Origin of the sequence: Lentzea sp. NEAU-D7, from assembly GCF_026242055.1 — a bacterium.
Classification (GTDB): domain Bacteria; phylum Actinomycetota; class Actinomycetes; order Mycobacteriales; family Pseudonocardiaceae; genus Lentzea.
Genome location: NZ_JAPJDL010000004.1, coordinates 348711 through 404607, shown reverse-complemented (window position 1 = coordinate 404607; position 55897 = coordinate 348711). Strand labels below are relative to the sequence as shown.

The window sequence follows — 55897 nt, the reverse complement described above, 5'->3', positions numbered from 1 at the left end:
CTGGCTCGACCCGCACTGCCGGTCGACCGTCACGCCCGGCACCTGCTCCGGGAACCCCGCGGCCAGCCAGGACGTCCGCGCGATGTCGCCCGCCTGCGGGCCGACGGTGTCCACGCAGCCGAAGATCACGTCGTCCACGTCCGTCGGGTCGACGTCGACGCGGTTGAGCAGCGCCGTGATCACGTGCGCGCCGAGATCGGCGGGGTGCACGTGGCTCAGCTCGCCACCACGCCTGCCCGCCGGGGTCCGCACAGCCTCGATGATGTACGCCTCGGCCACGAGGGCCCTCCTTCTACGTCTTGGAGTTCTTCCGCCGGCCCGTGGCGATGCCGTCGAGCAGGATCGCGAGGTACTGGTCGGCCACCTCGACCGCCGCCAGGCCGCCGTCCGGCCGGTACCACCGCACGGCCACCCACACCGTGTCGCGGATGAACCGGTAGGCCACGTCGACGTCGAGGTCGGCGCGGAACACGCCCGTGCTCATGCCCTCCTCCAGCAACACCGTCCACAGCTTGCGGAACTCCACGCTGCGGTCCTCGATGTAGGAGAACCGTTCGAGCGGCGTGAGGTGCTTGGCCTCGTTCTGGTAGATCGCGACGGCGGCGTGCCGGGTGTCGATCGCCTCGAACGACGCCACCACCAGAGCCTTCAACGTCTGCTTCGGGCCGAGGCCCGCCTCGACGACCTCCCGGTAGCGCGCGAACAGCTCGTCCAGGAACGTCCGCAGTATCTCGTCCACCATCGACTCCTTCGAGTCGAAGTGGTGGTAGAGGCTGCCGGACAGGATGCCCGCCGCGTCCGCGATGTCCCTGACCGTGGTCTGCCCGTAACCGCGCTCGGCGAACATCTTCGCGGCGAGCTCCAGCAGCTCGGCCCTCCGGCTACTCATCGGTCGTTCCTTCCTCACGGGTGCTGGCTGCTCACCGAGACGACCTCACCCGTCAGGTACGACGAGTAGTCGCTCGCGAGGAACACGATCACATTCGCGACCTCCCAGGGCTCGGCGGCGCGCCCGAAGGCCTCTCGGGACGCCAGTTCGGTCAGCAGCTCCTCACTGGTGACCTTGGCCAGGAAAGGGTGCGCCGCCAAGCTCGGGGCGACCGCGTTCACCCGGATGCCGTGCTCGGCCACGTCCATCGCGGCGCACCTGGTCAGCGCCATGACTCCCGCTTTCGCTGCCGCGTAATGGGCTTGACCCCTCTGGGCGCGCCAGCCGATCACACTGGAGTTGTTGACGACGACACCGCTTCGTTGGACGACCATTTGGCGCAGCGCGGCCCTGGTGCAGCGGAAGGTGCCGTTCAGCGTGACGTCCAGGACGCGGGACCACTCGTCGTCCGCCATGTCCAGCACGGACTGCTCGCCGCCGAGGCCGGCGTTGTTGACCATCACGTCGATGCGGCCGTAGCGCTCGACCGTCTCGTCGATCAGCCGCTGCACCTGCTGCTCGTCCGTGACGTCGCACGGGACGGCGTGGCCGGTGCCGAGCGCCTCGTGGGTCTCCTTCAGACGCCGCTCGTGCCAGTCGCTGATGACCACCGTCGCGCCCTCTTCTAGGCAGCGCCGCGCGGTCGCCGAGCCGATGCCCGTGCCCGCCGCGGCCGTCACGACGACGATCTTGCCCTTGAGCAGGTCGTGGCCGGTCATCGCGGCAGCCCCAGGATCCGGTGGGCGATGATCTCGCGCTGGATCTCGTCCGAGCCGCCGTAGATCGTCTCCGCCCGGCTGAACAGGAACAGGCGCTGCCACTCGTTGTCGTCGATCATCGACTCGGGACCGAGCGAGTCCAGCGCCAGCTCGCCGAGCCTGCGGTGCCAGCCCGCCCAGAACAGCTTCAGCACGGACGCCTCCGGCCCTGGTTCGTCGTTCAGCGTTCTCAGCGTGTGCGAGCGCATGACGTGCAGTTCGAGCCACGCCCTGGTGAGGCGTTCGTCCGGGGACGTCCTGGCGATGACCGCGTCGAGCTGGCGGCGGAACCCCACCTGGTGGCCGAGCATCGCTGTGCCGCGCTCGAAGCCGAGGGTGGCCATCGCGATCTTCCAGCCCTCACCCGGCCGGCCCACGACGTTCTCGCGCGCGGTGATGGCGCCGTCGAAGAAGACCTCGTTGAACTCGGACGTGCCGGTGAGCTGGCGGATCGGCCGCACCTCGATGCCCGGCTGGCGCAGCGGTACGAGGAGGTACGAGAGGCCCTGATGCCGTTGTGAGCCGGGTTCGGTGCGGCACAGGACGAAGATCCAGTCGGAGTAGTGCGCGTTCGACGTCCAGATCTTCTGCCCGTGGATCACCCACCGGTCGCCTTCGAGGGTGGCCCTGGTCCGCACGGAGGCGAGGTCCGACCCGGCGCCGGGTTCCGAGTAGCCCTGGCACCACAGCTCGTCGAGCGTGCGGATCTTCGGCAGGAAGCGCTCTTTCTGCTCCGGGGTGCCGAACTCGATGAGCGTCGGGCCCAGCAGGCCCTCGCCGACGATGTCGACCTTCGCCGGGGCGTCGGCCTCCGCGTACTCCTCGTGGAAGACCACCTGTTCTTCCACGCTGCGCTCGCCGGGCCAGCCGAGGCACGTCCACCCGCTCCTGGCGAGGTGTCGATGCCACCGCAGCCGGCCCTCGAACGCCTCGTGCTCGCGACCCGGCCCACCCAGGCCGCGCAGCTCAGCGAACTCGCCGACGAGGTTGGCGGACAACCATTCCCGCACCTCGCGCCGGAAGGACTCCATGCGCCATACTCTAACCTACCAAGCACTTGCTTTGGTGGGCCCTTGGAGGCTTCTGTGGCGGACGTTCCAAGCAGGCAAACGGTTTCAGCCGCGCTCGACCGCGCCGCTGCTTCGTACATCGACGCGGAGGCGTTGGTGGACGGGGAGGTTCGCCTCACCTGGCCCGGACTGCGTTCGGCGGTGCTGGACGCGGCGCGCACGTTCGTGGGGATGGGTGTGCGGCCGGGTGATCGGGTGGCCTTGTGCGCGCCCAACTCGGCTCACTGGGTCGTCTCGGCACTCGGCGCGTTGCACGCGGGTGCCGCTCTGGTTCCGATCAACACCCGGTTCACCGCCACGGAGACGTGGGACGTGGTGCGGCGCAGTGCCGCGCGCGTCCTGGTCGTCGAGGGCGAGTTCCTCGGACGGGACCGTGAAGCGGAACTGCGGGCGCTGTCGCCGGACCTGCCCGCGGTGGTGCGACTACCGGCGTCCTGGACGGGATCCGACGCCGAGCTGCCGGAACTGTCGGAGGACCAGCTCTGCGACGTGATGTACACGTCGGGCACGACCGGGCGCAGCAAAGGGGCGATGAGCGCGCACCGGCAGTCGATCGGGGTGGCCGCGGCCTGGGCCGCCTGCGGTGAGCTGACGTCCGCCGACCGCTACCTGATCGTCAACCCCTTCTTCCACACCTTCGGCTACAAGGCCGGGATCCTGGCCTGCCTGCTGACCGGGGCGACGATCGTGCCGCAGCCCGTGTTCGACGTCGTGGAGACGATGCGGCTGGTCGAACGGGAGCGGATCACCGTGCTGCCGGGGCCGCCGACGATCTTCCAGGCGTTGCTCGACCACCCGGACCGCCGCTCGTTCGACCTGTCCAGCCTGCGCCTGGCGGTCACCGGCGCCGCGGTCGTTCCCGTCGTGCTGGTCGAGCGGATGAGGGCGGAGCTGTCGCTGACCGTGCTCACCGCCTACGGGCTGACCGAGGCCGTCGTCGCAACCATGTGCCGTCCCGGTGACTCCCCCGAGACGGTCGCGCACACGTGCGGCGCGCCGATGGCGGGGTTCGAGCTGCGGCTGGGCGACCGGGACGAGGTCCTGCTGCGCGGCCCGAACGTGATGCTCGGCTACCTCGACGACCCCGACGCCACCGCGTCCGCCATCGACGCGGACGGCTGGTTGCACACCGGTGACGTCGGGCGGATCGACGAGCGCGGCTATCTCTCGATCACCGACCGGCTCAAGGACATGTACATCTGCGGCGGGTTCAACGTCTACCCGGCCGAGGTCGAGCAGGCGCTCGCCCGGCTGCCCGGCGTCGCGGAGTCGGCCGTGGTCGGGATGACCGACGCCCGGCTGGGCGAGGTCGGGGTGGCGCACGTCGTCACGGCACCCGGTTTCTCGTTGACGCAGGACGAGGTGATCGCGTTCTGCCGGGAACGGCTGGCGAACTACAAGGTGCCGCGCGCCGTCGAGTTCCACCCCGCGCTCCCCCGCAACGCCATGGGCAAGGTCCTCAAAATCCAACTGCGCAGGGAGAACGCGTGACAGTCTCGTATGAGCGGCGGGACGCGGTCGCCGTCGTGACCATGAACCGCCCGGAGTACCGCAACGCGCAGAACTCGGCGATGACCTACGCGTTGGACGAGGCCTTCACCCGCGCGGTGGACGACGACGAGGTCAAGGTGATCGTGCTGGCGGGCGCCGGCGACCACTTCTCCGCGGGCCACGACATCGGCTCTCCCGGGCGCGACGTCGACACGTCCTTCGAGCGCAGGGCCGTGATGTGGTGGGACCACGTCGGCCGCGAGGGCGGTGACCTCCGCTTCGCGCGCGAGATGGAGGTCTACCTCGGCATGTGCCGGCGGTGGCGGGAGATCCCGAAGCCGACGATCGCGATGGTGCAGGGCGCCTGCGTCGCCGGCGGCCTGATGCTCGCCTGGGTGTGCGACCTGATCGTGGCCGCCGAGGACGCGTTCTTCGCCGATCCCGTGGTGCGCATGGGGATTCCGGGCGTCGAGTACTTCGCGCACCCGTGGATGCTCGGTCCCCGAGCCGCGAAGGAGGTGCTGTTCACCGGCGACCGCTTCTCGGCGCAGCGCGCCTACGAGTGGGGCATGGTGTCGCGCGTCGTGCCTCGCGCGGAGTTGGAATCCTCGACTTTGGAACTGGCCGGGCGGATCACGGCGATGCCGCGTTTCGGGCTCGCGCTGGCCAAGAAGGCGGTCAACCAGTCCGAGGACCTGATGGGTCTGCGGGCAGGCATGGACTCCGTGTTCGGCCTGCACCACTTCGCGCACGCGCACAACGCCGAGGTGAGCTCGGACGCGTTGGCGGGCATGGACGCCCGCGCGATGAAGAAGGCCTCCGGCTGATGGACCTCGATCTGGACGCTTCGACGCTGGAGTTCCAGGCCGAGGTGCGGTCGTGGCTGGCGGCGCACGTCCGGCCACTGTCCTCGATGGACACCGCGCGGGGCTTCGAGGAACACCGTGCGTGGGAACGGCTGCTGGCCTCCGAACGGCTGTCGGTGGTCTCGTGGCCGTCCTCGTACGGTGGCCGGGACGCCTCGCTGCTGCAGTGGCTGGTGTTCGAGGAGGAGTACCACGCTTCCGGCGCCCCCGGTCGTGTCTCGCAGAACGGCATCTTCCTGCTGGCGCCCACGTTGTTCGCGCACGGCACCGACGAGCAACGCGCCCGGATCCTGCCCTCGATGGCACGTGGTGACGAGGTGTGGGCTCAGGCCTGGTCCGAACCCGAGGCGGGATCCGACCTCGCCTCGTTGCGCAGCACGGCCGTTCGCTGCGACGGCGGATGGCTGCTGCGCGGCCAGAAGGCCTGGAGCTCGCGGGCGGCGTTCGCGGACCGGGCGTTCGGCCTGTTCCGCACCGGCCCAGGCGAACGGCACCGGGGCCTGACCTACCTGCTCTTCGACCTGCGTTCCGAGGGCGTGACCGTGCGCCCGATCGACCAGCTCGACGGCGAACCCGGCTTCGCCGAGATCTTCCTGGACGACGTGTTCGTGCCGGACGCCGACGTCGTAGGTGAGGTCGGCGACGGCTGGCGCGTGGCGATGAGCACGGCGGGCAACGAACGCGGCCTGACCCTGCGCAGCCCGGGGCGTTTCACCGCCGCCGCGTCCCGGCTGGTGGAGCTGTACCGCAAGAACCCGGACCCGGCGCTGCGCGACCGCGTCGTGGACGCGTGGATCGGTGCGCAGGCTTATCGCCTCCACACGTTCGGCGCCCTGGCCCACCCTCCGTCCGGGCCCGCGGCCAGCGTCACGAAGGTGTTCTGGTCCGAGCTGGACGTGGCCCTGCACGAGACGGCGCTCGACCTCCTCGGCGAGGTCGCGCCGGGGTGGCGGGACGGGTGGCTGTTCTCACTGTCGGGCCCGATCTACGCCGGCACCAACGAGATCCAGCGCAACGTGATCGCCGAACGGATCCTGGGGCTGCCGCGATGATGTTCACGCTGTCGTCCGAGCAGACGGACCTGGCCGGAGTGCTGCACGGGTTCCTGGCCGCGGGGAGGACGGACCTCGGCTCGCTCGGGCTGGACGAGGTGACCGACCCGGTCGACCTCGTGGTGGTGTTCGAGGAGGTAGGGCACCACGCCGTCCCCGGCCCGCTGATCGAGTCGCTCGCGGTGCTTCCCTCGCTGGGCTCCGGCCCTGGCTCTGTCGCCTTCCCACCGCACGTTCCCCACGCGGTCGAGGCCGACAGGTACTTCCTCGTCGAGGGCGACACCCTTCACGAAGCCTCCCCGACCGCCGAACTCCAGTCCGTCGATCCCAGTCGCCGCCTGGTCGAACTCTCCGCAGGCCCGGTCGTCGCCACCGAAGTCCCCGCCGCCCGCGCGTTCGACCTCGGAGTGCTGACCTGTGCGGCCCAACTCCTCGGACTGGGCCGCGCCATGCTCGAGATGACCACCGCCCACGCCAAGGCCCGCGTCCAGTTCGGCAAGCCCGTCGGCCAGTTCCAGGCGGTCAAGCACCACCTCGCGAACGTCCTGGTCAGCCTCGAGCTCGCCCGCCCGCTGGTGTTCGGCGCGGCCGTGACCATGACGCCCCGGGACGTCTCCGCCGCCAAGGTCGCCACCTCCGACGCAGCCTGGCAGGCCGCACGCGTCGCGTTGCAGGTGCACGGCGCCATCGGCTACACGTCCGAGCACGACCTGGGCCGTTTCCTGTTGCAGACCCGAGCCCTGCGCACGGCGTGGGGCAGTCCGTCGATGCACCGAGCACGCGTGCTGGAGGCGTTGTGACACCGGAACGACTCGCGTTGCGTGACGCCGTCCGCAGCCTGCTCGACAAGCACTCGGACGTCCGCGCGGCCATCGAGACCCCGCACGGCTACGACAAGGACGTGTGGGCGCGGCTGTGCGACATCGGCGTGCTCCCGATCCCCGAGCGGTACGGCGGCTCCGGCGCCGGCCAGGCCGAAACGCGCATCGCGCTGGCGGAACTCGGCCGCACCCTCACCCCGTCACCCCTGCTGGCCTCGACGCTGGCCGCTCAGGCACTGCTGGCGACGGGCGACGAGGAGGCGTGCGCCCGGCTGCTCCCCCGGATCGCGGACGGAACCGTCGCCACCCTCGTCTGGCCGTGGGACAACGCCCCGGCCAGCCTCCACGGCACCGCGCGCTACGTCCTCGACGGCGACCTCGCCGAGATCCTCCTCGCCACCGACGGCACCGACCTGTACGAGATCGACCTCGCCGGCGTCACCCGCGAGCACACACCGACGATGGACCAGACCCGCCGCCTCGCCACGGTCCACCTGGCCGGCGCCGCGGCGACCCGCCTCGGCCGCTGGTCACCCGGGATCCGCGACGTCGCGCTGGCCGCACTGGCGGCGGAACAGGTCGGCGCCGCCGCGAGAGCCCTCGAGCTGACCGTCGAGTACACGAAGACCCGCGTGCAGTTCGGCAAGCCGATCGGCTCGTTCCAGGCGCTGAAGCACCGCATGGCCGACCTGCACGTACTGGTGGAGACCGCGCGCTCGGCCGCTCTGGCCGCCGACGACGAGGTGTCCGCGGCCGTCGCCAAGGTCTACTGCTCGGAGGCGTTCTTCAAGGTCGCCGCCGAGATGGTCCAGCTGCACGGTGGTATCGCGATCACCTGGGAGCACGACGCGCACCTGTACCTCAAGCGGGCGCACGGCAGCGGGCAGCTGTTCGGCAGCCCGGCCGTGCACCTGGAACGGCTTCGGGCCAAGATCTGACCCGTGGACGTCGAGACTCGCGCCACGGTCGCCCACGTGTGCGCGCGGGCAGGTACGGCGGACGCGTCCTGCGTCGCGCCTAGGCCTGCCCCAGCACGCGCCGGAACGTCGGGCACTCCATGTGCGTCGGCGCCGTGCACGACGCCGCGTGCCGCAGGTCGTCCCGCATCGACGTCAGCTTCCGGATCGTCGCGTCCAGCTCGTCGGCCTTCGCCGCGAGCATCTCGCGGTTCGGCGACGGGCGGCCGTCCGGCGAGAACATCAGCAGGATCTCCTCCAACGAGAACCCCGCCGTGCGGCAGAGGGCGATCAGCGCCAGCTGCTCCAGCACGGCGACCGAGAACACGCGTGCGAGGCCCTGACGGCGCACGCAGGTGATCAGGCCCCGCTCCTCGTAGTAGCGCAGGGTCGAGGCGGGCACGCCGGAGCGCCGCACCACCTCGCCGATACCGATCTCGTCCACGACACTTGACCTCAAGCCGACTTGAAGTAGGACGGTAGGAGCATGACATCTGAGGTGAACAGCGAGCAGGCCGCCTGGTGGAACGCCGCGGGGCACGGCTGGGCGAACGTGCAGGACATCGTCGACCTGATGCTCCGCCCGTTCCAGGACCTGCTCGTCCAGGCCGCGCTCGAACGGCCGCGCGAACGGGTTCTCGACGTCGGGTGCGGCACTGGTGGGGTCACGAGGGCGATCGCCGAGGCGACGGGTGCGGCCTGCGTGGGCGTCGACATCTCCCGGACGATGCTCGACGCGGCCCGGGAGCACGGGAAGGCGCAGTTCGTCGAGGCCGATGCCCAGGTGCACGCGTTCGGCGAGAGCTTCGACCTGGTCGTGAGCAGGTTCGGGGTCATGTTCTTCGAGAACACCACCGCCGCCTTCCGCAACCTGCTCCGAGCCACGTCGCCAGGAGGTGGGCTCTGCTTCATCACGTGGCGGACAGCGGACGAGAACCCGTTCATGACGACCGCGTCCGGGGTCGCCGCACAGCTCTTCCCGGACGCTCCGGCACCGGACCCGGGCGGACCGGGGCCGTTCGCCCTCGCCGATCCGGACAGGACGCGCCGGATGCTGGAAGAAGCAGGCTGGACCGGCGTCGGAGTCACGCCGGTGGACCAGGTCCGCGCTCTGCCCGAGGAGCTGCTGATTCCGTACCTGAGCAACCTCGGCCCGATCTCCCGTGCGCTCAAGGAGGCTCCTGAGGCCGAACGACCCCGGATCATGAGCGACGTCCGGGCCGCCTTCGACGGCTTCGTGCACGGCGACGAGGTGCGGATCCCGGCCGCGGTGTGGCAGGTCACCGCGTCAGCTCCACTCTGACTGGCGCTGCCAGGTCAGCAGGTTGTCGAGGACCTCACCGGACCAGCCGCGGGGGTCCAGTTCGGCGTGCGAGGCGTAGCGGCCGCGGTAGAACAGCAGCGGCTGCGCCTCGCGCACCGGGCCCAGCTCGACGACCGAGCCGACCACCACGTGGTGGTCGCCCGCCTCGTGCACGACCGACACCTGGCAGTCGACCCACGTCAGCGCGCCGTCGAGCACGGGAGCACCGGTCGGGGACGGCGTCCACGAGACGGTGGAGAACTTGTCCGTGCCCGCTTTCCCGAACACCGTCGACACCTCGCGCTGGTCCTCCGCCAGCACGTTCACGCAGAACGAGCCGGCGGAGGCGATCGCCTCCCAGCTGCGGGAGGTCCGCTGTGGACAGAACAGCACCAGCGGCGGGTCCAGGGACAGCGCCGCGAAGGCCTGGCAGGCGAACCCGACAGGCCCGTCGGTGGACATGCCGGTCACCACGGTCACCCCGGTGCAGAAGTGACCGAGGACGGAACGGTAGCGGGCTCCTACTTCTGGAAGCCCACGCTGAAGTCGTGTCCCCACAGGCTCACCGCCGTGCTCTCGCGTGCGATCCAGTCCTCATCGTCGACCTGCCGTCCCTCGCACCCGAACTCGACGTCGAACCCGCCGGGGGTCTTCATGTAGAACGACAGCATCAGGTCGTTGACGTGCCGGCCCAAGGTCGCCGACATGGGCACCTTCCTGCGGATCGCCCGGTCCAGCGTCAGGCCCACGTCGTCGGTGTTCTCGACCTCGACCATCAGGTGCACGATCCCGCTCGGCGTCGGCATCGGCAGGAACGCGAGGCTGTGGTGGCGCGGGTTGCAGCCGAAGAACCGCAGCCACGCGGGCGGTCCGTCGGCGGGCCTGCCGACGAACTGCGGGGGCAGGCGCATCGAGTCGCGCAGCCGGAACCCCAGCACGTCGCGGTAGAAGTGCAGCGCGGCCTCGTCGTCCGAAGTGGACAGCACGACGTGTCCCAGGCCTTGTTCCTCCGTCACGAACCGGTGCCCGTACGGCGACACCACGCGCCGGTGCTCCAGAGCCGCGCCGTGGAACACCTCCAGCACGTTCCCGGACGGGTCCTCGAACCTGATCAGCCCGTTCACGCGCCGCTCGGCCAGGTCCTCCGCCGAGCCCTCGGCGTACGCGACACCGGCCGAGGCCAGCCGTTTCGCGACCTCCTCCAGCTCGGCCTCGGTGGCGGCCTCCCACCCGGAGGCCTGCAGGCGGTCCGCCTGGCCCGGCACGATCACCAGTCGCGCCGGGAAGTCGTCCATCCGCAGGTAGAGCGCACCGGGAGTGGAGCCCTTGCCCTCGACCATGCCGAGGACCTTGAGCCCGAACTCGCGCCACCTGTCCATGTCGGTGGCCTCGATGCGGAGATAGCCCAGCGACCGAATGCTCATCACGCCTCCGTCAGGAAGTCGAGGGCGAGCCTGTTGAACTCGTCGAACTTCTCCAGCTGCGCCCAGTGCCCGCACCCGCCGAACACGTGCAGCTGCGCGCGCGGGATCAGCTTCGTCGCCAGCAACGCGCCGTCGAGCGGGTTCACCCGGTCCTCGCGGCCCCACACGAGCAGCACCCGCTGGCGCAGCTTGTAGGCCTCGCGCCAGAGCATGCCCTGCTCGAAGTCCGGGCCGGAGAACGACTTGCCCAGCGCGGCCATGGCGCGCAACGACTCCGGTTGCCGCGCCGCCTCGAACCGTTCGTCGACCAGCTCCTCGGTGATCAGCGACTGGTCGAACACCATGATCCGCAGGAACTCCTCGATCTTCTCCCGCGTGGGTGTCCTGGCGAACGCGCTGAGCTTGCGCACGCCCTCGGTCGGATCGGGTGAGAAGACGTTCAGCGACAACCCGCCCGGCCCCATCAGCACGAGCCGGCCGGCGCGTTTGCCGTGGTCCAGCGCGAACCGGACCGCCGTGCCGCCACCGAGCGAGTTGCCCAGGAGGTGCGCCTGCTCGATCTCCAGCGAGTCCAGCAGGTCCTTCAACGCCCTGGAGGCGAAGGAGAAGTACTGGTCGTGCTCGGCCGGCTTGTCCGACTGGCCGTAGCCGGGCATGTCGACGGCCAGCACGCGGAACGACTTGGCGAACACCGGGATGTTCGCGCGGAAGTTGCTGAGAGCCGAGGCGCCGGGTCCGCCGCCGTGCAGCAGGACCAGCGTCTCCGCGTTGCCGGCACCGGCTTCGTGGTAGTGCAACCGCACGCTCATCAACGCCCCCTCAGAACAAGCCGTCGCGGACCTGGATGCCGAGCTCGTTCTTGCCGTACAGCACGAGCACGCGCTCCGGGTCGTTGGCCGCGTGCACGCGTGCGGCGTGCGCGTCGCGCCAGAACCGCGGCAACGGCAGTCCGGCGTTGATCGCCTTGCCGCCCGCGCTCTCGAAGAGCCTGTCGATCGCCGAGATCGCCCGCGCGCTGCCGAGCACCTGGTCGCGCCGGGCCCGCAGGCGCATCTCGATCGGGATCTTCGTGCCGGCGACGGCGTGTGCCCACTCGTCGTTGACGTCCTTCTCCAGCTGCCACCACGCGGTGTCGATGTCGCTGGCGGCCGTGGCGATCCGCACCTGCGCGAACGGGTCGTCGACCGACTTCTCGCCGAGGTAGGCGGCCCGGACGCGCTCGCGGGTCGCGGCGACGTGCAGGTCGTACGCTCCGGTCGCCATGCCGATCATCGGCGCGGTGATCGCGTACGGGTGGATCGTCCCGTACGGCATGCGGAACAGCGGGCCGGGATTGACCTCCTGGCCGGGGCAGACGCATCGAGCCGTGTGGGCCATGCTCAGCGTGCGGTGTTCCGGCACGAACACGTCGTTCACCACGATGTCGTTGCTGCCCGTGCCGCGCAGCCCGACCGTGTCCCACACGTCGTTGATCGTGTAGTCGGCGATCGGCAGCAGGAACGTCCGGAAGTCGACCGGCTTGCCCTCGTCGTTCATCACGAGGCCGCCGAGCAGCACCCACGTCGCGTGGTCGCAGCCGGAGGAGAAGCTCCACTTGCCGCTGAACCGGAAACCACCTTCCACGGCGGTCGCACGGCCCGTCGGCGCGTAGGAGGACGAGATCCGGGTGTCCTGGTCCTCGCCGAACACCTCGTCCTGCGCCGCCACGTCGAACAACCCGACGTGCCACGGGTGCACGCCCAGCACGGACGCGACCCAGCCCGTCGACCCGCACGCGCTGCCGATCATCCTGACCGCGGTGTAGAAGTCGAGCGGGTGCGACTCGAAGCCGCCGTACCGCGCGGGCTGCAGCATCCGGAAGAACCCGGTCTCCTGCAACGCCTTCACCGACTCCGGCGGCACCTTGCGCAGCTCCTCCGCCTCGGCCGCGCGGTCGGCCAGCGCGGGCAGCAGTTCGCGCACCTTGCCGAGGATTTCCTCGCTCATCGGACCTTCTCCCTGCTCAGCTCCAGTGCGATGTCGATCAGCTGGTCCTCCTGCCCGCCGACGAGCTTGCGTTCGCCCGCCCTCACGAGGATCTGCGCGCCGGACACGCCGTAGCGCTCGGCCTGCGTGTACGCGTGTTTGAGGAAGCTGGAGTACACGCCCGCGTACCCCATCATCAGCGCCATCCGGTCGAGCAGGCACTCCTCGGGCATGACGGGCCGGACGACGTCCTCGGCCGCGTCCACGATCTTGAAGAAGTCGACGCCGGTCTCGAACCCGAGCTTGTCGCACACCCCGACGAACGCTTCCAGCGGTGTGTTTCCCGCGCCCGCCCCGAATCCGCGCACGCTGCCGTCGATCTGCTTCGCCCCGGCCCGTGCCGCGGCGACGGAGTTCGCGACGCTCAGCCCGAGGTTCTCGTGCCCGTGGAAGCCGACCTGGGCATCGGAACCCAGCTCGGCGACCAGCGCGGACACCCGGTCGGAGACCTGTTCGAGCACCAGCGCGCCGGCCGAGTCGACCACGTAGACGCACTGGCACCCCGCGTCCGCCATGATCCTCGCCTGCTTCGCCAACGCCTCCGGCGGCTGCGAGTGCGCCATCATCAGGAAGCCGACGGTCTCCAGGCCGCGTTCGCGAGCCAGCGCGAAGTGCTGCACGGAGACGTCGGCCTCGGTGCAGTGCGTGGCGATCCGGACGATCGAGGCGCCGTTGTCCTGCGACACCAGGATGTCGTCCTTCACCCCGACGCCCGGCAGCATCAGCACGGCGATCCTGGCCCGCTGGGCCGTCTCGGCCGCGACCTTGATCAGTTCCTGCTCGGGCGTGTGGCTGAAGCCGTAGTTGAACGACGACCCGCCCAGCCCGTCGCCGTGCGTCACCTCGATCACCGGTACCCCGGCGCCGTCGAGCGCCGCGACGATCGAGCGCACGTCGCCGGCCGTGAACTGGTGCCGCTTGTGGTGCGAGCCGTCACGCAGTGACGTGTCGGTGAGCCTCAGCTGCACGAGCGATCTCCTCCCCCACCTTGGTCGCGGCGGCCGTCATGATGTCGAGGTTCCCGGCGTACTCGGGTAGGAAGTCGCCCGCTCCCGCGACCTCCACGAAGATCGCCACCCGGCCGGGGTCGAACTGCGGTTCGCGCAGCAACCGGAACCCCGGGACGTACGAACGGATGTCGGTCTCCATCCGGGCGATCGAGTCTGTGATCGGGTCCGGATCGGCGTCCTCGGGGATCGCGCAGAAGATCGTGTCGCGCATGATCATCGGCGGGTCCGCCGGGTTCAGCACGATGATCGCCTTGCCGCGCCCCGCCCCGCCGATCGCCTCGATGCCGCGGCTGGTCGTGCGGGTGAACTCGTCGATGTTGGCCCGCGTGCCCGGCCCTGCCGACACCGACGCGACGCTCGCGACGATCTCCGCGTACGACACCGCAACCACCCGGGACACCGCGTGCACCATGGGAATGGTCGCCTGGCCACCGCACGTGATCAGGTTGATGTTGGGTGCGTCGGCGTGCTCGCCGAGGTTCACCGGTGGCACGACGTACGGCCCGACCGCGGCCGGTGTCAGGTCGATCGCCCGGACGCCCGCCTCCGCGTAGCGCGGGGCGTTGGCCCTGTGCACGGCCGCAGACGTCGCCTCGAAGACGATGTCCGGCAGCTCGTCCTGACGCAGCAACCACTCCGCGCCGTCGACCGAGACCTCGAGCCCCAGGTCGGCCGCGCGCCGGAGTCCCTCGCTGGCCGGGTCGATGCCCACCATCCAGCGCGGTTGCAGCACCGGCGAGCGCAGGAGCTTGTAGAGCAGGTCGGTGCCGATGTTGCCGGAGCCGACGATGGCCGCCTTCACGCAGTCACCCCTATTCGAACTTCAGGTCGACGGAGCCGAGTCCGGCGAACTCGGCGTGGAACTCGTCGCCAGGCCTGGCGTCGATGGCGCGCGTGCACGAGCCGGGCAGCACGATGTCCCCGGCCAGCAACCGGACGCCGAAGCCCGCGACCTTCGCGGCCAGCCACGCCACCGCGATCGCCGGATCACCCAGCACGGCGTCACCACGTCCCTCGGCGACGACCTCACCGTTGCGGCGCAGGGTGGCCGCCACCGCACCGATGTCCAGTTCGGACGGACGCACGCGTTCGGAGCCGAGCATGAACCCCGCGGACGACGCGTTGTCCGCGATGGTGTCCTGCAGGCCGATCCGCCAGTTCTCGATCCGGCTGTCGATCAGCTCGATGGCCGGCGCGACGAACTCGGTGGCGTCGAGCACGTCCTCGACCGTGCAGCCCTCGCCGGGCAGGTCGCGGGCCAGCAGGAACGCGATCTCCACCTCGACGCGGGGGTACAGGTACGCGGACGCGTCCGCGGTGCCGGCCAGCTGCATGTCGTCGAGCAGGTGGCCGTAGTCGGGTTCGTCGACGCCCATCATCTGCTGCATCGCGAGCGACGAGAGCCCGACCTTGTGGCCGATCACGTCGCGGTTGCGGTGGCGGACGTTGAGCAGCTGGATCTCGTACGCGTCGACCACGTCGATCTCGGGGTACAGCTCCACCAGCGGCTTGATCGGCACGCGGTCTCGTTCCGCGGTGCGCAGCAACTCGGCCGCCGCCTCCCTGGACTGGATCGTCAGCACCTGGCCTCCCCTGTGCCTGTCGACATGGCAGCGTGTTGCCCCGCACGACGGCCCGAGAAGACGCAGTCGGCGAGTGCGAGGCCGCTGACGTAGGACTCGGAGCACACCCCGACGGCCGACCGGCCGGCGGCGTACAGGCCCGCGACTCCCCGCACCTGACCGGTGTCCTCGTCCACGACGAGCCCGCCGAGCGTGAGCATCGGGCACGGGTAGCCGAACCCCGCGCGCACCGAGACGTTGATCAACGAGTAGGGCGGTGTCCCGAACGGTTCGGGTGGCGCGATTCCGGCCTTGGCCGCGACCTCCTCGATCGTCGGCGCGGTGACCAGGCCGCGGCCGAGCAGGTAGCGGACCTGCCAGCGCTGGAACGGTGCCGTCTGCGTCTTCACCTGGGCGCGCGCGGTCCGCAGGATGTCGTCGTCGATCAGCAGCCAGGCCTTGCCGCCGCGCTCGACGATCTCACCGCCGATGGCCGCGCCGTACCGGGTCGCGTCACCGAACCGCCGCCCGGCCGAGTCGACCAGGACCCCGCGCTGCAACGCGCTCGGCGGCGTGACGAACCGCCACACCGAGATCTTGTCCATGCGCGCGGTCCTGCCGCCGGCGGCGACGCCGAGCCGGATCCCGCCCCCGTCGTCGCCGGGCGTGCCGAGTGCGAGGCCGCCGCGGTGGGCCGGCGCGTGCTCGTGGACCAGGGCCCGATCGGCGATGAAACCGCCGGCCGCGATGATCACGCCCTGCCCGGCATGGACCACCAGCGGCCGGCCGAACCGTTCGAGCCGCGCTGCCAGCCCGAACAGCTTCCTGCCCAGCGGCGGGTGGTAGAGCCAGGGTTTGGCGCCCGCCTTGGACAACGCTCCGTGCAGGACGCGGGGAAGACCGGTGAGGGTCCGGCACCGGACACCCGTCACCCTGCCGTCCGCGACGATCAGCTCGACCGCGCGGGTCTGCGGCATGATCCGCGCTCCCGCGCGCTGGGCCGCCTCGGCCAGGCGGGCGAAGAAGACCCTGCCCGACGTGCCTTTCGCCCTGGTCCGATGCCCTCGTGGCGCCGGGTCGGGCCAGGCGTCCTCGCTGCCCGAGAGGTACAGGTAGTGGTCGTCGGTCGGGTACGAGGTCTTGAACGGCGAGACCCGCGCGTCGAACGGGACGCCCTGGTCCTCCAGCCACGCCAGCATCTTGGCGCTGTCCTCGCAGAACCGCCGCAGGGTCTCCGGGGACACCGCGTCCCGGACCTCGTGCCCCAGGTAGGAGTACATCGCGTCGACCGAGTCGGTGACACCGGCCTCGACCTGCTGCCGCGTCCCGCCGCCCGCGTAGACGACGCCACCGGACAACGCGGTCGCGCCACCACCGGTGAAGCGGTCCAGCACCACCACGGACGCACCCGCCGTCGCGGCCTCGACGGCGGCGCACGCGCCGGCCGCGCCGAAGCCGATGACGACCACGTCAGCGGTGACTTCCACGCAACCCTCCAGAAACAGGTTCTTGGTGAGTCGACTTGCCTGGAACTCCTACACCATAGCGCCAAACCGCCTCAGAACTATAACCTGTTCTAGTCTTAGCTCCGGGAGGTGCGATGTACGACGTGATCGTCGTCGGCAGTGGCGCGGCGGGCATGACAGCCGCGCTCTGCACCGCTCGAAACGGCCTGCGAACCCTGATCATCGAGAAGGCCGCGCACTACGGCGGCTCGACCGCGCGGTCGGGCGGCGGCATCTGGGTGCCGAACAACGCCGTGGTCGCCGCCAACGGCGTGCCCGACTCCCCGGAGCAGGCCGCCACCTACCTCGAGCACATCGCCCCGGACGTCCCCGCCGAGCTGCGGGAGGCGTTCCTGGAGGCCGGACCCGCCATGCTGGCGTTCGTCTGCGCCCACACGCCGCTGAAGTTCCGCTGGGTCCGCGAGTACTCCGACTACTACCCGGAGGCGCCGGGAGGACAGCCGCGCGGCCGCTCGGTCGAGCCCCTGCCGTTCAACGCGGCCCTGCTCGGTGAGGAGGTCGAGAACCTCGAACCGCCCTACGTACCGACGCCCGCCGGCATCGTGATCACCCAGACCGACTACAGGTGGCTCACCCTGATCGGCAGGCACCCGCGCGGCATCTTCACCGCCGCCAAGGTGTTCGCACGCCGGTTCCTGCCGGGCCGCCGCCTCACCATGGGTCAGGCGCTGACCGCGGGCCTGCGCGCCGGACTCACCGCGCTGAACGTCGAGGTCAGGCTCAACACCGCGATGACCGACCTGCACCACGAGAACGGCCGCGTCGCCGGGGTTCTCGCCGGCGAAAAGGTGATCCTCGCCAAGCACGTCGTGCTGGCGTCCGGCGGGTTCGAGAACAACGAGCAGATGCGCAAGCAGCACCAGAACATCGGTGTGGAGTGGACGGTGGGCGCGAAGGCCAACACCGGTGACGGCATCGAGGCCGGTCAACGGGCCGGAGGCGCCGTCGCGCTGATGGAGGAGGCGTGGTGGGGCCCGTCGGTCCCGCTGCCGCGCGGACCGTTCTTCCTGCTCGCGGAACGGTCCCTGCCCGGCTGCGTCCTGGTCGACAAGACAGGCCGCCGGTTCGTGAACGAGGCGGCGCCCTACATCGACGTGGTCAACGCGATGACCGGCGACACCTGGCTCGTCTTCGACCACTCCTACCGCGGCCGCTACCCGTTCTGCGGCATCCCGCCCCGGCGCCCGCTCCCCCGGCGATGGAAGGACACCGTCCTCACCGCGCCGAGCCTCGAAGAGCTCGCCCAGGAGGCCGACCTGCCGGAGCTGACCGAGACCGTCCGGCGGTTCAACACGCTGGCCGTCGACGGCCGGGACCTCGACTTCCACCGCGGCGACAGCGCGTACGACCGCTACTACGGCGATCCCCGCACCAGACCGAACCCCAACCTCGCGCCGCTGACCACCGGCCCGTTCTACGCGGTCAGGATCGTGCCCGGTGACCTCGGCACCAAGGGCGGCCTGCGCACCGACGCCCGCGCGCGGGTCCTGCGCGAGGACGGTTCGGTGATCGAGGGCCTGTACGCGGCGGGCAACACCAGCGCCTCGGTCATGGGCCACACCTACGCGGGCGCGGGCGCCACCCTCGGACCGGCGATGACGTTCGGGTACCTCGCCGGCCTCGACATCTCTGGAGGAGAGCGATGACGCAGGACAGCGTGCGGACGATCGACGCGGGCGCGCCGCCGGCACGGTTCGCGCGCGGCTGGCACTGCCTGGGACTCGCCAGCAGCTTCCGCGACGGCAAACCGCACGCCATCGAGGCGTTCGGCACGAAACTCGTGGTGTTCGCGACCGACGACGGCAGGATCAACGTCCTGGACGGGTACTGCCGGCACATGGGCGGCGACCTCACCCAGGGCACGATCAAGGGCAACAACATCGCCTGCCCGTTCCACGACTGGCGCTGGGCGGGCAACGGCAAGTGCGTCGACATCCCCTACGCCAAGCGGGTCCCTCTGCGGGCGCGAACCCGGTCGTGGATCACGCTCGAGGAGAACAAGCAGCTCTTCGTGTGGAACGACCCGCAGGGCAACCCGCCGCCCGAGCACGTCACGATCCCGCGCATCGAGGCGGCGTTCAGCGACGAGTGGAGCAACTGGACCTGGGACTCCGTGGTGATCGACAACGCGAACTGCCGCGAGATCATCGACAACGTCGTCGACATGGCCCACTTCTTCTACATCCACTTCGCGTTCCCGACGTACTTCAAGAACGTGATGGAGGGCCACGTCGCCTCGCAGTACCTGACGACGCGCGGCCGTCCGGACGTGGCAATGGGCTCGAACTACACCGGTGACGTGGAGGTCCGGTCGGAGGCCGCGTACCACGGGCCGTCCTACATGATCGACTACCTGTGGAACGACTACAAGGGCATCGAGATCGAGACGGTGCTGATCAACTGCCACTACCCGATCTCGCCGACCTCGTTCAAGCTCCAGTGGGGCGCGATCGTGAAGAAGCTGCCGGGCGTGGACGACGTCCACGCGGACAAGATCGCGGCGAAGTTCGCGCGCGGCATCGGGGTCGGGTTCCTGCAGGACGTGGAGATCTGGCAGAACAAGTCGCGCGTCGACAACCCGTTGCTGTGCGAGGAGGACGGGCCGGTGTACCAGCTCCGCCGCTGGTACGAGCAGTTCTACGTCGACGTCGAGGACGTCACCGACGACATGGTGCGGCGCTTCGAGTTCGAGGTCGACACGAGCCGGGCGATCGAGGTGTGGGAGAAGGAGGTCGCCGAGAACCTCGCGCGCCAGGAGCAGGCGACGTGAGCGAGCGCGACGAGTTCCTCGTCGGCGGCATGGTGCCGGTCGGGTGCGACTGCGGCAACCGCGTGCTGGTGAAGAAGAACAGCCCGCAGCACACGAGCGTGCAGTGGCTGTCCGACACCCGCGACTGCCCCGAGCTGTGCGGCTCGCGGGCGGCGCTCGTGCCCACCTGCCTGCGGCTGCGCGACAGCATCGAGAAGGCCGTGCGCGAGGGGACCCTGGAGGTCGCCGATGGCTGAGGTGCACCGGCTGCGGGTCGACGCCGTGATCGAGGAGACCGCCGACGCGCGCTCGTTCGTGCTGTCGGGCGCCGACTTCGCGGTGAGGCCCGGACAGTTCCTGACCGTGCGAGCCGGTGACGTGGCGCGCTGCTACTCGCTGTCCAGCGCGCCGGGTGAGCCGCTGAAGATCACGGTCAAGCGGACGCCGGACGGGTACGGGTCGCACTGGATGTGCTCGTCGCTGACCGCCGGGATGGAGCTGGACGTGCTGGCCCCGGCCGGGGTGTTCACGCCTTCGTCGCTGGACGGGTCGTTGCTCGCGTTCGCGGCCGGGAGCGGGATCACGCCGGTCATGTCGATCGTCCGGGCCGTGCTGGCTCAAGGCTCGGGGCGGGTGTTCCTGGTGTACGCCAACCGCGACGAGGCTTCGGTGATCTTCGCGCGGGAGCTGTCCGGGCTGGTCGCCCGGCATCCGGACCGGCTGACCGTCGTGCACTGGCTGGAGTCGGTGCAGGGACTGCCGTCGGTGGAAGGGCTGCGGGCGTTCGTCCGCGACTGCGACGAGGCGTTCGTGTGCGGGCCTGGCCCATTCATGGAGGCAGCGCGCAAGGCGTTGCACGACGTGCCGGTCGTGCACGTCGAGAAGTTCGTGTCGCTGTCCAGTGATCCGTTCTCGGCCGTCGTCCCGGTGGTCGACGACCGGCCGGACGCGGTCGTCGAGGTCGAGCTGGACGGCGAACGGCACCGGTTCCCCTGGCCCGCGCGGACGAAGCTGCTCGACCTGTTGCTGGAGAAGGGACTCGACGCGCCGTACTCGTGCCGCGAGGGTGCCTGCAGCGCGTGCGCGTGCCGGCTGGTCGAGGGCGAGGTCAAGATGCTCAACAACGACGTGCTCGACTCCGAGGACATCGCCGAGGGCATCGTGCTGGCGTGCCAGTCGGTTCCGGTCACCGACACCGTGAAGATCACCTACGAGTGAGGGGCGCCTGATGCCGATCGATCCTTCCGTCGCCGTAGGGGCGGAGCTGCCTGAGGTCAAGTTCTCCTGGACCGAGTCCGACGTGCTTCTCTACCACTTGGCGCTGGGAGCGACCGAGCTCCGTTATGTCTACGAGCGGGACCTGCGGGTGCTGCCGACGTTCGGGGTGGTGGCGCCGCGCTTCCACGAGACCGCGCCGCCCGCCGTGTCGTTCCCCGGTGTCGACATCGATCTGGCCCGGGTTCTGCACGGCACGCAGGAGATCACCGTGCACGCTCCGCTGCCGGCCGAGGGCGAGGCCGTGCTCCGGACGCGGATCGCGGACGTGTGGGACAAGGGCAAGGCGGCGGTCGTCGTGCAGGAGTCGACGGCCGTGACGCCGGACGGGACCGCGCTGTACACGACCCGGTCCAGCATCTTCGCCCGCGGCGAGGGCGGGTTCGGCGGCGAGCGCGGACCGTCGGGCAAGGTCGAGGTGCCCGAACGCGAGCCGGACTTCGTGATCGAGACGCCCACCCTGCCGCAGCAGGCGTACCTCTACCGGCTGTGCGGTGACCGCAACCCGCTGCACGCCGATCCCGAGTTCGCGCGACGGGCCGGGTTCGACGCGCCGATCCTGCACGGGCTGTGCACGTACGGCGTGGTGTGCAGGGCGGTGGTCGACGCGGTGCTCGACGGGCCGGAGCGGGTGGCGTCGTTCGGGGCGAAGTTCGCGGGCGTGGTGTTCCCCGGCGAGACGCTGACCACGCGGGTGTGGCGGGACGGTCCGCGGCTGGTGCTCACGACCTCCGCCGGGGACCGTCCCGTTCTCGCCGACGCGGTGCTAACCCCGACCGAGGACTAGGCCGCTCGTCGGCACGCCGGTGCCCGCGGTGACCAGGACGTGCTCGACGCCGGCGACCTGGTTCACCGCGGTGCCGCGGACCTGGCGCACCGCCTCGGCGATGCCGTTCATGCCGTGCAGGTAGGCCTCGCCGAGCTGGCCGCCGTGCGGGTTGAGCGGGAGCGTGCCGTCCAGTTCGAGCGCTCCGGACGCGACGAGGTCCCTGGCCTCTCCCCTGCCGCAGAAGCCCAGCTCTTCGAGCTGCACCAGGACGAACGGCGTGAAGTGGTCGTAGAGCACGGCGACGTCCACATCGGACGGACCGATGCCCGACCTCTCCCACAGCCCCCTGGCCACCACGCCCATCTCGGGGAGCCCGGTCAGGTCGTCGCGGTAGTAGCTGGTCATCGTGAACTGGTCCGCGCCGCTGCCCTGCGCCGCCGCCCTGACGTGCGCGGGCCTGTTCGGCAGGTCGCGGGCGCGTTCCGCCGACGTGACCACGAGCGCGACCCCGCCGTCGCTCTCCTGGCAGCAGTCGAGGAGCCGGAGCGGTTCGGCGATCCAGCGCGACGACTGGTGGTCCTCCAGGGTGATCGGCCGCCCGTGGAACCACGCGTGCGGGTTCGTGGCGGCGTGCTTGCGGTCGATCACGGCGATCCGGCCGAAGTCCTCGCTCGTGGCGCCGTACTCGTGCATGTACCGGCGGGCGAACATGGCGACCATCGCGGCCGGCGTGCCCAGGCCCATCGGGTAGGACCAGCTGTTGTCGATGTTGGCCGCGGCCGCCGTCTGGACCTGCCCGAACCGGTGCCCCGACCGTTCGTTGAACGCCCGGTAGCAGACGACGACCTCCGCCGCGCCGGTCTCGACGGCCATCGCGGCCTGCTGGACCGTCGCACACGCCGCCCCGCCGCCGTAGTGCACGCGGCTGAAGAACGTCAGCTCCGGGACGCCCAGCTCACGGGCGACCGCGATCTCGGCGTTGGTGTCCATGGTGAAGCTGACCAGCCCGTCCACATCGGACGGTTCGAGGCCCGCGTCGTCGAGCGCGGCCCTGACCGCCTCGGCGGCGAGCTGGAGCTCGCTGCGGCCCGAGTCCTTGGAGAAGTCGGTCGCGCCGATGCCGGCGATCGCGGCGTTCACGCGGGCACCTCGATCTTCACGGTTCCGGTGACGTGGTCGCCGTGCGCGGTGCGGCCGACGACCTCGATGGTCAGGTCCTGCTGCTCGCGTCCGACGACCTGGCCGAAGAACTTCAGCGTGTCGTAGGCGAAGCAGGGCGCGCCGAGCTTGATGTTCACCTGCCGCACCAGCGCCTGCGGGCCCGCCCAGTCCGTGACGTAGCGCTGCACCAGGCCGGTCGTGGTGAGGATGTTGATGAAGATGTCCTTCGAGCCGCGCTGGACCGCCAGGTCGCGGTCGTGGTGGACGTCCTGGAAGTCGCGGGTGGCCAGCGCGGTGCTGATCACGAACGTCGGGGTGGCCTCGACGTGCCACTCGGGCAGGGAATCACCGATCCGCACGGGGCCTCCAGCTCGGCATCGTCAGCTCGTCGTCGACCTTCGTGAACACGACCTCGACCGGCAGCCCGACGCTCGGCTCACCGTCCAGTTCGCCCAGCATCCGCACGCCCTCGTCCAGTTCGACCAGGGCGACGACGAACGGCGTCTGCTTGCCGGGCACCTGCGGGTGGTGGTGCACGACGTAGCTGTAGACCACGCCGTAGCCCTCCGAGACCAGGTACTTCGGCTTGGTGGCACCGCATTCCGGGCACATCGGGCCGGGCGGGTGGCGCAGGAGACCGCACCCGCCGCACCGCTGGATGCGCAGCTCGCCCCGCCGGGTGCCTTCCCAGAAGTACTCGGTGTCGCGGTTGACCGACGGCCGGATCGCCTGGGCCCTCGGGGCTTCCCGCTTCGGTTCGGGCTTCTGCGCCGGCTTGTACTTCAGCACCCGGAACCGCATCTCGGCGACGGCCTCGTCCCCGACCCACCAGGTGCTGCGGGTCGTCACGAACCAGCCTTCGCCGAGACCCGTCCTCTTCGGCCCTGTCACGTCCTCCAGGCTCGTCGTCACCGAGAGGTGCTCACCGACCTCCAGGTACCGGTGATAGGTCTGGTCGCTGTTCGTCGCGACCACGGAGGTGTACCCGGCCTCGTCGAGGACGGCCATCATCGCGCCGAGCGGGTCGTCCGCCGACCGTTGACCGCGCAGCCCGCCCATCGTCCACACCTGGACCATCGCGGGCGGCGCGACCTCGGTGTAGCCGGGGTGCTCGTCGCCGATGGCCTCCAGCCAGTTGTTGATCATCGGCAGGTTGACCGGGTCGCGCGCCAGCCGCGGTGCGCATTCGCCCTGTTCGGCGATGCGGGCGGCCTCCTTCTCGATGTCGATCATCGCACCACCCTGGGCAGACCGAGTCCGATGTTCGCGATCAGCTCGCGCTGGATCTCCTGCACTCCCCCGCCGAACGTCAGCACGAGGTTGCGCCGAGCCTGGACGTCCAGCCACCTGACGAGGTCGGCGTCCGCGCCGTGCCGTCCGACCAGTTCTTCCAGCAACCGGCCGACGCGCTGGGTCCGGTCGGCCGCGAACACCTTGGTGGCGCTCGCGTCCGCGACCTCGACCTCACCGCTCGCGACCTGCCAGTTGAGCAGCTCGTTCACGCGGTGGACCGCCCGTGCCTCGGCCAGCGCCCTCCGCACGTCGGGTTCGTCGAGGAGCTGCCGTTCGGCCGCCCACGCGTGGACCCGCTCCACCAGGGCGCCCAACCGGCCGGACGGGCCGAGCATCACGCGTTCGTGGTTGAGCTGGGTGGTGATCAGCCGCCAGCCCTTGTCCTCCTCGCCGACCCGGCGGGACTCGGGCACGCGGACGTCGTTGTAGTAGGTGGCGTTGACGTGGTGGGCGCCGTCGCAGGTGATGATCGGCGTCCAGGAGTAGCCGGGGTCGGTGGTGTCGACGATCAGGATGGTGATGCCCTTGTGCCGCGAGTCCGGCTCTCCGGTGCGGCAGGCCAGCCACACGTGGTCCGCGTCGTGGCCGCCGGTCGTGAAGGTCTTCTGCCCGTTGACGACGTAGTGGTCGTCTTCGCGGACCGCCCTGGTGCGCAACGCGGCGAGGTCCGTGCCCGCGTCCGGCTCGGTGTAGCCGATGGCGAAGTGCAGGTCGCCGCTGAGGATCCTCGGCAGGAAGAAGTCCTTCTGCTCCTGGGTTCCGTACCTCTGCAGGGTCGGTCCGACGGTCTGCAGCGTCACGTACGGCAGCGGGACGTCCGCGCGGGCGGCCTCGTTGACGAAGATCTGCTGCTCGACCGGCCCGAACCCCAGGCCGCCGTACTCCCGCGGCCAGCCGACGCCGAGCCGTCCGTCCCGCCCGAGCCTCCTGACCAGCGCGCGATACGTCTCGCCGTGCCGTTCGGTGAGCATCGCCTCGCGTTCGGCCGCGGACACGACGGTAGCGAAGTACTCGCGGAGCTCGTCGCGCAGTGCGCGCTGCTTCTCGGTCAGGTCAATGAACATCGATGGCTCCCAAGCGGTGCTCCACTCCGCCGACGAACCGCGTCAGCTCCTTGGCCATGCCGTAGTAGCGGTGCAACGGGTAGGTGATGTCGAGCCCGAGGCCGCCGTGCAGGTGGTGGCAGGTGTGCACAGCCGGCAGGGTCTCCGCCGCGAGCCAGTAGGCGGCCGTGTCCAGATCGTCGTCGTCGAGGCTCCACGCGGCGGTCAGCGCCGCCAGGTGCAGGGTGCGCGAGGCGATGTAGACGTCCGCGACCAGCAGCGCGGCGGCCTGGAAGGTGGCCAGCGGTTTGCCGAACTGGTGCCGGGTGCCGACGTGCTTCACGGTGAGGTCGAGGGCTCCGGCCAGGACGCCGTCCGCGACCGCGCAGGCGCCGGCCAGGGCGAACCGGCGGATGCCGTCCCCGGCGCCTTCCAGCAGCTCACCGCGAGCACCCTCGAACCGGACCGTTCCGTCCGATGTGGACACGCCGGGTTGCGCCGGGTCCACGACGAACACGCCCGCGCTCGTGCTGACCAGGATCCGGCTCGCCTCCGCGGCGTGCGGCACGTTGATCTTCACGCCGAAGATGCCGTCCGGCCCCGCCGTCGTCCCCGGTTCGGCGGGCAGGGGCCGCGACGGCTCGCTCAGCGCCGCCGTCAGCACCCCGTGCTGTTCGGTCACCAGCGGCAGCAAGGCTTCCTGCTGCTCGGCGGTGCCGTACCGCACGATCGGCAGCACGCCCAGCGCGAGCGTGGCGAGCGCAGGAACGTCCACGGCCCGCCGGCCGACCTCGGTGAGCAGCACGGCCGTCTCCAGCACGCCCAGCCCGTCACCACCGAGCCGTTGCGGAACGGCCAGGGCCAGCAGCCCCGCCTCTCCCAGCGCCTTCCAGGGGGTGGCGCTCTCCCTGCCCAGCACGTCGGCCGCCAGAGCGGCGATCTCCCGCTGGGTCTCGTCGAGCTCGAAGTCCATCAGGGCTCCCTGGGTAGACCGAGAATGCGTTCACCAGCCAGGTTCATCAGCACCTGCGTCGTCCCGCCCGCGATGCTCAGGCAGCGGCTGAGCAGGAACTCGTGCATCTCACCGCTGTCCACCGCGGCGTCCGGCCCGAGCAGGTCGACCGCGAACTCCGCGACGTCCTGCCGCTGCCGCACCCCGACGAGCTTGCGCACGCTGGACTCCGCGCCCGGTTCCTGCCCGCCCAGCACCCGCAGGCTCGCGCGCAGGTCCAGCACCGACACCGCGACCCCCTGCGCCACCAACGCACCCAGCCGTTCCGCGTGGTCGGGAGCGGCCGGGGACCGGAGGACCTGTTCGAGAGGCTCGCCGAGCGAGGACCCCATCGCGACGCGTTCGTTCGCGAGGGTCGTGCGGGCGAGCCGCCAGCCGTCGTTCACCGCGCCCACCACGCAGTCGTCCGGCACGAACACGTCGTCGAGGAAGACCTCGTTGAACCGGGCGTCGCCGGTGATCTCCCGCAACGGCCGGACGTCGATGCCCGCGGAGCGCATGTCGACCAGGAAGTACGTGATGCCCTTGTGCTTCGGCGCGCTGGAGTCCGTGCGGGCCAGGCAGATCGCCCAGTCGGCCTGGTGCGCGAGCGACGTCCAGACCTTCTGGCCGGTGAGCCGCCAGCCGCCGTCGGTCTTGAGAGCCTTGGTGCGCAACGACGCCAGGTCCGAGCCTGCCTCGGGTTCGCTGAACAGCTGGCACCAGGTCAGCTCACCGCTCAACGTCGGTGGCACGAACCGCTCCTGCTGCTCGGGCGTTCCGTGCCGCAGGATCGTCGGCCCCGCCCAGCCGCCGATGACCAGGTCCGGCCTGCGCACCCCGGCACGGGCGAACTCGCTGTCGATCACCATCTGCCGCGCGGGCCCGGCGTCCTGCCCGTACGGCTTGGGCCAGTGCGGCACCAGGAACCCGCTGCCCGCCAGTCGTTCCCGCTGAGCAGCGGGGTCGAGTCCGGCGATCTCCTCCGCGAACGCGCGCACGTCCGGATCGGACTCGACCTGGACGGCGAGCGACCGGCGCGCACCGGCCAGCGCCAGCTCGGCGACACGCCGGCGCCACCGCGCGACACCGCCCGCGAGCTGCTGCAGCGCCAGCGCCCGGCGCAGGTAGCGGTGGGCGTCGTGCTCCCAGGTGAAGCCGATGCCGCCCAGCACCTGGATGCAGTCCTTCGCGTTGCGGACCGCCGCGTCGAACGCGACGGCAGCCGCCACCGCGGCCGCCAGCGGGTGCTCGTCGTCCCCGACCGACCGGGCGGCGTCCCAGGCCACCGACGACGCCTGCTCCGCGCGGCACAGCATCTCCACGCAGAGGTGCTTCACGGCCTGGAACGACCCGATGACACGCCCGAACTGCTGACGCTGTTCCGCGTACGCCACAGCCGTGTTCAGGCACCAGGTGGCGACCCCGCTCGCCTCGGCGGCCATCAGCGTCACCGCGAGATCGGTCGGGTCGGCCACCGCCTCACCCGGCTCGCCGACCACCACCGACCCGAGTGAACGTGAGTGGTCCACGGTTTCCAGCGGGGTGACAGTTACCCGTTCGGCGGGCACGAGCATCCACCTGTCCGTTTTGAGCAGCAGGTGCGTCGCTTCGGCGGCACCGATCACGTGGCGGTTCGAGAACCCGAACCCGGCGATCCCCTCGAAGTCCGGGACCAGTACCGACACCAGCGCCGTGGGCAGCAGCGGCCCGGGCATGAGGTTCTCGGCCGCTCGCTCCAGCATCACCGCGAGATCGGTGACCGTGCCGCCCTCCCGCGTCACCTCGAAGAACCCGACCCGGACGAGATCGGCCCACTCGCCCTTCGCGGCGTCCACGCTGTCGCGCAACGCTCGTTGGTCCCCGGTCGTGGCGATCGGCATGCGGCCTCCTCCAGTACGTGAAGAAGTTTATAGAACGTGTTCTATTTCCGGCAACAGATCATGGCTGGGAAACCGATCGAGTATGATGCGGAGGCAGCTGCAACACGTTCCAGGAGGATCATCTCCGTGTCACCTTCGAAGTCGCGCACGGACGCGCTCATGGCGGGCGACGAGCTCAGCTCGGCCGCGCAGCGCGAACGTCGCAAGCGGATCGTCGACGCGACCATCGCGCTGGCGTCCAAGGGCGGGTTCGACGCCGTCCAGATGCGCGCGGTGGCCGACCGGGCGGACGTCGCGCTGGGCACGTTGTACCGCTACTTCCCCTCGAAGGTCCACCTGCTCGTGTCGAGCCTCGCCGTCGAGCTGGAGCGCGCCCAGGAGAAGATGGACCGCACCACCGTCCCCGGCGACTCGCCGTACGAGCGCGTGCTGTTCGTGCTCGGCCGCATCACCAGGGGCCTGCAGCGCAACCCGCACCTCACCGAGGCGATGACGCGCGCGTTCACCTTCGCCGACGCCTCCGCGGGCGCCGAGATCGACAAGGTCTCGTGGCTGATGGAGAGCATGTTCACGAAGGCGATGAGCGACGAGGCGCCGACGGACGAGCAGAAGGCCATCGCCCGTGTCATCGGCGACGTGTGGCTGTCGAACCTGGTCGCCTGGGTCACCCGCCGCGCCACGGCCACGGACGTCGCGAACCGCCTCGAACTCACGGTCCGCCTGCTGCTGAAGTGAGTCCTCCCGCGGGATGACGAGCGGGTCACCCCGCCGAACGATGCCGGTGCACGCGCCCACCACTACCGTCTGTCCTATGAAGACGCTCGTGGTCGTCCTGGCCGTGCTGGCCTTGGTGGGTGGCGGCACGGTGCTGCTGGTGAGCCACTACGGCGGCTGGACGACGCTGACCGGCAAGGCCTGGGCCATCACCTACGAGGTGTCCGCGCAGCCCGCCGAGACGCTCGCGGAGGTGACGTACGCGGAGTCGGCCACGCGCTACCGCAAGCAGGCACCGCAGGTCGTCACGACCGAGAAGCCGCTGCCGTGGTCGGTCGAGGTGGTGGTCAACGCCGGGGAGAGGGCGCAGGTGTCCGCCACGCCCAGGGCCGACCAGGTGCTGACGTGCCGCATCCTGCTGGACGGGGTGAAGGAGCTCGCGTCGGCGACCGGCAAGCCCGGCGCGACGGTCACCTGCGACTCGGTGACCGGTACCTGACCGCCCACGCCACGACGGGCGCCCCAGGAGTCCCCCGGGGCGCCCGTGCGGTCAGACGTTGTCGGTGTGCGTGACGCCCGCGGTGCGGTAGTCCTGCACGGCGGTCTTCACCTGGGCCGGGCTCAGCACCTGGTCCTTGGCGAAGTACACGTAGTCGACCTCCTGCTGGTAGGCGCGCTCGACGCTGGTGCCCTGCAGGCCACCCGAGATGAACCACAGGTTGAAGTTGATCGACATCGGCGTCTCCGGGTAGTACTTGTCGCCGTGGTCGGCGACCAGGTTGCCGTCGATGTAGTACTTCACCCGGCCGTTCGCGACCTGGAAGACGAGGTCGTGCCAGCCGTTGTAGCTCTGCCGCTGTGCGTTGTGGATGTTGTCGGCGACCCACGGCTCGTTCTGGTAGGTCTCCCAGGTGGTCTCGTACATGACGTTGGCCGGCTCACCCCAGCCGCCGTTGGGCAGGTACTCGAAGTCGATCTCGCCGTAGTTCGGCGCCATCGGCGCGTCGAGCGGGGTGATGGTGAAGAACGTCTGCACGACGTGGTCGCCGTCCGGGCCGAAGACCGGCGCGTCGCTGAACTTCACCCTGGACGCGTAGGTGCCCTCGAAGAACTTGCGCTGGTGGAACATCTCGGTCTGCTTCGCGGCGGAGCCGTTGTTCCACGAGTCGAGGCGCATGACCTTCTGGCCGTCGACCGTCGGGAACGTGACGCGCGAGGCGTCCCATTCGGCGCCGGGGACACCGGGGCCGCCTCCGCCGGAGCGGACGGTCCATCCTCGCTGGCTGATCCGCGAGTCACTGGAGCTGTTGTAGGCGAAGTCGTCGAACAGCTTGGGGCCGTTGGGGTTCGGTGTCGTGGTCGTGGTCGTCGTGGTGGTGGGCGGGCTGCCGCCGGGCGGGGTGCCCCACAGCAGCGTGCCGCCGCGGTGGACGGTCACCTTGTTCCAGGCCGAGTAGGTGCTCTCGCCGCGGAACGAGTAGTCGTCGGTCTGGGCGATCGGGCCCCAGTTGGTGCGGTAGAAGCGGAGTTGCAGGTCACCGGAGTCGGCGCCGGGGTTCAGCGTGCCCGCGCCGGAGGTGAAGCCGACCTCCAGGTACCGGTCGGCCGGGCCGCCGGTCAGGGTGCCGAACTGGCCGGTCACGTTGCCGCAGCCGCGCACGGCCCACGAGCAGGCGAACCGGTAGCCGACGTCCGGGGTGTCGCTCTTGAAGTAGTAGCGGATCTTCACGTCGGACAGCGGCACGCTGGTGGTGCCCGAGTTGACCAGCTTGAACCACGGTTCGGCCTGGTCGGTGGTCGCGCCGGACGCACTGGTCCGGTACTGGGCGGTGATCGCGTCGGCGGCGAACGCGTTCGGTGCGACGGCCAGTGCGGCCACCGCCAGCGCCGCGCAGGACGCGGCTAGGAGTGCTCGCAACGTTCTCTCCTCATTTCGGCAGGGACGGACAGGGCGGCGAGCCTGGACGAGTGGAGGCGCATCCGGGTGGTGAAGCCCTCCCACTCGGGGCGCTGGGACCAGAGGGTGTCGGCCAGCGCGGCAAGACGGGGGAATGCCAGGTACTCGAGGTGGTCACGGGAGCGGACGTGCTCGGTCCACAGCTGGCACTGGGCGCCGAGCACGCCGTCGGGCAGCGGCACGTGGTAGACGTCGCGGGACGTCACGACGAACCCGGGCTGGCCGGGTGGTTCGTGCGGGCCGTCCGACTGCGGGTAGTCGAGGTAGGTGGAGGTGTGCGGCGTCATCACGACGGGCTGGCCCCGGTCCAGCGCCCTGGCGGCCTGGGTCTCGTCCTTCCACGGCATGAGCACGGAGCGGGGGTCCCCGGTCGGCTCCCACGCGGCCGGGACGCGGCCCCGGTCGAGCAGGTACTCGCCCGCCTGGCGGAGGAACTGGCCGTGCACGTCCTGCGGCAGCAGGCACTCGTCGCCGCCGAGGTGGACGTGCTCGCCGGGGAAGACTTCCAGCACCTCGGCCAGCACCTCGCGGACGAAGCCCATCGCGTGCAGCCCGAACGCCGCGTCGCTGATGCCCCAGCGGGTCCAGACGGGCAGCGGTTCCGGCGCGACGCCGAGGTCGGGATAAGCGGCCAGCGCGGCGCGGGCGTGGCCGGGCATCTCGATCTCCGGCATGACCCGGATGCCGCGGTCGGCGGCGTGCGCGATCAGCCCTTCGAGCTCGGCGCGGGTGTAGGTGCCGCCGTGCGGAACGCCGTCGCCGTTGGTCTCGCTGCGCCAGCCGCCGACCGAGGTCAGCAGCGGGTGCGCGGGCACCGGCATGCGCCAGCCCTGGTCGTCGGTCAGGTGCAGGTGCAGGACGTTGAGCTTGTGGAACGCCATCAGGTCGATGAACCGGCGCAGCACGTGCACCGGCTGGAAGTGCCTGGCCACGTCGAGCATGAACCCGCGCCACGGCAACCTGGGAAGGTCGCGGATGTCGACGCCGGGCAGCGTCCAGTCCACATCGGACACCCTGCTCGACCGGAGCGCCTCCACCGGGAGGAGCTGCCGGACGGACTGCACGCCGTGCGCCAGGCCGTTCGGTGTGCCGGCGCGCAGCAAGACGCCGTGTTCGTTGACCGTGAGCGCGTAGCCCTCGGCGCCGAGTCCGACGAGCTTGGCGTCCAGGGCGATGAAGATCTGGCCGTGGTCGGTGATCGGCAGCGGCAGCCCCGTGGCGGGTCTGAGCAGAGCGCGCAGGAGTCTCGCCGCGGGCTCGGCACCGGGCGTGACGCGCACGCCCGTGCCGCTGTCCAGCGTGAACCCCTTGCTGCGGCGCACGATCCTGGTCGGGAGTGGAACGATCACCCTTTCACCGCCCCTCCGACGATGCCGGTGGTGACCCGGCCCTGCAACACGATGAAGATCAGCAGCACCGGCAGCATGAACAGCGTCGACGCGGCCATGGTGGCTCCCCAGTCGGTGCCGAAGGTGTTGTTGAACGAGGACAGCCAGACCGGCAGCGTGCGGTCGTCCTGGTCCTTGATGATCAGCACGTTGGCGAAGGCGAACTCGTTCCACGCGGTGATGAACCCGAACAGCGAGGTTGCCAGCAGCCCCGGTGCGAGCAGGGGGAACACGACCTTGCGGAACGCCTGCCCGCGCGTGCAGCCGTCGACCTGCGCGGCCTCCTCCAGGTCGACCGGGATGGCGGCGAGGAACCCGCGCAGCGTCACGATCGTGAACGGCAGCGTCATCATGAAGTAGACGAGCGTGAGGATCCAGAGCGTGTCGAGCATGCCGGTGTCCCTGGCGATCACGTAGATCGGGATGAGCAGCGCCTCCCAGGGCGTCATCTGCGCGACGAACACCATCAGCACGAACGCCCTGCGTCCCTTCCACCGCAGCCGCGCGATCGCGAACGCCGCGAGCAGGGCGACCAGGAGCGCGAGCACCACCGCCCCGCCCGCGACCAGGAGGCTGTTGCGCCAGAACGAGAAGAACCCCTTCGCGGCGATCGCCGTGCCGAAGTGGTCGAACGTGATCGGCACGGGCAGGAACGTCGGGGTCGCGCTCTGGATGTCCTTGGTGGGCTTGAAGGCGGTGAGCACCATCCAGTAGACGGGGAACACCGAGAGGACGAACACGACGAGTGCCGCCGTGGTGCGTGAGATCCGACCGATCATGCTTCCCGCTCCTGCCGGTAGAGCTGGCGGAAGTACGCCAGCAGTGCGAGCACGAGCAGCAAGACCATGAGCATCGACACGGCCGCGCCGAGGTCGTAGCGCTGCAGGGACTGCGCGACCTGGAAGGCGTAGACCGGCAGCGTCGTCGTGGCCTGTCCCGGACCGCCCTGGCTGATCACCCAGATCTGCACGAACGCCTTGACGACCCAGATCACCTCCAGGCAGGTGATGAGCCCGAACATGGCGCGCAGCATGGGGAACGTGATGGTCGAGAACACCCGCCACGCGCCGGCGCCGTCGATGCGGGCGGACTCGTACAGCTCCTGCGGCACGGTGATCATCGCCGCGTACAGCGACAGCGCGGCGAACGGGATCGACTGCCAGACGATCAGCGTCACGAGGATGCCGAACGTCGCCTCGCCGTCCGCGAACCACGTGTAGTCGCGGTACTCCTCGAAGCCCAGTGCGACCAGCGCCCAGTTCACGACGCCGAGCCGCGACTGGAAGAGCCACTGGAACACCGTGGTCGCCGCGATGACCGGTGTCGCCCAGGTGAGTACGAGCCCGCCCATCACGAGGAACCTGAGCCCCTTGCCGAGGCGGACGAGCAACAGTGCGACCAGCGTGGACAGCACCATGATCAGCACGACGTTGATCGCGGTGAACCACAGCGTCCGCCTGACCACGCTCCAGAACTCGGGATCGGACAGCACCTTCACGTAGTTCGCGAGGCCGACGAACTTCGCGTCGCCGCGCACCAGCTGAGGCAGCCCGAACTCCTGCAGCGAGATGACCACGTTGCGGATCAACGGGTACAGCAGCAGGTACGCGGTGGTGAGCAGCGTGGGAGCGATCAGGACGTACGGCAGGACGGACCGTTTGCGGCGCTTCGGCGGGGCCGGCGCGGTCTCCCGCACCGGCCTCTCGGCGAGGACCGTCATTTGCCGGAGTTGAGGGCTTGGGTGATCACTTCGTCCGCCTTCGCCGCGGCCGTCCGGGGATCGGCGCCGGTCAGGACCGCGGTCTGGAACTCCTTGATCGGGTTGCGGGCCTCGACCGCCGCCCAGTTCGGGGAGTTCGGCGTGGCGAACCCGTTGGCCGCGCCGGCCGCCATCGCCGCCGTGCCGGGGTCACCGCCCACGGAGGACGCGAGCGACTTGCGGTTCGGCACGTAGTTCATCGCCTTCGCGAGCTCCACCTGCCACTTCTCGCCGGCGAGCGCCTTGACGACCTCGTACGCGCCGTCCTGGCGCGACGACGCCAGCGGGATGATCAGGTCGGAGCCGCCGGTGAACACCGCGCCGGGCTTGTCCGCCGTCTTGCCGGGGATCGGGAAGAAGCCGATCTTGCCTTCCACCGCCGGGTTGGCTTTGGTGACGAGCTTCGCCGCGCCGGGCACCGCGATGAACTGCGCGACCTTGCCGCCCGCCACGACGTCCGTCTGCTGCGGCTTGGCCTCGTCCGAGTCCTTCGGACCGTCGCCGAGCGCCTGGAGCTTCTTGTAGAAGTCCATGCCCGCCAACGCCTCCGGTGTGTTCAGCGAGCCCTTCCACCGGTCGCCGTCCTGCTGTGCCAGGTCACCGCCCTCGTCCCAGACGAACCCGGACAGCGTGTACCAGTTCTGACCGGGCAGGTAGATGCCCTGCTGGTCGCCCTGGTCGAGCTTGGTGGTGGCGGCGAGCCACTCCTCGCGCGTCTTCGGGGGCGTGACCTGGGCCGCCTCGAACAGGTCCTTGCGGTAGATCACGACCCGGTTGGCCGCGTAGAACGGGATCCCGAACTGCTTGCCGTCCACGGCTCCGGGCTCGCTCAGGCCGGGAATCCAGTCGTCTCCCCCCAGCTCGCCCTTCTTGGCGGACAGGTCGGTGACACCCTTGCTGGCCACGTACTGGGCGACCTGCGTGTTGCCGACCTCGATCACGTCGGGCGGATCGGTGCTGGCCAGGGCACTGGTCACCTTCTGCGTGATGCCGTTCCACTCCTGGATCTGGATCTTCAGGTCGACGTTCGAGTGCTCACGTTCGAACTCGCTCTCGAACTTCGACACGAACTCCTCGGTGGCCGTGTCCTTCATGAGCCACACGGTGATCTCCTGCTTCTCACCTCCGCCCGCGGACGAACCGCAGGCGGACAACGTGAGTGCCAGGACGAGTAAGGCAGCGGAGCGCGACACGACTCACCTCTCGCTGGGATATGACCAATTGGTCAGGTCTCGACGGGTGAGGTAGAAAGTGGCACAGACCACTTATCAGGTCAATACCCAGGTCGGACCTATGAGAGCGCTCTCGATCTTCATCGGACTGGTTACTTACCAGTGGTATGACATACTGGCCGCCGACGAAGCGGAGAGGCATGGCCGAAGCGATCCTGAAGCGCGAGCGCGTTCGCGACCACCTGCTCGAGCTCATCGAGACCCACCCGGCGGGCGCCCCGATCCCCGCCGAACGCGTGCTGTGCCAGCAGCTCTCGGTGTCGCGCCCCACCGTCCGCTCCGCCGTGGAGGAACTGGTCAACACCGGCCTGCTCGTCCGCCAGCACGGCCGGGGCACCTTCGTGGCGCGCGCCAAGATCACCCAGGAGATGGTCTCCGACACCGGATCCATGTCCCTGCCCCAGGCGTCGGGCACCTGGTCGTCCCGCGTGCTCGAGCACGCCCGCATCGCCGCCGGCGCCAGGGTGGGCCGCCGCCTGCACCTCTCCCCCGCCGCCGAGATCCACTACATCGCCCGCCTGCGCCTGGTCGACGGCGAGCCGATGGCGCTGGAGCACCTGCACGTGCCGGCCGCGGTGGCACCGGCGCTCACGTTGCACGACATGGAGTCCGGCGACTTCTACGAACGGCTGCGCGAGCACGGCGTCCACGTCTCCGAGGCCGTGCAGTCGATCGAGCCCACGGTGGTGAACGACTCCGAGTCCTCGCTGCTCGGCGTTCCCGTGCTGGCACCGGCTCTGCTGTTCGAGCGGCTGACGACGGACGCCGAGGGCCGGCAGGTCGAGTACGTGCACTCGATCTACCGCGGCGACCGGTACCGGATCGTCTCGCGGCTGACGCTCGGGGCCTCGCCGCGCAACACCGTGGACGTGCAGGCACGGGTCAGCGGCGACCCGTTCTGATCACATGAACCGAGTGCTCTGGCTGTCGACGAAGTTCTGGGCCTTCTCCAGGGTGTGCGAGGCGTAGGTGCCGCTGGCACGCGCGTCAAGCAGCGCGTTCTGCTGCGCGTCCGCCATCATCCGCTGCAGCTCGAAGCGTTGGTGCATCGACCTGTCCGGGTCCTGCTCGGTCAGCTTCCTCTCGATGCCCTCGCTCATCGCGACGACCCGCTCCAGGGTCTGCTCCAGCAGGTGCTCGTCGAACGGCTCCCCGTTCTCGCGGCACAGCGTCGAGCTCTCCAGCAGCGTCCGGCTCGCCGTCACCAGCTCGCCCGCCAGCCGGGCGTACTCGCGGCGTTCGCGGTCCTCGTCGTTGCCGCGGATGCCCAGCCACCGGATCACCAGCGGCAACGTGCCGCCCTGCACGACCAGCGTCAGGATGGCGACGGTGAACGCGATCAGGATCAGCTCGGAGCGGTGTGGCAGGTCCTCGGGCAGCGTCTGCGCGGCCGCCACCGTCACCACGCCGCGCATGCCCGACCAGGCGAGCACCGCGCCACCGCGCCAGCTGAGGCCTTCGCTCGCGTAGAACGCCACGTCGGCCTGCTTGCGTTGCAGCATGCGGATTCCGCGTTCGTACCGCTTCTCCTCGCCGGGCGCGGGACCACGCGCCGTGAAGCGGTCCACGAAGGACTCCAGCTTGCCGGTGAACGCGTCCGCGCGGCGTTGCTGGCGGCGCAGCAGGGCGATCACCGGGATGGTGAACACCACGCGCAGCACGACCAGCGCCACCGCGGCCAGCACGCCGAGCACGAGCGCCCGCGCCACCTCGCCGTCCGCCACGGCACCGATGACGGACGTCAGCTCGAAGCCCATCAGCAGGAACACGCCGTTCTCCAGCAACAGCTGGATGGTGCGCCAGTTCGTGCGTTCGGAGATGCGGTCGTGCGCGGTGAACCTGCGTGCGCTCTGATGACCGGTGATCAGCCCGGCCACGACAACGGCGATCACACCGGACGCGTGCACCTCCTCGGCCGGGATGAACGCGAGGAACGGCACCACGTAGGAGATCGCGGTCGTGAGCACCGGCTGGCCCTGAATCCGCGCCCTGGCCCACACCGACACGATGCCGACGGCGGCACCGATCGCGACACCGGCCGACACGGCGTAGGCGAAGTCGCCCAGCGCGCTGCCGAACGACACGCTGGCGGTGATCGCGACGATGGCCGTGCGCAGCAGCACGAGCGCGGTCGCGTCGTTGACCAGCCCTTCGCCTTCGAGGATCGTGACGAGGCGGGGTGGCAGGCCGAGCTTCTTGCCGATCGACGTGGCGGCGACCGCGTCCGGCGGGCTGATCACCGCGCCGAGCGCGAGGGCGGCGGCGAACCCGATCTCCGGCAGCAGCCACCAGATCAGCAGGCCGGTCCCGAACGCGGACACGACCACGAGCAGCACCGACAGCGCTCCGATGGTCGCGAAGTTGCGCCTGAAGTCGACCACCGGCACGTTCACCGCCGCCGAGTACAGGATCGGCGGCAGCACGACCACCAGGATCCACTCCGGCTCGACGACCAGGTGCGGCACGCCCGGCAGCTGGCTGCAGCCCATGCCGACGAGCACGAGCAGCACGGGCGCGGCCACGCCCAGTCCGGGCGCGACGTAGGACACCACCACGATGATCAGCACGGCCGCGACGGCGAGCAAGGCCCATTCCTGCATGACGTGCAGTTTGTCCCATCAGGACGGACCTCGCCCGCGCAGCCACGCCGGTCAGGAGGCCGGAAGCACGTGGCGCCCCTCACGGTCGGTGCTCAGGCACAGCGAGCAGATCTCACCGCCCAGAGCACTGGCCGTCATGTCCGGCCGCTCGTAGGACTCCCCGCACACCACGCAGTCGTACCGCGTCGCGCTCGGGTTGCCGTCCTCGTCGAGCACCGGCTCCGCGATGCCGTCGTCGGTGCGGCGCAGGTAGAACCGGCCTCGCGTGAGGACCGCGAGCAGCGGCGTCAGCACGATCGGGATGCCGACCGCGACCAGCGGCGAGTACGGCTGGACCGCCGGGCCGAACAGTCCGAAGTAGACCGAGATGGAGAGGATCGACGAGGCGAGGAACGACCCGACGCCCACCGGGTTCACCGCGAACAGCATGCCGCGGCGGAACTCCGGCTGCTTCGGCGACAGCTTCAGCAGGTACTTGTTGATCGCGATGTCCGCCGCGACCGTGACGACCCACGCCATCGCGCAGTTGGAGTAGAAGCTCAGCAGGTTGTTCAGGAAGCTGAACATGTCCGCTTCCATCAGCACGAGCGCGATCGCGAGGTTGACCAGGACGAACACGAGGCGTCCCGGGTAGTGCTTCGTGACGCGGGTGAAGGAGTTCGTCCACGCCAGCGAGCCCGAGTAGGCGTTGGTGACGTTGATCTTCACCTGGCTCAGCACCACGAGCACCAGCGCCAGCGGCACCACCAGCCACGCCGGCATGAACTGCTTGAACACCCCGGTGAACTGCTCGATCGGCTCCACCGCCGCGACCTTGCCGACCGCGTCGAGCACGTAGATCGCCATGAACGCGCCGATCGCCTGCTTCAGCGCCCCGAACACCACCCAGCCCGGACCGGCCAGGACCATCGACGTCCACCACGCCCGGCGGTTCGCGGCGGTGCGCGGCGGCATGAACCGCAGGTAGTCGATCTGCTCGCCGATCTGCCCCATCAACGACAGGCAGACCCCCGCGCCGAGCATGACCGACGCGGTGTTGACGCCGCTGTCGCCGTACGCGAGCCAGCGGCCCACCGAGTCCGGGTCCGCGATCACCAGGTAGAGCAGCGGCGCCACCATCAGCAGCAGCCACAACGGGTTCGTCCAGCTCTGCAGCTTCGCGAGCACCCTCATCCCGTAGATCACCAGCGGGATGATCACCAGTGTCGACGCGAGGTACCCCAGCCACAGCGGCATGCCCAGCGCGTACCGCAGGCCCTGCGCCATGATGGAGCCTTCGAGCGCGAAGAAGATGAAGGTGAAGCTCGCGAAGATCACGCTGGTGATCACCGAGCCGTAGTAGCCGAACCCGGACCCGCGGGTGATCAGGTCGAGGTCGATGTTGTACCGCGCCGCGTAGTAGGCCAGCGGGAACCCGGTCACGAAGATGACGACCGCCGCGAACCCGATGGCCAGCAGGGCGTTCCCCGTGCCGTGCGCGAGACCGATGCCCGCGCCGATCGAGAAGTCCGCCATGTAGGCGATGCCGCCCAGCGCGGACGCCCCGACGACGGCGGGCGTCCAGCGCCGGTACGTCCTGGGCGCGAACCGAAGGGTGTAGTCCTCAAGCGTCTCTTTGGACGCCACAGGAGCCGGAGCGCGCTCCACAACCTCGTCAAGGGTCATGGACCTCGACGCTAGGAACCTCGCGTTTCAGCCGGCCGCACCGCTTGTGACGGGCCGATGACGCTATGTTCACCTGTCATGGATGATCTCGTGGCGTTCATGAAGGAGCGCAGGCTGGCCGACGAGGTGGCGGCCGAGGCGTGGATGCACCGGGCCGCGACGATCTCGGAGTGGGCGCGCAAGGTCGTGGTCCTGCTGACGAACCACCAGATCCCCGCCGAGCACACGCTGCACGACACAGTCGGCGGCCAGAAGGTGCGGATCGCGTCCGGGTGGCTCGTGCTGGCCGCCAGGACCCCGAGCGCGACCCACCCCGGCGTGTTCAAGGAGGCCGGGATCTTCCTGACCCCGGCCGCGGAACTGTGGCAGTACGACAACGAGTGGCCGACGGCCGCCCGGCTCACCGCGACCATCCCGGCGTTCAGGACGCCGGACGGCGCGGTCATGCGGGCCCGCTGCGAGTGGATCCTCGACAACGTCATCGAGGCTTTCGCGGACACGCTGGAACGCCACGGCATCGACGTCTTCGAACTGGAAGGCCTCTAGTGCCCCGTCCGACCGGAGGACTGAGCCGTGCCCGACCGGCCTGAGATCGTCTGCCTCTGCGGCTCCACCCGGTTCGTGGCCGAGATGCGGGCGGCGAACCGCGACCTAACCTCGGCAGGTGTCATCGTGCTCGCGCCCGGCGAGACAGATGAGGTGATCACCGACGAGCAGAAGACCGCGCTGGGCGCACTCCACCTGCGCAAGATCGACCTGGCCGACCGGGTCGTGGTCGTCAACCCCGGCGGGTACGTCGGCGAGTCCACGAGCAGGGAGATCGCGTACGCCCGCGCCACCGGCAAACCGGTCTCCTTCACCGATCCCACCTGACCAGCACTGCCACGGGTTCGCGGCGCGAGCCTCAGATCTTCCAGATGCGCACGGACTTGTCGTCGCCCCCGGCCGCGATCCGCTTGCCGTCCGGCGAGAACGCCACCGTCTGGATCCGGCCACCCGCTCCGATCACCGTGGCGCGGATCTTCTTGGACTCCACGTCCCACAGCTGGACGAAGTTGCCCTGCCCCCAGGTCGCGACCGTCCTGCCGTTCGGGTGGAACAGCGCGCTGGACAGCGTGAGACCGTCGTCGGCGCGCGGGAACACCGCCTTGCTCTGGCCGGACTGCACGTCCCAGAGCTGCATGCTGTTCCGGCCGTCGCCGTCGACGACCGCCAGGGTCTTGCCGTCGGGCGAGAACGAGCCGCCGTCGCCGGTCGAGTCGTTGATGGTCTTGACCGTCTTGCCCGTCGCCGGGTCGACGATCTTGATCTCCTGGTACTTGCTGCCCGCGTAGGCGAGCAGCTTGCCGTCCGGGCTGAACGACAGCTCGCCGCCGCCCCGCGCCTCGGTCAGGCCGATCTTGACCTTGCGCGTCGCCACGTCCCAGACCAGCAGGCGGCCGGTGTGGGTGACGCCGACGAGCGTCTTGCCGTCCGGGTGGAAGCGCAGGGTCTTCATGATGGAGCGGCTGTCGTCCAGGCCGCCGACCATCGAGCGGTCGGCGAGGTTCCACAGGTACGTGGTGAAGTCGCCGGTGCGGTTGCCGCCCGCCGCGAGGGTCTTGCCGTCCGGGCTGATCGCGACGGCGCAGGCCGACGCGCCGCCGGGGCCGTCCGGGTTCTGGACGGTGCCGATGAGCTTGTTCGTCGTGGTGTCCCAGATGCGGACGAGGGCACCTCCGTCACCCAGGCCGTCCTCGGCGCTGGCGAGGATCCTGCCGTCCGGGCTCCACGCGATCGACGACACCGACTCCTTGTGGTCGACCAGCTGGACGTGCTCGGTGAACTCCTCCGGACGGCCCGGCTCGGACGCCGGCGAGGTCGTCGACTCCTCGGAGCCGCCCTCCTTGTTCGAGGCCGCCTTGTTGTCGCCGGTGGACGGCAGTCGCGCCGCGTCGCCGTCGTTCTTCCTGGAACCGAGCCACCACGCGGTGCCGCCGCCCACCGCCACGACCGCGCCGACGCCGGCCAGCAGCGCGGTGCGCCTGCTGACGCCGGACTTCGCCGGGACGGGCAGCACGACGGGCACGCCGGCGAGCATGGCGAGAGCCTGGTCGACCGTGGCGCGGTCGGCGGGGTTCTTGCGCAGCAGGGCGCCGAGCAGCGACGCGAGGTGCCCGGCGCGCTGCGGCGGCGGTGGCTCCTGGGTGAGCAGCATCGACAGGGTCGTCATGAAGTCCTGGCCCTGGTACGGCGGCCTGCCCTCGACGGCGGCGTAGAGGGTGGCGCCGAGCGACCACAGGTCCGTCGCCGGGCTGATCGGCGCGCCGGTGCCCTGCTCGGGCGCCATGTACGCGGGCGTGCCGACGATGGAGCCGTCCGTGGTCAGCGGGACGTCGCCGGTGAGCCTGGCGATGCCGAAGTCGGTGATCACGACCCGGTCGCCGGACAGCAGGACGTTGGCGGGCTTGAGATCGCGGTGCACGATCCCCGCCTGGTGCGCCACCCGCAACGCGCTGAGCATCGACGTGGCGATGTAGGCGACCTGGTCCGGGGGCAGAGCGCCCCGCGCCCTGATGGCGTCGGACAGCGACCCGCCGCGGACGAACTCCATCACGATCATCGGGGTGCCGTTGTACTCGACCACGTCGTGCACGGTGACGATGCCGGGGTGGTTGAGCTGGCCGGCGAGCTGCGCCTCGCGCATGGCGCGCTGGCACAGCAACGCCCGCTGCTGCTCGTCGAGCCCGGCGGGCAGCAGCAGTTCCTTGATGGCCACCTCGCGACCGATGACCTCGTCACGGCCGAGCCACACCCGGCCCATGCCGCCGGTGCCGATCACCTGAACGAGCCGGTAGCGCTGCGCCACCAGACTTCCCGTCGCATCTGTCACGGCGGGCAGCTTAGATGGGGGAACACGCTCCCACGACGGTAACCGGCAAGTTCGCAATCGATTGAAACTGTTGGCACCAAAGAAACATCGTGCGCACTCAATCGGTCGACAATGGACCTGTCCCTAGTGGACCTTCGCGACCTCGATCCCGACCGCCCCGAACATCCGCAGCTTGCGCGTCCTGGTCGGCTCGGTGGTGAACCCGGCCGCGGCGATCCGCTTCGGCACGGCGTCGCCGACGTTGTCGAGCAGGTGGTCCTTCATGGTTCCGTGGTCGTGGAACACGGCGTCGGCCAGCACCAGCACGCCACCGGGCCGCAGCACGCGCCGGACCTCGGCGAGCATCTCGTCCTTCGACGGGGTGTCGAGGTGGTGCAGCATCAGGCTGGAGAAGACGGCGTCGAACGAGGCATCGGGGAACGCGAGCTCCTGCGCGAACCCCTTGTCCAGCCTCGCCCGCAGCCCCGCGCGGCGCAGTTTGCGCTCCGCCCGCGCCAGCATCTTCAGGTCGGGGTCCACGCCGAACAGCTCGACGTCCCGATGACGCTTTCCGGTGGTCCGCAACAGGTTCCCGGTGCCGCAGCCGACGTCCAGCACGCGCTGCCCGGCCCGCAGCCCGGCCGCCGCGACCATCTCGCCGTGCACGCCGGCGAGCCCTGACACCAGGTGCACCACTTCGTAGAGGGGCAGGAGGTAGTGCTTGCCCATGCCCGGCAGGTAGTCCCGCTCCTGGGACGATACTTCGGTCATGCGTTGATTCTCTCTGCTGTCAGAGCAGTATTTCTGTGCCGATCCACGGTTTGAATGGGACGATTTGACGGTGCGAACCCAGCGGACACCCCTGAGGGGCGACGAGCCCGCGCAGTACGCCTGGCGGCCGGCCCCCGGCGAGCTGTCCGTGGCGGTCGTCCCGCTCGGGCACGGCGCGGACTTCGACGGCGCGCACGAGGCCCACTCCCACGACTTCCCCGGCATCGCCTACTTCTCCGCCTCGGGCGGCGTGGTCCGCCACGGCAGGCAGGTCAGGCAGGTCGAGGCCGGCGACCTGTTCGTCATCGCGCCCGGCGACGTGATGGGCCAGGCCCGCAGCGACGACCTCCTCGGCGCCCGCGGCTGGGGCGTCTTCTTCACCGCCGACGCGCTCGGCCCCGAGACGCCGGGCGCGCACCTGGCGTGGCGCACGCACCCGCTGCTGTTCCCGTTCGTCCACGGCGGCGCGACCGGGGCGTTGCGGCTCAAGGTCCCCCAGGACCAACGCGCAGCGTGGACCGCGCGCATCGAGGCGCTGCACGACGAACTGCGGCACCGCGGCGACGGCTACCGCGAAGCCGTGCCGGCGCACCTGACTCTGCTGCTGGTCGGGGTGTCCAGGCTGGCCGCGGACGTCGTCGGCGACCTGCGCGAGAACGCCGAACCGCTGCTCGCCGAGGTGTTCGACGTGATCGAACGGCGCTACCCGGAACCGTTGTCGCTGCGCGAGGTCGCCGCCGCGGTCAGCATCTCCCCCGGCCACCTGACCTCGACGGTGCGCAGGCGGACCGGCCGCACCGTGCAGGAGTGGATCACCGAGCGCCGGATGGTCCAGGCGCGGCGGCTGCTGGCCGTCACGGACCTGCCGGTCGGCGACATCGGGCGGCAGGTGGGCTTTTCGGACGCGGGCTACTTCGCGCGGACCTTCGGCAAGCTGCACGGGATGAGCCCCACGCGTTGGCGGCGGTTCAACCACCTGAACGCCCGCTGAACTCCTGCGGACGGCCTGTCGATCAAGGGGCGTTTCGTCGCATTCATCCCTCCGCGCCGTGGCACTGTCGTGACCATGACCGGCGGGACGCCCACGATGGACGACAGAGACCTCGGTACGAGGTTCCACGACCTGATGGAAGTCGTGGTGAAGCGGCTGCCGTTGGGCCTGTCCCGCGTCGTGGCGCCGAGCCTGCTCGGGTTCGCCCTGATCAACGGGTTCACGTTCGGCGTCGACCTGCTGCTGCTCACCGCGTTCCGCAGCGGCCTCGGCCTGCCGGTGCTGCTCGCGTTCACGATCGCCTACGTGCTCGCGTTCGGCCTGAGCTTCGTGCTCAACCGGGCCCTGAACTTCCGCTCGCACGCGCCCGTCGGACCGCAGGCGGGTCTGTACGCCGTCGCGATCGTGATCAACTACCTGGCGTTCATCCTCGGCGTCGGCAGCGCGCTGACCGAGATCGGCCTGCAGTACCACCTGTCCCGGATCGTCGCCGGCGCGTGCGAGGCCGCGTTCATGTACAGCGTGATGCGCTGGGTCGTCTTCCGCGACGCGAAGGTCTGACCTACTGCAGGTAGCCCTCGACCTCGCCGACCGAACGAGCCGGGACGTCCTCGGGGTTCTCACCCTGCGACCGGGCCGAGCGGCGCCGCCGCAACAGGTCCCAGCACTGGTCGAGGGCTTCTTCCAGGGACCGCAACCGGGCGTGCTCCTCGTCCGTGGAGATCTCCCCGGACGCGAGCTGCTGGCGCAGCCTGTGCTCCTCGTCGACCAGTTCGTTGATGCGGCCCAGCACGTTCTCGTCGCTCATCTGCGCCTGTCCTGTCTCGAAGCGGCTGACCTTCCCGACTCTACGACCACCCGCGGGCCCCGGCCCTACGGCAGTGCCGCGAGCGACAGGCTGTTGGCGTCCGGATCCAGCACCTCGACGTGCCGCACCCCGTTGGAGTACGTCTCGACGGGCTCGTGCCGGATCCCGTGAGCGGCGAGCCTGTCCAGCGCCCCCTCGAACTCGCTCAGCTCCACCCCGAACGTGACCATCGAGCCGCCCACGCGCGACGACCGCACGTCGCGGGCGTCGAGCACGACGTAGGCGTTCTCCCCCACCTGCCAGAGGTGCTCGTCGCCGATGATCTCGTCCGCCTCACGGCCGAAGAACACGCCGTACCACTCCAGCGACCTCGCCAGGTCGCTCACGCACATCACGCTGTGCAGGTCCATGCGGTCCACCCCCTCCACTCGTCTTGCAGGGGTGGACCGGCGACGCGCTCTGAACTCATCGCGCCAGCGGCGATTCGCCCGCTTGGTGCAAGCGACTGGTTCAACCAATTGTTTACCCTTGTGAACAGGGCCGCCGACCCGTCACGCGCGCCACCTCCTCAGCGGAAGTGGTCGCCACCTCCGCCTGCCAGGAGGCGTTGTGAAGACACGTGCTCGGCTAGCCCTAGCAAGCCTCTCCGCCACCACCGCGGTCGTCGTCGCGTTCATCGTGCCCACGACACCCGCGATCGCCCACGGCACGATGTCCGATCCGGCCAGCCGGGTCTACACGTGCAAGAACGAGGGACCGGAGACCCCGAAGTCCGACGCGTGCAAGGCGGCCGTGGCCGCCGGGGGCACGCAGGCCTACTACGACTGGAACGAGGTCTCGCTGCTCGAGGCCGGCGGGCGCCACCGCCAGCTCATCCCGGACGGCAAGCTCTGCAGCGCGGGCCGCGACAAGTACCGCGGTCTCGACCTGCAACGCGCCGACTGGCCCGCCAAGCGGGTCTCGCCAGGACCGCTGACCGTGACCTACCACGCGTCGGCACCCCACTCGAACAGCAACTTCGAGTTCTACATCACCAGGGACGGCTGGCACCCGACTCAGCCGCTGCGCTGGTCGGACCTCGTGCACATCCAGACGTTCAACGGCCAGAACCCCAGCACGTTCACGAACTGGACGCTGAACCTCCCGAACCGCTCGGGCCGCCACGTCCTCTACTCGATCTGGCAGCGCGTGGTCGGCAGCAACGAGGCGTTCTACACGTGCTCGGACGTCGACTTCGGCGGCGGCACCACCACCCCGCCGACCACGACCACCACGACCCAGCCGCCGACGACCACGACGACCACCCAGCCGCCGGCGGGCGGGACGTGGGCCGCGGGCACGACCTACTCGGTCGGCAACCGCGTCACCTACAACGGTGTGAACTACGAGTGCCAGCTCGCGCACACCGCCATCGCCGGCTGGGAACCGCCTGCCACGCCCGCACTCTGGCGACGCCTCTGATGCGGTTCTTCCTGCTGGCGCTCGCCTTCGCGGTGTCCGGCTGCGCGGCCACGCAGCCGGACGCCGTGTTGCGCGGCGATCCTCTGGACGTGATGTTCCTGCAGATGATGCTGCCCCATCACCAGCAGGGAGTGGAGATGGTCGCCCTCGCGCGGGACCGGGCGCAGAACGAGGAGCTGCGCATGCTGGCGGCCGCGATCGCGCAGACCCAGGCGACCGAGGCCGACACGATGAAGGGCTGGCTGACCGCGTGGGGTGAACCGCTGACGGCGCCACCGGACTCGCACACGGGCCACGGCGGCATGCGGCAGTCCGACCCCGAGGAGGTCGCGAGGCTGACCGCGTTGCGCGGCGCGGAGTTCGACCAGCGCCTGCTCAACGTCATGATCGCCCACCAGGACGACGCCGTGCAGATGGCGCGGTGGGAGACGGGCAGCGGCGCGAACCGGGAGGTGAAGGACCTCGCCGACCGGATCGACAAGTCCCGCACCGCGCAGATCGGCATGATGAAGAAGTTCCTCGACAGGGCGTGACGGGGTACCCCGTGCGGGACCGAAGGAGGCCGACATGCAACCCGTCCCGTTCGTCCCGTGGGTGTGGCGTGATCCGTCGTGGGCCGATGAGCCGGACCAGGACCAGGACCTCGCGGATCGCCCCGACACCGGCCTGATCGGCTACGAGGTCGAAGCCACCGACGGTGGCATCGGCAAGATCGACCAGGACAACGCCAAGGTGCCGCACGACTGCCTGATGGTCGACACCGGCCCGTGGATCTTCGGCCGCAAGGTCGTGCTCCCGGTCGGCACCGTGCGGCACGTGGACCACGCGGAACGCAAGGTCCACGTCGACCGCACGAAGGAACAGATCAAGAACGCGCCGGAGTACGACGCGGACGACCACGAGAACTACCGCAAGCGCACCGACGAGTACTACGCCGAGAGTTATCGCACCAATCCGCGCTGACCTGCGGAAAAACGACTCTTGCAGGTCAGCGCGGGTCCGTTCAAGTTCGTTGAGGAACGTATTGGAACGTTGAACGCATGGTTCCGCTCCCCGATTGCTCCCGAAGGGTGCTCCCACGATCGGTAAGGCTCGTGGGTTCGCCGTGATCGGCCAGTCGCGATCCTCGCTGAGCGCGCACGCCCAGCGCTGCCATGAGGCCGCCGTACTGGGGTTGACCGTACGGGGTGTTGCGATCCTCGCTGAGCGCGGACACCCAACGCTGCTTCGCGCACGTCGTCCGGGGTCGCGCACACGATCTTGTTGCGATCCTCGTTGGGCGCGGACGCCCAGCGCTGCGAACGGACCAGCGACTCAAGGGGTCCGTCGATGGCCTCGTTGCGACCCTCGCTGAGCACGGACGCCCAGCGCTGCACATTCTTGACCTGCCACACCACGCCCGGCACGCCGCGTTGCGATCCTCGCTGAGCGCGGACACCCAGCGCTGCGTGGCTACGTCGTGGCCGAACTCGACGTTGGTCGTGTTGCGATCCTCACTGAGCGCGGCGCCCAGCGCTGCCGGTGACCTCTCCGGCCAGCTACCGCAGCTCGGTGCAGTTGCGATTTCCCGCTGAGCGCGGACGCCCAGCGCTGCTGATGACCCGAGTTTGGTACTGCACACGCGAAGACGTGTTGCGATCCTCGCTGAGCGCGGACGCCCAGTGCTGCCTTCGACATGTCCGGTGGCGGCGGGGTTGTCCCCCCGCGCTGCGATGCTCGCTGAACGCAGACGCCCAGCGCTCTCCCTGGCCTGGGTCGCCAACCTCGTCATCTGCTACCTGTTGCGATCCTCGCCAAGCGGACGCCCGGCGCTGCGTGCTCGTGATAGTCGGCACTGACGAGGTTCTCCAGGTTGCGACCCTCGCTGGACGCTAACGCTCAGCGCTGGGAGTCGGAGAGACGTCTGGTCGTTGTAGACCATGTTGCGATCCTCGCTGGGCGCGGACGTCCAGCGCTGCACAGGCGGCGACCTGCCACCGTGTCGTCATCGGTCATCACACCTCGACCTAGCTGACCAGCTTCGTCATCGTCACGCCGCGGGGCAGGTCGGTCTCGTTCACCGAGACGTCGTAGTCGGTGAACGCGCGCGCTGGCGCGCCGGTCGGGTTGTCGCTACCGGTGTGGCGGCGGGTGACCGTGACGCGTTCGGTGAGCCGGTGTGCCGGCGCGGCGCCGAAGGCGTCGGAGTGGCTGAAGACGTACAGGCCGCGTGGGGTGAGGGTGCCTCGGGTGGCGGAGCGGTCGTGGTCGAACATCATCTCAAGCGTGCGGTAGAGCAGGTCGAGGTCGGTGACGTCCACGCCGGTCTCACGAGCACGCGTGGCCGAGTAGTAGAGCTCGGCTTTGTACAGGCCGTAGGGGACGGTCCACTTGCCGCCCATCTCGGTGGTCTCGCCCTTGTCGATGTCTTCCTGCCTGGTCTGCGTGACGCGGGTGATGGCGTGGTCGGCGGGATAGACGGGGTCGATGCTGCGCGCCATGCTGAGCTGCAGGGGTCCGCGGATCTGGCCCAGTGCCTGGGTTTTGCCGACGGAGAGCACGGCGCCGAACAGGCGGATGTCGACGTACCGGTCACACAGCCACGCACGTGCCCGTGCCGCGTCTTCCTTGGTGATCTTGGCGCCCAGTTTGAGGCCGTTGTCGGCGTAGGACTGTTCGAGGCGGGGGTTCAGCGCGTATCCGGCTTGGACGAAGATGCCGTAGCGGGGGTTGTCTGCGGCGGCCAGGGCGAGGGTGTCGCGGATCTTGCGCTTGAGTGCGACGTCGGTGACCAGGCCTTGTCCGCTTTCGTCGTCGGTGCGGGGGCGGTTGCCCGCGTCCGGGTCGCCGTTGGGATTGCCGTCGGTGACGTCGAACAGGAACACCATGTCGTGACGGACTGTCGGGTCGAGGTGCGGCTGGACGCTGGTCATGCGGTGATCTCCTGGTCGGATTCAGTGCTGGAGGGCGTGGAGGCGGTAGCGCGGGCGGCGGCGCGTTCACGCAGGACGGCGAACCGGTGGGCGCGCTGGTGGTGGTAGCCCAGCAGGAACATCGCCTGCTGCGCGGGCGTGGTGCGGTACGGGATGCCGTTGGCAGCGTCGAGCAGGCCGAACAATGCGGTTAGTTCCCGGCTGTGATTGACGCCGGTCCCCTTGCGTGGACCGCGGAACTTCCGCAGCCAGGCGTCAGCGAGTTTGCTGCCGGCGAGCAGGGCGGCGCGGGGGTTGGTGATGGCGCCCGCGAGGTAGCGGTTGGCGTAGGTGGTGTTGAGCTTGCCGTCGAAGGCGTCGTACTGCAGCGCGTCCAGGGCAGCGAACACGCGGCCTGCGACGTAGGCGGGATCGGTGTTGGACTCGTCCAGTCCTGGCATCGGTTTCTCCGTGGTCAGGTGTGAGCGCAGCAGCATCAGGCGCAGCAGTGCCGCGCGAGGTGTGTCCAGGCGTCCGTCTGTGCGGACGCGGTTGAGCAGGTGGGTCAGCAACGACGGAGGCAGTGACGTCTTACGTAGCGCCGCGTTGAGCAGGTCATGCTGAGCCTCGTGAGGATGCGCTGACCCCTTGACGCCAAGGAATGCGTAGCGGCGCTCGGTGCGCTTCCAGCGTCCGGTGACCCGGACGAGTCGTTGCAGGGGCTGCCGGACGAGTTCGTCGGGGTGCAGCGTGACCATGTCCAGGTCGTCGAACCACGCCACGACATTTTCTTCCACTGTGGACAGTGGCATTTCCAGCCAGTCGCGGACCATGACACGGGCGACGTTGCCGCCGACGGTCAACGCACAGAACTTGGTGGTGTCCACCTCCACTGCGGCTGTGCCGGAATGGATTGACGAGATCAGGGCGTCTATCTGCTTGGGGTCGGCGTCCAGGATGAGCTTCATCGGGTTGCGCTGTACCGGCTCGGTGACCCACCACGCCAGGCGGCTGTCCTGCCCTTCGTAGGAGGTGGTGTTGTCCGAGTCGAGCACGCGGACCAGGCCGGCCGACACGCCTTCTCCGCACGGGATGCAGATCGGTGAGCAGGTCAGCTGCGTGGTCAGGTCATAGCCGAAGACGCGTTCGTTGACACTGACCAACGCCGCGTCGTTAGTGGCGCCGGGAACGAGCCGCGCCGGCACCTTCCCGGGAAGGGTGTCCAGCAGCGGCCCGACGTGACCGCACACCAAACAGAGCCCGCGTTTCCCGCCGCCTTTGCGGCGCGTCACCTCCGCGGCCCAGAACGCGGACACCGAGGAAGAGCGGTAGGCGGGCGTGGCGCCAACGGTGATCAGCACGCGCTGTTTGCTGGTGGCGTCGGGTTCACGCAGCAGCCGGGCTACCTCCCCGGAGCGGTAGAACCGTGCCAGGGCCTGCGCGACCGGGTCTTCCTGCCCTTCGGCGCTGTCGGCCCATCGCTGTGTGAGCTCGATGAACGCGGCGTGGCACTGCGCCACCCGCGCGGGTTTGCTGTCGGCGTCGTCCCAGCCGAGCACGTACTGCACGTCGTCCGCGGCCAGATTGGGTGCCACGCCGACAGTGCGGGTCACAGCCGGAACTGCATGCTCGGCGCCACGCGGTTTTCCGGCCGCGTCAGGTGCGACCAGGGATTCCAGGCGGTCCCCGGACAGTGTGCCGTCGGGATTGAGGCGCAGCTCCCAGTCGAAGCGCAGCGGCCGATGGAAGGGTTTGGCCGAAGGGTCCTGCTCGGCTTGCTTGACCAGGCGGTGCAGCAGCATCAGGCCTCCACCGCGGGGATGCCGTGTTCGGGCACGTGCAGTACACCGTCGTTGAGCTCTGCCTTGAACCAGGTGAACGACGGTGGCGTGGTGGAGTGGTCGACCGAGTGCAACATCACGCCGAGTTCTTCACGGTGCGCCAGGGCTTCCCGGTCGTCAGGGTCGCTGAAGAACGCGGTGAACTCCCGCACCCCCAGGTAAGGCTGGGAGAAACAGCTGCCGCGGGTGACGCGGCGGCGGAACTGATCGCGATACGCGGCCTCCGGCTTGTCGGCCTTGGGGGCGAGCTCGACGTGAGCGTGGATGCGATACGCGACGTCGCGCAAGCACACCGCGTTGCGCTGCACCCGGTTCGCGACGGTGTCCAACCGGCGCTTGCCGGACGCGGCATCGGCGAGGGAAGCGATATCGGTCGTCTCGTTGCGGCGCTGGGTGAACTGCTTGATCGGAGACAACACCTCAATCGCCACCACCCGCCACCGAAACTGCGGCTTCCAGTAGATCGACTCCAGCACGCCGATCGCGGCGGACGGTGTCATCACCGGGTAGGACACCCGCTCGACCTTCAACTCCGGTCGCGTGAACAACGCCGCGTCGCCCCACACCTGCACCACTACCGGAGGCGCGCCTGACTTCGACCGCGGCAACACCGGACTCACCACACTGTCTCCTTAGCGATATCGCCCTCGTCCAGCCCCACATGCGGGTCGTACTCACCGCACCACTCCCACAGTTCGTCGTGGCCCTGCACGACCGGACGGCACAACGCCCGCACCTGCGCCGCCGACGCCACTACCTGCGGCACCGACACCATGTAGCCGCGCAGCTCCCTCAGCAACGCACCCGCCGGCCGTTCTCCCGCCCGCAGCTCACGCAGCAACTCCGCGGCGTCGCCCTGCTCATCCCAGCTCGTCACGATCAACGTGACCGGGTCCTCGTCGATCATGCGGAACGCCAGCCGCCGATCTCGCGCCGAACCGGCGCCAGCGATACGTGGACCATCGGCGACCGCCCGGAAGTCAAGCTCTGCCCGGTTGTCCTGGATCACCACACCTCGACGGGCCTCGTCGACGTTCAACCCCATGTACAGCCGCCGGTAGTACTCCTGCAGCGCCAACGGGTCATCAGGGTCACGTCCCTCACCGAACAAGGCACGGGTCTTGTCCACCCCAGCCTGATAGAACGCCGGCACCGCGGCGTCGGCAGCGTCGAACACCACCACTCGCCCACCGCCGGGCAGGCTGCCTTCGCGGTTGGCCCGGCCAGCCGCCTGTTGCAGCGATTCCGCCGGGGCCAGGGCGCGGAAGACCACGGGAAAGTCGAGGTCTACCCCGGCCTCCACCAGCTGGGTCGACACCACCAGCACCGGCTCCTTGTCGCCGAGCAGCTTCCGGATACGTGCGAGCGCTACTTCTCGATGCCGCGGGCACATCCGGGTAGACAGATGCACCACCGCGACGTCCGGCCGGCGGTCCGCTACCAAGCGGTACAGCCTGCGCGCATGGGCGACGGTGTTGACGATCACCAGCGCCTGCTGCTCGTCAGCGATCTGCCCAGCGATGTCGTCTAGAGTCGGCTTCGGATCGAGTTGCCACTCGTAGCGCACGCGCTTGAGCCGTGTGAACAGTTCAACGGGGTCGTCGACCAGTGGCCGGATGTCCAGCGACTTCCACACCGAAAGGTGCTCGAAGCTCGGCTGAGTCGCCGACGCCAGCAGCACCGTCGTACCGAAATGCTGTGACAGCACGCGCAGCGCATCCAGAATCGGCACCAGCAGCGGCACCGGAAGCGCCTGGACCTCGTCCAGCACGACCACAGCGTTCGCCAGCCGATGGAGTTTGCGCGACCGTGCCGGCTTACGACCGAACAACGAGTCGAACAACTGCACCGTCGTGGTCACCACGAACGGCGCGTCCCAATTCTCCGCCGCCAGTCTCAGCCGACGGTCATCCAACTCCGCGTTCGAATGGTGCTCCAGCACCACATCCGCACCGAGGAGCCGCCGATACACACCCGCGTTCTGCTCCGTGATGGTCGTGAACGGCACCGCGACAATCACCCGCGCCTTGCCGTACCGCGCCGCGTGATGCAACGCGAAACCCGCCGCTGTCATGGTCTTGCCCGACCCGGTCGGTGCGGGCAACCGGTACACACCCGGCTTCCCAGCGGCCCTGCGCACCACGTCGTCGTACAGCACGGCACGCAGAACATCCACATCGGACAGTTCACGGCCGGCGAGCAGCAGCTCCCGGTTCGCTTCGAACCGCTGCACCAGCCCCGCCATGTCTGCGGGCGCGGCGACCCTCGGCTTGGCGAGACCGTCCGCGTGCGCACCCGTGTCCAGATGATCGGCATCGGCCAACGCGGAGAACACCAGCCGGATACCCATCTCCCCCAGCAGCATCGACTCGCCCCACGCCTCCGGCAGCAGCGGCGGCCCATCCGCCAACACACGAGCTTCTGGAACGAGCTCAAAGAACCGTGCAAGCGTCTGCTCGTCGTCTGGCCCAGGCGACAGGCTAGTCAGATCCAGCGGATGCCCTAGGCCGCCGTGGTGCCCGAGGACAGCCATCGCCGCCGCCAACGCGCGGTCACGCACCAGCAGAGCGCCCAGGTTCTTGTGGTTGATGTTCACCCTGTCGCCGGTCGCATTGACCTTGACCAGCTTGTCCTGCCACGCACACGCCGCCTTTCCAGCGTCGTGCACCAAACCCAACGCCGCGGCAAGATCGCCCGCGCCAAACACATCCGCGAACCCACGAGCCAGCATCGATGTCGACCGAAGATGGTCAGCCAACGGATGCCAGCGTCCGGTCACCTTGCTGGGACTATGCGCCCACACAAGCCAAACCCCTTCACATCGCCCGTCCCCCGACGAACGACGCGACCATAGAGACGCACCCCGACAAAAACGGGACGCTCAGCACCACCCGATGCCAGCTACACCCGAATGGACCAATTTTTCTAGGGCAACGCGAATTGGCACTCCAGGCGCGCACTGCCCTCGCCGACGCCATACGAGAGGCCACCGTCCGATGTTGCGATCCTCGCTGAACGCGGACGTCCAGCGCTGCGAGACGTGATGGAGGGTTTACCAGCGGTCCTCGGAGTTGCGCTCCTCGCTGAGCGCGGACGCCCAGCGCTGCATGAGCCACGGCACTGCCTCGCGGGCCGAGGCGATGTTGCGATCCTCGCTGAGCGCGGACGCCCAGCGCTGCGAGCTCGCCGAGTTCAACACCGAAGTGCACTGCATGTTGCGATCCTCGCTGAGCGCAGACGCCCAGCGCTCCTCGAGGATGTCCCGGTCCGTACCGATTTCCTCGGTCAGGTTGCGATCCTCGCTGAGCGCAGATGCCCAGCGTTGCCCATCACAGGACGATCGGATGTTTGGCGTAACGGTTGCGATCCTCGCTGGGCGCGGACGCCCAGCGCTGCCCCGCGCCGTTGCCCTTCATGAACGCGACGTCCTCGTAGTTGCGATCCTCGCTGAGCGCGGAGGCCCAGAGCTACCTCTACCGTACCGGTGCACCTGGTCGTTGTCGGCCTGGTTGCGATCCTCGCCGTGCGCGAACGCCCAGCGCTGCCAGGCTCCCGGTGGGCTGGCTGACGGCGCGGCCGTAGTTGCGATCCTCGCTGAGCGCGGACGCTCAGAGCTGCGGCCGGTGAAGCCCTTGTTGGTGTCGTCGCGGTAGTTGCGATCCTCGCTGAGCGCGGACGCCCAGCGCTACCCTCTAGTTCGACATCACCCGCAGCCTCACGCAACCGACACTCGAGCTCAACGCCGGGAGTACTGGCGAGCACGCGGTCAGGCTCAGCCTGGCCGCGACCCTTACCGCGATTCGTAGCCGCACCGCGTTCACGTGGCCGTGGTAAACCACCCCCCGGCGCTGCCTTCGCGGGGGCGGTCAGGTGCTGAGCCCGGCTCGGCATACTGGTGGTCATGTTCGCGATGTTGAGCCAGCTGGCCGAGATCCTTTCCAAGCTCGGCAACCTCTTCATGTCGGCTCAACGCAGGTCCAAGGACATCCATGTAGCCAACGTGCTGATCAGCAGTGTCACGAATCTGCAGCGCATCTGCGTGCGTGGCGAACGGCTGCTCATGCTGGTTGAGAGGGCCACCGAGGGTGAGCCGGTGGACGCGGACGAGTTCACGGGCCTGGTCACGGTGCAGGCCGACAGGATCGAGTCCATGCGGCAGTCGTTGGAAACCGGCGCCTATTTCCTGGCGACCGTCGACGCGGACATCCTTCTGGAGCTGAATCCGATCGTGAACCGCAAGGGCGGCCTGTTGGCCAGGTGGACGCACCGGGCCGAGGACAGCTCGCTCTCCACCACCACGTTGTTCTTCCTGCCGGGCGGCACGCTGGAACGCGTCCTGGACCAGGGATCGCGAAGCGATCGCGACGGACTGCTGGACACGGCCGACGGCATGCGTGCCGCGCGGGTTGCGGAAGTACGAGACCTCAGCAAGCCGCTGAAGCAGCACCAGGTGCTGGCCGTCCGGGCCGAGATCGCGGCGGCCAGAGAGGATCTCGCCAGAATCAAGCAGCTGTGCAGGCAACTGCTTGACTCTACGCGCGAGGCCGTCGGTCCCGAGGTGATGGCGGACCTGCGCCGCAAGATTCTTCCCGACTACTGATGCACCGAGCAGTCGTCCCAGTCAGAACGACCGGGCTCCATTGAGGCTTGAGTTCCGTGCAGCCGAAGATCTTGCCATCAACGCGGGTATTTGGCGTCGCGGTCACGGAAGAGGAATTCCAACACCCACATCCTGGATAGATCCTGTATTCATCTGAATACAGGATGTCATGATCGGGAGATTAGCAGTAACAACGATCGATCGGCCAACACGGGACACGTCAAGCGTTCAGAACCGTCTCAGGCACCTCCGATCCAAGGAGGAAATCGCGACCGCACTGGCCGCGCTCACCGACGAGCACCATCCACTGGCCGCGTACCGATGCCTGATCAGTCGGGGGCTGCCTGCCAGTGCAACGAGCAGGCAGCCCCCGACTCAGATCCGGTGACCCCCTGGGAAGGGCGCCCCCACG

The 55897-nt window shown here is 69.5% G+C and carries 57 protein-coding genes (1 of these 57 running past the window's edge); 22 read left to right on the top strand and 35 right to left on the bottom strand.

Annotated features, from left to right (window positions below):
- The 4 genes in view from ORI60_RS11980 to ORI60_RS11965 are tightly spaced (at most 14 nt apart) and all read right to left on the bottom strand, a layout consistent with a single transcriptional unit that may run on beyond the window.
- Positions 1 to 279, bottom strand: the beginning of a protein-coding gene (locus ORI60_RS11980) for an acetyl-CoA C-acetyltransferase (RefSeq protein ID WP_266037161.1). The gene continues 852 nt to the left of window position 1, outside the view; only the first 279 of its 1131 coding nucleotides appear in the window; its start codon is at positions 277 to 279; the stop codon falls past the left edge of the window.
- A gap of 13 nt (positions 280 to 292) precedes the next feature.
- A complete protein-coding gene (locus ORI60_RS11975) occupies positions 293 to 889 on the bottom strand; it encodes a TetR/AcrR family transcriptional regulator (protein WP_266037160.1) in 597 nt (198 codons plus the stop codon).
- Between the two features lie 14 nt (positions 890 to 903).
- Positions 904 to 1647: an SDR family oxidoreductase gene (locus ORI60_RS11970; protein ID WP_266037158.1), complete on the bottom strand. Its 744-nt coding sequence runs from the start codon at positions 1645 to 1647 to the stop codon at positions 904 to 906.
- On the bottom strand, positions 1644 to 2717 hold the full coding sequence (locus ORI60_RS11965) for an acyl-CoA dehydrogenase family protein (protein WP_266037157.1): 1074 nt from the start codon (positions 2715 to 2717) through the stop codon (positions 1644 to 1646). The genes ORI60_RS11970 and ORI60_RS11965 overlap by 4 nt, the downstream gene beginning before the upstream one ends.
- A 54-nt stretch (positions 2718 to 2771) precedes the next feature.
- Here ORI60_RS11965 and ORI60_RS11960 point away from each other — a divergent pair, with 54 nt between their 5' ends.
- Genes ORI60_RS11960 through ORI60_RS11940 form a run of 5 tightly spaced genes read left to right on the top strand, consistent with a single transcriptional unit; the run spans position 2772 to position 7924 of the window.
- Positions 2772 to 4247 carry a FadD3 family acyl-CoA ligase gene (locus ORI60_RS11960; RefSeq protein ID WP_266037156.1) on the top strand — a complete coding sequence of 492 codons (1476 nt, stop codon included), beginning with the start codon at positions 2772 to 2774 and terminating at the stop codon, positions 4245 to 4247.
- Positions 4244 to 5074 (top strand): enoyl-CoA hydratase, encoded by an 831-nt coding sequence (locus ORI60_RS11955; protein WP_266037155.1) that lies wholly within the window; start codon positions 4244 to 4246, stop codon positions 5072 to 5074. Before ORI60_RS11960 ends, ORI60_RS11955 begins: the two co-directional genes overlap by 4 nt.
- Positions 5074 to 6165 (top strand): acyl-CoA dehydrogenase family protein, encoded by a 1092-nt coding sequence (locus ORI60_RS11950; protein WP_266037154.1) that lies wholly within the window; start codon positions 5074 to 5076, stop codon positions 6163 to 6165. The genes ORI60_RS11955 and ORI60_RS11950 overlap by 1 nt, the downstream gene beginning before the upstream one ends.
- Entirely contained in the window at positions 6162 to 6965 is an 804-nt protein-coding gene (locus ORI60_RS11945) for an acyl-CoA dehydrogenase family protein (RefSeq protein WP_266037153.1), read from the top strand. The genes ORI60_RS11950 and ORI60_RS11945 overlap by 4 nt, the downstream gene beginning before the upstream one ends.
- Positions 6962 to 7924, top strand: coding sequence for an acyl-CoA dehydrogenase family protein (locus ORI60_RS11940; protein WP_266037152.1), 963 nt, complete (start codon positions 6962 to 6964; stop codon positions 7922 to 7924). The genes ORI60_RS11945 and ORI60_RS11940 overlap by 4 nt, the downstream gene beginning before the upstream one ends.
- A gap of 79 nt (positions 7925 to 8003) precedes the next feature.
- Here ORI60_RS11940 and ORI60_RS11935 read toward each other — a convergent pair whose 3' ends face one another.
- Complete coding sequence (locus ORI60_RS11935; protein WP_266037151.1) at positions 8004 to 8387, bottom strand: helix-turn-helix domain-containing protein; 384 nt, start codon at positions 8385 to 8387, stop codon at positions 8004 to 8006.
- Between the two features lie 42 nt (positions 8388 to 8429).
- Between ORI60_RS11935 and ORI60_RS11930 the strand changes: the two genes are divergently transcribed.
- Complete coding sequence (locus ORI60_RS11930) at positions 8430 to 9245, top strand: class I SAM-dependent methyltransferase (protein ID WP_266037150.1); 816 nt, start codon at positions 8430 to 8432, stop codon at positions 9243 to 9245.
- Here ORI60_RS11930 and hsaB read toward each other — a convergent pair.
- From hsaB to ORI60_RS11890, 8 genes are read right to left on the bottom strand one after another with little or no spacing between them, the layout of a single operon-like run.
- On the bottom strand, positions 9231 to 9803 hold the full coding sequence (gene hsaB, locus ORI60_RS11925) for a 3-hydroxy-9,10-secoandrosta-1,3,5(10)-triene-9,17-dione monooxygenase reductase subunit (RefSeq protein ID WP_266037149.1): 573 nt from the start codon (positions 9801 to 9803) through the stop codon (positions 9231 to 9233). The two genes, ORI60_RS11930 and hsaB, sit on opposite strands and share 15 nt — an antisense overlap.
- Entirely contained in the window at positions 9767 to 10669 is a 903-nt protein-coding gene (gene hsaC, locus ORI60_RS11920) for an iron-dependent extradiol dioxygenase HsaC (RefSeq protein WP_266037147.1), read from the bottom strand. The genes hsaB and hsaC overlap by 37 nt, the downstream gene beginning before the upstream one ends.
- Positions 10669 to 11478, bottom strand: coding sequence for a 4,5:9,10-diseco-3-hydroxy-5,9,17-trioxoandrosta-1(10),2-diene-4-oate hydrolase (hsaD, locus tag ORI60_RS11915; protein ID WP_266037145.1), 810 nt, complete (start codon positions 11476 to 11478; stop codon positions 10669 to 10671). Before hsaD ends, hsaC begins: the two co-directional genes overlap by 1 nt.
- Positions 11479 to 11488: 10 nt before the next feature.
- Positions 11489 to 12655 (bottom strand): 3-hydroxy-9,10-secoandrosta-1,3,5(10)-triene-9,17-dione monooxygenase oxygenase subunit, encoded by a 1167-nt coding sequence (gene hsaA / locus ORI60_RS11910; protein ID WP_266037144.1) that lies wholly within the window; start codon positions 12653 to 12655, stop codon positions 11489 to 11491.
- Positions 12652 to 13662 (bottom strand): 4-hydroxy-2-oxovalerate aldolase, encoded by a 1011-nt coding sequence (gene dmpG, locus ORI60_RS11905; RefSeq protein ID WP_266037142.1) that lies wholly within the window; start codon positions 13660 to 13662, stop codon positions 12652 to 12654. Before dmpG ends, hsaA begins: the two co-directional genes overlap by 4 nt.
- Positions 13628 to 14506, bottom strand: coding sequence for an acetaldehyde dehydrogenase (acetylating) (locus ORI60_RS11900; RefSeq protein WP_266037141.1), 879 nt, complete (start codon positions 14504 to 14506; stop codon positions 13628 to 13630). The genes dmpG and ORI60_RS11900 overlap by 35 nt, the downstream gene beginning before the upstream one ends.
- 10 nt (positions 14507 to 14516) lie before the next feature.
- Positions 14517 to 15287, bottom strand: coding sequence for a 2-keto-4-pentenoate hydratase (locus ORI60_RS11895; protein ID WP_323055902.1), 771 nt, complete (start codon positions 15285 to 15287; stop codon positions 14517 to 14519).
- Positions 15281 to 16753, bottom strand: a complete 1473-nt coding sequence (locus ORI60_RS11890) for an FAD-binding protein (protein WP_266037140.1) — start codon at positions 16751 to 16753, stop codon at positions 15281 to 15283. The genes ORI60_RS11895 and ORI60_RS11890 overlap by 7 nt, the downstream gene beginning before the upstream one ends.
- 113 nt (positions 16754 to 16866) lie before the next feature.
- On the opposite strand from ORI60_RS11890, the gene ORI60_RS11885 reads away from it, so the two are divergent.
- Genes ORI60_RS11885 through ORI60_RS11865 form a run of 5 tightly spaced genes read left to right on the top strand, consistent with a single transcriptional unit; the run spans position 16867 to position 21603 of the window.
- Positions 16867 to 18438 carry an FAD-dependent oxidoreductase gene (locus ORI60_RS11885; protein WP_266037139.1) on the top strand — a complete coding sequence of 524 codons (1572 nt, stop codon included), beginning with the start codon at positions 16867 to 16869 and terminating at the stop codon, positions 18436 to 18438.
- Positions 18435 to 19562 (top strand): Rieske 2Fe-2S domain-containing protein, encoded by a 1128-nt coding sequence (locus ORI60_RS11880; protein ID WP_266037138.1) that lies wholly within the window; start codon positions 18435 to 18437, stop codon positions 19560 to 19562. Before ORI60_RS11885 ends, ORI60_RS11880 begins: the two co-directional genes overlap by 4 nt.
- Positions 19559 to 19798, top strand: coding sequence for a hypothetical protein (locus ORI60_RS11875; protein ID WP_323055901.1), 240 nt, complete (start codon positions 19559 to 19561; stop codon positions 19796 to 19798). Before ORI60_RS11880 ends, ORI60_RS11875 begins: the two co-directional genes overlap by 4 nt.
- On the top strand, positions 19791 to 20759 hold the full coding sequence (locus tag ORI60_RS11870; RefSeq protein WP_266037137.1) for a ferredoxin--NADP reductase: 969 nt from the start codon (positions 19791 to 19793) through the stop codon (positions 20757 to 20759). Before ORI60_RS11875 ends, ORI60_RS11870 begins: the two co-directional genes overlap by 8 nt.
- A gap of 10 nt (positions 20760 to 20769) precedes the next feature.
- Complete coding sequence (locus ORI60_RS11865; protein ID WP_266037136.1) at positions 20770 to 21603, top strand: MaoC/PaaZ C-terminal domain-containing protein; 834 nt, start codon at positions 20770 to 20772, stop codon at positions 21601 to 21603.
- Here the strand turns inward: ORI60_RS11865 and ORI60_RS11860 are convergent.
- The 6 genes from ORI60_RS11860 to ORI60_RS11835 are packed head-to-tail and all read right to left on the bottom strand — an operon-like array spanning position 21583 to position 27956.
- Complete coding sequence (locus ORI60_RS11860; protein ID WP_266037135.1) at positions 21583 to 22725, bottom strand: lipid-transfer protein; 1143 nt, start codon at positions 22723 to 22725, stop codon at positions 21583 to 21585. The two genes, ORI60_RS11865 and ORI60_RS11860, sit on opposite strands and share 21 nt — an antisense overlap.
- Positions 22722 to 23105 carry a MaoC family dehydratase gene (locus ORI60_RS11855; protein ID WP_266037133.1) on the bottom strand — a complete coding sequence of 128 codons (384 nt, stop codon included), beginning with the start codon at positions 23103 to 23105 and terminating at the stop codon, positions 22722 to 22724. The genes ORI60_RS11860 and ORI60_RS11855 overlap by 4 nt, the downstream gene beginning before the upstream one ends.
- Positions 23092 to 23976: a bifunctional MaoC family dehydratase N-terminal/OB-fold nucleic acid binding domain-containing protein gene (locus ORI60_RS11850; protein ID WP_323055906.1), complete on the bottom strand. Its 885-nt coding sequence runs from the start codon at positions 23974 to 23976 to the stop codon at positions 23092 to 23094. The genes ORI60_RS11855 and ORI60_RS11850 overlap by 14 nt, the downstream gene beginning before the upstream one ends.
- Positions 23976 to 25103, bottom strand: a complete 1128-nt coding sequence (locus ORI60_RS11845) for an acyl-CoA dehydrogenase family protein (protein ID WP_266037130.1) — start codon at positions 25101 to 25103, stop codon at positions 23976 to 23978. The genes ORI60_RS11850 and ORI60_RS11845 overlap by 1 nt, the downstream gene beginning before the upstream one ends.
- Entirely contained in the window at positions 25093 to 26055 is a 963-nt protein-coding gene (locus ORI60_RS11840; protein ID WP_266037129.1) for an acyl-CoA dehydrogenase family protein, read from the bottom strand. The genes ORI60_RS11845 and ORI60_RS11840 overlap by 11 nt, the downstream gene beginning before the upstream one ends.
- Positions 26055 to 27956: an acyl-CoA dehydrogenase family protein gene (locus tag ORI60_RS11835; protein ID WP_266037128.1), complete on the bottom strand. Its 1902-nt coding sequence runs from the start codon at positions 27954 to 27956 to the stop codon at positions 26055 to 26057. The genes ORI60_RS11840 and ORI60_RS11835 overlap by 1 nt, the downstream gene beginning before the upstream one ends.
- 159 nt (positions 27957 to 28115) lie before the next feature.
- Between ORI60_RS11835 and kstR the strand changes: the two genes are divergently transcribed.
- Complete coding sequence (gene kstR / locus ORI60_RS11830; protein WP_266037289.1) at positions 28116 to 28691, top strand: cholesterol catabolism transcriptional regulator KstR; 576 nt, start codon at positions 28116 to 28118, stop codon at positions 28689 to 28691.
- Between the two features lie 76 nt (positions 28692 to 28767).
- Positions 28768 to 29169 (top strand): MmpS family transport accessory protein, encoded by a 402-nt coding sequence (locus ORI60_RS11825; protein WP_266037127.1) that lies wholly within the window; start codon positions 28768 to 28770, stop codon positions 29167 to 29169.
- Positions 29170 to 29220: 51 nt separating this feature from the next.
- Here the strand turns inward: ORI60_RS11825 and ORI60_RS11820 are convergent, their stop codons facing one another.
- From ORI60_RS11820 to ORI60_RS11800, 5 genes are read right to left on the bottom strand one after another with little or no spacing between them, the layout of a single operon-like run.
- Positions 29221 to 30588, bottom strand: a complete 1368-nt coding sequence (locus ORI60_RS11820; protein ID WP_266037126.1) for a cellulose binding domain-containing protein — start codon at positions 30586 to 30588, stop codon at positions 29221 to 29223.
- Positions 30573 to 31976, bottom strand: coding sequence for a beta-N-acetylhexosaminidase (locus ORI60_RS11815; RefSeq protein ID WP_266037125.1), 1404 nt, complete (start codon positions 31974 to 31976; stop codon positions 30573 to 30575). Before ORI60_RS11815 ends, ORI60_RS11820 begins: the two co-directional genes overlap by 16 nt.
- Positions 31973 to 32794 (bottom strand): carbohydrate ABC transporter permease, encoded by an 822-nt coding sequence (locus ORI60_RS11810; RefSeq protein ID WP_266037124.1) that lies wholly within the window; start codon positions 32792 to 32794, stop codon positions 31973 to 31975. The genes ORI60_RS11815 and ORI60_RS11810 overlap by 4 nt, the downstream gene beginning before the upstream one ends.
- Complete coding sequence (locus tag ORI60_RS11805; RefSeq protein WP_266037123.1) at positions 32791 to 33735, bottom strand: carbohydrate ABC transporter permease; 945 nt, start codon at positions 33733 to 33735, stop codon at positions 32791 to 32793. Before ORI60_RS11805 ends, ORI60_RS11810 begins: the two co-directional genes overlap by 4 nt.
- The gene (locus tag ORI60_RS11800) at positions 33732 to 34967 is read right to left on the bottom strand and encodes an extracellular solute-binding protein (RefSeq protein ID WP_266037122.1); all 1236 of its coding nucleotides are present in this window, start codon (positions 34965 to 34967) and stop codon (positions 33732 to 33734) included. The genes ORI60_RS11805 and ORI60_RS11800 overlap by 4 nt, the downstream gene beginning before the upstream one ends.
- A gap of 179 nt (positions 34968 to 35146) precedes the next feature.
- Between ORI60_RS11800 and ORI60_RS11795 the strand changes: the two genes are divergently transcribed.
- Positions 35147 to 35908: a GntR family transcriptional regulator gene (locus ORI60_RS11795; RefSeq protein WP_266037121.1), complete on the top strand. Its 762-nt coding sequence runs from the start codon at positions 35147 to 35149 to the stop codon at positions 35906 to 35908.
- Here ORI60_RS11795 and ORI60_RS11790 read toward each other — a convergent pair whose 3' ends face one another.
- Positions 35909 to 37606 carry a cation:proton antiporter gene (locus tag ORI60_RS11790; RefSeq protein WP_266037120.1) on the bottom strand — a complete coding sequence of 566 codons (1698 nt, stop codon included), beginning with the start codon at positions 37604 to 37606 and terminating at the stop codon, positions 35909 to 35911. It lies immediately after the preceding gene.
- 51 nt (positions 37607 to 37657) lie between these two features.
- On the bottom strand, positions 37658 to 39271 hold the full coding sequence (locus ORI60_RS11785; RefSeq protein WP_266037119.1) for a purine-cytosine permease family protein: 1614 nt from the start codon (positions 39269 to 39271) through the stop codon (positions 37658 to 37660).
- Positions 39272 to 39349: 78 nt separating this feature from the next.
- Between ORI60_RS11785 and ORI60_RS11780 the strand changes: the two genes are divergently transcribed.
- Complete coding sequence (locus ORI60_RS11780; RefSeq protein ID WP_266037118.1) at positions 39350 to 39817, top strand: hypothetical protein; 468 nt, start codon at positions 39350 to 39352, stop codon at positions 39815 to 39817.
- Between the two features lie 27 nt (positions 39818 to 39844).
- Positions 39845 to 40144 (top strand): hypothetical protein, encoded by a 300-nt coding sequence (locus tag ORI60_RS11775; protein ID WP_266037117.1) that lies wholly within the window; start codon positions 39845 to 39847, stop codon positions 40142 to 40144.
- Positions 40145 to 40175: 31 nt separating this feature from the next.
- On the opposite strand, the gene ORI60_RS11770 is transcribed toward ORI60_RS11775, so the two are convergent.
- Together ORI60_RS11770 and ORI60_RS11765 are read right to left on the bottom strand one after the other, a co-directional pair.
- On the bottom strand, positions 40176 to 42143 hold the full coding sequence (locus tag ORI60_RS11770; protein ID WP_266037116.1) for a WD40 repeat domain-containing serine/threonine protein kinase: 1968 nt from the start codon (positions 42141 to 42143) through the stop codon (positions 40176 to 40178).
- A 123-nt stretch (positions 42144 to 42266) separates the two neighbouring features.
- Positions 42267 to 42893, bottom strand: coding sequence for a class I SAM-dependent methyltransferase (locus tag ORI60_RS11765; protein ID WP_266037114.1), 627 nt, complete (start codon positions 42891 to 42893; stop codon positions 42267 to 42269).
- 70 nt (positions 42894 to 42963) lie between these two features.
- Between ORI60_RS11765 and ORI60_RS11760 the strand changes: the two genes are divergently transcribed.
- Positions 42964 to 43884: an AraC family transcriptional regulator gene (locus tag ORI60_RS11760; protein ID WP_266037113.1), complete on the top strand. Its 921-nt coding sequence runs from the start codon at positions 42964 to 42966 to the stop codon at positions 43882 to 43884.
- 96 nt (positions 43885 to 43980) lie between these two features.
- Complete coding sequence (locus ORI60_RS11755; RefSeq protein ID WP_323055905.1) at positions 43981 to 44445, top strand: GtrA family protein; 465 nt, start codon at positions 43981 to 43983, stop codon at positions 44443 to 44445.
- A 1-nt stretch (position 44446) separates the two neighbouring features.
- Here ORI60_RS11755 and ORI60_RS11750 read toward each other — a convergent pair whose 3' ends face one another.
- Together ORI60_RS11750 and ORI60_RS11745 are read right to left on the bottom strand one after the other, a co-directional pair.
- Positions 44447 to 44692, bottom strand: coding sequence for a DUF2630 family protein (locus tag ORI60_RS11750; protein WP_266037111.1), 246 nt, complete (start codon positions 44690 to 44692; stop codon positions 44447 to 44449).
- Positions 44693 to 44757: 65 nt separating this feature from the next.
- Positions 44758 to 45102, bottom strand: a complete 345-nt coding sequence (locus ORI60_RS11745; RefSeq protein ID WP_266037110.1) for a VOC family protein — start codon at positions 45100 to 45102, stop codon at positions 44758 to 44760.
- 199 nt (positions 45103 to 45301) lie between these two features.
- Here ORI60_RS11745 and ORI60_RS11740 point away from each other — a divergent pair, with 199 nt between their 5' ends.
- Genes ORI60_RS11740 through ORI60_RS11730 form a run of 3 tightly spaced genes read left to right on the top strand, consistent with a single transcriptional unit; the run spans position 45302 to position 47116 of the window.
- Positions 45302 to 46153, top strand: a complete 852-nt coding sequence (locus tag ORI60_RS11740; RefSeq protein ID WP_266037109.1) for a lytic polysaccharide monooxygenase auxiliary activity family 9 protein — start codon at positions 45302 to 45304, stop codon at positions 46151 to 46153.
- A complete protein-coding gene (locus ORI60_RS11735) occupies positions 46153 to 46686 on the top strand; it encodes a DUF305 domain-containing protein (protein ID WP_266037107.1) in 534 nt (177 codons plus the stop codon). Before ORI60_RS11740 ends, ORI60_RS11735 begins: the two co-directional genes overlap by 1 nt.
- 34 nt (positions 46687 to 46720) lie before the next feature.
- On the top strand, positions 46721 to 47116 hold the full coding sequence (locus ORI60_RS11730; RefSeq protein ID WP_266037105.1) for a PRC-barrel domain containing protein: 396 nt from the start codon (positions 46721 to 46723) through the stop codon (positions 47114 to 47116).
- 1043 nt (positions 47117 to 48159) lie between these two features.
- Here ORI60_RS11730 and cas7c read toward each other — a convergent pair.
- From cas7c to ORI60_RS11705, 5 genes are all read right to left on the bottom strand, one after another.
- Positions 48160 to 49065: a type I-C CRISPR-associated protein Cas7/Csd2 gene (gene cas7c, locus ORI60_RS11725; protein ID WP_266037103.1), complete on the bottom strand. Its 906-nt coding sequence runs from the start codon at positions 49063 to 49065 to the stop codon at positions 48160 to 48162.
- Positions 49062 to 50846, bottom strand: a complete 1785-nt coding sequence (cas8c, locus tag ORI60_RS11720) for a type I-C CRISPR-associated protein Cas8c/Csd1 (RefSeq protein WP_266037101.1) — start codon at positions 50844 to 50846, stop codon at positions 49062 to 49064. The genes cas7c and cas8c overlap by 4 nt, the downstream gene beginning before the upstream one ends.
- On the bottom strand, positions 50846 to 51505 hold the full coding sequence (cas5c, locus tag ORI60_RS11715; protein ID WP_266037098.1) for a type I-C CRISPR-associated protein Cas5c: 660 nt from the start codon (positions 51503 to 51505) through the stop codon (positions 50846 to 50848). Before cas5c ends, cas8c begins: the two co-directional genes overlap by 1 nt.
- Positions 51502 to 53664, bottom strand: coding sequence for a CRISPR-associated helicase Cas3' (cas3, locus tag ORI60_RS11710; RefSeq protein WP_266037097.1), 2163 nt, complete (start codon positions 53662 to 53664; stop codon positions 51502 to 51504). Before cas3 ends, cas5c begins: the two co-directional genes overlap by 4 nt.
- A gap of 273 nt (positions 53665 to 53937) precedes the next feature.
- Complete coding sequence (locus ORI60_RS11705; protein WP_266037096.1) at positions 53938 to 54099, bottom strand: hypothetical protein; 162 nt, start codon at positions 54097 to 54099, stop codon at positions 53938 to 53940.
- A gap of 687 nt (positions 54100 to 54786) precedes the next feature.
- Between ORI60_RS11705 and ORI60_RS11700 the strand changes: the two genes are divergently transcribed.
- On the top strand, positions 54787 to 55485 hold the full coding sequence (locus ORI60_RS11700; protein WP_266037095.1) for a hypothetical protein: 699 nt from the start codon (positions 54787 to 54789) through the stop codon (positions 55483 to 55485).
- The last annotated feature ends 412 nt before the right edge of the window (positions 55486 to 55897 follow it).

Bases quoted from the DNA above. Each gene is read 5' to 3' on its own strand.
- ORI60_RS11975 (WP_266037160.1), bottom strand. From the start codon at position 889: ATGAGTAGCCGGAGGGCCGAGCTGCTGGAGCTCGCCGCGAAGATGTTC.
- ORI60_RS11730 (WP_266037105.1), top strand. From the start codon at position 46,721: ATGCAACCCGTCCCGTTCGTCCCGTGGGTGTGGCGTGATCCGTCGTGG.
- ORI60_RS11745 (WP_266037110.1), bottom strand. From the start codon at position 45,102: ATGGACCTGCACAGCGTGATGTGCGTGAGCGACCTGGCGAGGTCGCTG.
- ORI60_RS11950 (WP_266037154.1), top strand. From the start codon at position 5,074: ATGGACCTCGATCTGGACGCTTCGACGCTGGAGTTCCAGGCCGAGGTG.
- ORI60_RS11765 (WP_266037114.1), bottom strand. From the start codon at position 42,893: ATGACCGAAGTATCGTCCCAGGAGCGGGACTACCTGCCGGGCATGGGC.
- ORI60_RS11945 (WP_266037153.1), top strand. From the start codon at position 6,162: ATGATGTTCACGCTGTCGTCCGAGCAGACGGACCTGGCCGGAGTGCTG.
- hsaD (WP_266037145.1), bottom strand. From the start codon at position 11,478: ATGAGCGTGCGGTTGCACTACCACGAAGCCGGTGCCGGCAACGCGGAG.
- ORI60_RS11785 (WP_266037119.1), bottom strand. From the start codon at position 39,271: ATGACCCTTGACGAGGTTGTGGAGCGCGCTCCGGCTCCTGTGGCGTCC.
- ORI60_RS11750 (WP_266037111.1), bottom strand. From the start codon at position 44,692: ATGAGCGACGAGAACGTGCTGGGCCGCATCAACGAACTGGTCGACGAG.
- ORI60_RS11735 (WP_266037107.1), top strand. From the start codon at position 46,153: ATGCGGTTCTTCCTGCTGGCGCTCGCCTTCGCGGTGTCCGGCTGCGCG.
- ORI60_RS11705 (WP_266037096.1), bottom strand. From the start codon at position 54,099: ATGCAGTGCACTTCGGTGTTGAACTCGGCGAGCTCGCAGCGCTGGGCG.
- ORI60_RS11870 (WP_266037137.1), top strand. From the start codon at position 19,791: ATGGCTGAGGTGCACCGGCTGCGGGTCGACGCCGTGATCGAGGAGACC.
- cas7c (WP_266037103.1), bottom strand. From the start codon at position 49,065: ATGACCAGCGTCCAGCCGCACCTCGACCCGACAGTCCGTCACGACATG.
- ORI60_RS11865 (WP_266037136.1), top strand. From the start codon at position 20,770: ATGCCGATCGATCCTTCCGTCGCCGTAGGGGCGGAGCTGCCTGAGGTC.
- ORI60_RS11780 (WP_266037118.1), top strand. From the start codon at position 39,350: ATGGATGATCTCGTGGCGTTCATGAAGGAGCGCAGGCTGGCCGACGAG.
- ORI60_RS11885 (WP_266037139.1), top strand. From the start codon at position 16,867: ATGTACGACGTGATCGTCGTCGGCAGTGGCGCGGCGGGCATGACAGCC.
- ORI60_RS11835 (WP_266037128.1), bottom strand. From the start codon at position 27,956: ATGCCGATCGCCACGACCGGGGACCAACGAGCGTTGCGCGACAGCGTG.
- ORI60_RS11805 (WP_266037123.1), bottom strand. From the start codon at position 33,735: ATGACGGTCCTCGCCGAGAGGCCGGTGCGGGAGACCGCGCCGGCCCCG.
- ORI60_RS11840 (WP_266037129.1), bottom strand. From the start codon at position 26,055: ATGGACTTCGAGCTCGACGAGACCCAGCGGGAGATCGCCGCTCTGGCG.
- ORI60_RS11930 (WP_266037150.1), top strand. From the start codon at position 8,430: ATGACATCTGAGGTGAACAGCGAGCAGGCCGCCTGGTGGAACGCCGCG.
- ORI60_RS11795 (WP_266037121.1), top strand. From the start codon at position 35,147: ATGGCCGAAGCGATCCTGAAGCGCGAGCGCGTTCGCGACCACCTGCTC.
- ORI60_RS11845 (WP_266037130.1), bottom strand. From the start codon at position 25,103: ATGTTCATTGACCTGACCGAGAAGCAGCGCGCACTGCGCGACGAGCTC.
- ORI60_RS11700 (WP_266037095.1), top strand. From the start codon at position 54,787: ATGTTCGCGATGTTGAGCCAGCTGGCCGAGATCCTTTCCAAGCTCGGC.
- hsaC (WP_266037147.1), bottom strand. From the start codon at position 10,669: ATGAGCATTCGGTCGCTGGGCTATCTCCGCATCGAGGCCACCGACATG.
- ORI60_RS11965 (WP_266037157.1), bottom strand. From the start codon at position 2,717: ATGGAGTCCTTCCGGCGCGAGGTGCGGGAATGGTTGTCCGCCAACCTC.
- ORI60_RS11825 (WP_266037127.1), top strand. From the start codon at position 28,768: ATGAAGACGCTCGTGGTCGTCCTGGCCGTGCTGGCCTTGGTGGGTGGC.
- ORI60_RS11970 (WP_266037158.1), bottom strand. From the start codon at position 1,647: ATGACCGGCCACGACCTGCTCAAGGGCAAGATCGTCGTCGTGACGGCC.
- hsaA (WP_266037144.1), bottom strand. From the start codon at position 12,655: ATGAGCGAGGAAATCCTCGGCAAGGTGCGCGAACTGCTGCCCGCGCTG.
- cas8c (WP_266037101.1), bottom strand. From the start codon at position 50,846: ATGCTGCTGCACCGCCTGGTCAAGCAAGCCGAGCAGGACCCTTCGGCC.
- ORI60_RS11755 (WP_323055905.1), top strand. From the start codon at position 43,981: ATGGACGACAGAGACCTCGGTACGAGGTTCCACGACCTGATGGAAGTC.
- ORI60_RS11880 (WP_266037138.1), top strand. From the start codon at position 18,435: ATGACGCAGGACAGCGTGCGGACGATCGACGCGGGCGCGCCGCCGGCA.
- ORI60_RS11790 (WP_266037120.1), bottom strand. From the start codon at position 37,606: ATGCAGGAATGGGCCTTGCTCGCCGTCGCGGCCGTGCTGATCATCGTG.
- ORI60_RS11810 (WP_266037124.1), bottom strand. From the start codon at position 32,794: ATGATCGGTCGGATCTCACGCACCACGGCGGCACTCGTCGTGTTCGTC.
- kstR (WP_266037289.1), top strand. From the start codon at position 28,116: ATGGCGGGCGACGAGCTCAGCTCGGCCGCGCAGCGCGAACGTCGCAAG.